This is a genomic window from Streptomyces solitudinis, from assembly GCF_036323765.1.
Classification (GTDB): Bacteria; Actinomycetota; Actinomycetes; order Streptomycetales; family Streptomycetaceae; genus Streptomyces.
Genome location: NZ_JAZDCW010000006.1, coordinates 395,954 through 453,054, shown reverse-complemented (window position 1 = coordinate 453,054; position 57,101 = coordinate 395,954). Strand labels below are relative to the sequence as shown.

The 57,101-nt window shown below is 73.6% G+C and carries 48 protein-coding genes (2 of these 48 running past the window's edge); 28 read left to right on the top strand and 20 right to left on the bottom strand.

Translation table 11 applies throughout. From position 1 onward, the window contains the following. Positions 1 to 435: the 5' portion of a DUF1206 domain-containing protein gene (locus tag V1J52_RS18570; protein ID WP_330140979.1), read on the bottom strand. It extends 393 nt beyond the left edge of the window; 435 of the gene's 828 nt are visible here — the first part of the coding sequence; its start codon is at positions 433 to 435; its stop codon lies beyond the left edge, outside the window. 190 nt (positions 436 to 625) lie between these two features. Here V1J52_RS18570 and V1J52_RS18565 point away from each other — a divergent pair, with 190 nt between their 5' ends. Beyond that, complete coding sequence (locus tag V1J52_RS18565) at positions 626 to 1,456, top strand: GVDTG sorting domain-containing protein (RefSeq protein WP_330140978.1); 831 nt, start codon at positions 626 to 628, stop codon at positions 1,454 to 1,456. A 145-nt stretch (positions 1,457 to 1,601) separates the two neighbouring features. Continuing rightward, a complete protein-coding gene (locus V1J52_RS18560; protein WP_330140977.1) occupies positions 1,602 to 2,351 on the top strand; it encodes a ZIP family metal transporter in 750 nt (249 codons plus the stop codon). A gap of 61 nt (positions 2,352 to 2,412) precedes the next feature. Here the strand turns inward: V1J52_RS18560 and V1J52_RS18555 are convergent, their stop codons facing one another. The 4 genes from V1J52_RS18555 to V1J52_RS18540 all read right to left on the bottom strand — a co-directional run bounded on the left by V1J52_RS18555 (position 2,413) and on the right by V1J52_RS18540 (position 6,618). Further along, a complete protein-coding gene (locus V1J52_RS18555) occupies positions 2,413 to 2,868 on the bottom strand; it encodes a tellurite resistance TerB family protein (protein ID WP_330140976.1) in 456 nt (151 codons plus the stop codon). A gap of 69 nt (positions 2,869 to 2,937) precedes the next feature. Continuing rightward, a complete protein-coding gene (locus V1J52_RS18550; protein ID WP_330140975.1) occupies positions 2,938 to 3,954 on the bottom strand; it encodes a sporulation protein in 1,017 nt (338 codons plus the stop codon). 193 nt (positions 3,955 to 4,147) lie between these two features. After that, positions 4,148 to 5,185 carry a hemolysin family protein gene (locus V1J52_RS18545; RefSeq protein ID WP_330140973.1) on the bottom strand — a complete coding sequence of 346 codons (1,038 nt, stop codon included), beginning with the start codon at positions 5,183 to 5,185 and terminating at the stop codon, positions 4,148 to 4,150. Then, the gene (locus tag V1J52_RS18540) at positions 5,182 to 6,618 is read right to left on the bottom strand and encodes a hemolysin family protein (protein WP_330140972.1); all 1,437 of its coding nucleotides are present in this window, start codon (positions 6,616 to 6,618) and stop codon (positions 5,182 to 5,184) included. Before V1J52_RS18540 ends, V1J52_RS18545 begins: the two co-directional genes overlap by 4 nt. 650 nt (positions 6,619 to 7,268) lie before the next feature. Between V1J52_RS18540 and V1J52_RS18535 the strand changes: the two genes are divergently transcribed. Beyond that, positions 7,269 to 8,723, top strand: a complete 1,455-nt coding sequence (locus tag V1J52_RS18535; protein ID WP_443075860.1) for an LCP family protein — start codon at positions 7,269 to 7,271, stop codon at positions 8,721 to 8,723. A 58-nt stretch (positions 8,724 to 8,781) separates the two neighbouring features. Here V1J52_RS18535 and V1J52_RS18530 read toward each other — a convergent pair whose 3' ends face one another. The 3 genes from V1J52_RS18530 to V1J52_RS18520 form a co-directional block, all read right to left on the bottom strand. Further along, positions 8,782 to 9,357, bottom strand: coding sequence for a hypothetical protein (locus tag V1J52_RS18530; RefSeq protein WP_330140971.1), 576 nt, complete (start codon positions 9,355 to 9,357; stop codon positions 8,782 to 8,784). 193 nt (positions 9,358 to 9,550) lie between these two features. Beyond that, positions 9,551 to 10,702, bottom strand: a complete 1,152-nt coding sequence (locus V1J52_RS18525) for a threonine aldolase family protein (RefSeq protein ID WP_330140970.1) — start codon at positions 10,700 to 10,702, stop codon at positions 9,551 to 9,553. A gap of 51 nt (positions 10,703 to 10,753) precedes the next feature. Continuing rightward, positions 10,754 to 11,404, bottom strand: coding sequence for a hypothetical protein (locus V1J52_RS18520; RefSeq protein WP_330140969.1), 651 nt, complete (start codon positions 11,402 to 11,404; stop codon positions 10,754 to 10,756). Positions 11,405 to 11,850: 446 nt separating this feature from the next. On the opposite strand from V1J52_RS18520, the gene V1J52_RS18515 reads away from it, so the two are divergent. Continuing rightward, positions 11,851 to 13,695 (top strand): NHL domain-containing thioredoxin family protein, encoded by a 1,845-nt coding sequence (locus V1J52_RS18515; RefSeq protein WP_330140968.1) that lies wholly within the window; start codon positions 11,851 to 11,853, stop codon positions 13,693 to 13,695. A gap of 88 nt (positions 13,696 to 13,783) precedes the next feature. Here V1J52_RS18515 and V1J52_RS18510 read toward each other — a convergent pair whose 3' ends face one another. Together V1J52_RS18510 and V1J52_RS18505 are read right to left on the bottom strand one after the other, a co-directional pair. Then, positions 13,784 to 15,082, bottom strand: a complete 1,299-nt coding sequence (locus tag V1J52_RS18510) for a M18 family aminopeptidase (RefSeq protein WP_330140967.1) — start codon at positions 15,080 to 15,082, stop codon at positions 13,784 to 13,786. Positions 15,083 to 15,248: 166 nt separating this feature from the next. After that, a complete protein-coding gene (locus V1J52_RS18505; protein WP_330140966.1) occupies positions 15,249 to 17,075 on the bottom strand; it encodes an acyl-CoA dehydrogenase in 1,827 nt (608 codons plus the stop codon). Positions 17,076 to 17,207: 132 nt separating this feature from the next. Here V1J52_RS18505 and V1J52_RS18500 point away from each other — a divergent pair, with 132 nt between their 5' ends. The 6 genes from V1J52_RS18500 (at position 17,208) to V1J52_RS18475 (ending at position 22,314) form a co-directional block, all read left to right on the top strand. Next, the gene (locus V1J52_RS18500) at positions 17,208 to 17,732 is read left to right on the top strand and encodes an SseB family protein (RefSeq protein WP_330140965.1); all 525 of its coding nucleotides are present in this window, start codon (positions 17,208 to 17,210) and stop codon (positions 17,730 to 17,732) included. Between the two features lie 172 nt (positions 17,733 to 17,904). Further along, positions 17,905 to 18,849 (top strand): pirin family protein, encoded by a 945-nt coding sequence (locus V1J52_RS18495; protein WP_330140964.1) that lies wholly within the window; start codon positions 17,905 to 17,907, stop codon positions 18,847 to 18,849. 622 nt (positions 18,850 to 19,471) lie between these two features. Then, positions 19,472 to 20,191 (top strand): phosphoribosylaminoimidazolesuccinocarboxamide synthase, encoded by a 720-nt coding sequence (locus tag V1J52_RS18490; protein WP_330140963.1) that lies wholly within the window; start codon positions 19,472 to 19,474, stop codon positions 20,189 to 20,191. Beyond that, entirely contained in the window at positions 20,188 to 20,886 is a 699-nt protein-coding gene (locus V1J52_RS18485) for an SDR family oxidoreductase (protein ID WP_330140962.1), read from the top strand. The genes V1J52_RS18490 and V1J52_RS18485 overlap by 4 nt, the downstream gene beginning before the upstream one ends. A 145-nt stretch (positions 20,887 to 21,031) precedes the next feature. Continuing rightward, positions 21,032 to 21,523 (top strand): hypothetical protein, encoded by a 492-nt coding sequence (locus V1J52_RS18480; protein WP_330140961.1) that lies wholly within the window; start codon positions 21,032 to 21,034, stop codon positions 21,521 to 21,523. Continuing rightward, the gene (locus V1J52_RS18475; RefSeq protein ID WP_330140960.1) at positions 21,520 to 22,314 is read left to right on the top strand and encodes an HAD family hydrolase; all 795 of its coding nucleotides are present in this window, start codon (positions 21,520 to 21,522) and stop codon (positions 22,312 to 22,314) included. The genes V1J52_RS18480 and V1J52_RS18475 overlap by 4 nt, the downstream gene beginning before the upstream one ends. Before the next feature lie 37 nt (positions 22,315 to 22,351). Here V1J52_RS18475 and V1J52_RS18470 read toward each other — a convergent pair whose 3' ends face one another. From V1J52_RS18470 to V1J52_RS18450, 5 genes are all read right to left on the bottom strand, one after another. Continuing rightward, entirely contained in the window at positions 22,352 to 23,302 is a 951-nt protein-coding gene (locus V1J52_RS18470; protein ID WP_330140959.1) for a homocysteine S-methyltransferase family protein, read from the bottom strand. After that, positions 23,299 to 24,417, bottom strand: a complete 1,119-nt coding sequence (locus tag V1J52_RS18465) for a trans-sulfuration enzyme family protein (RefSeq protein WP_330140958.1) — start codon at positions 24,415 to 24,417, stop codon at positions 23,299 to 23,301. Before V1J52_RS18465 ends, V1J52_RS18470 begins: the two co-directional genes overlap by 4 nt. Before the next feature lie 78 nt (positions 24,418 to 24,495). Beyond that, on the bottom strand, positions 24,496 to 25,368 hold the full coding sequence (locus tag V1J52_RS18460; protein WP_330140957.1) for a class I SAM-dependent methyltransferase: 873 nt from the start codon (positions 25,366 to 25,368) through the stop codon (positions 24,496 to 24,498). A gap of 104 nt (positions 25,369 to 25,472) precedes the next feature. After that, on the bottom strand, positions 25,473 to 26,750 hold the full coding sequence (locus V1J52_RS18455; RefSeq protein ID WP_330140956.1) for an aminotransferase class V-fold PLP-dependent enzyme: 1,278 nt from the start codon (positions 26,748 to 26,750) through the stop codon (positions 25,473 to 25,475). Next, complete coding sequence (locus V1J52_RS18450) at positions 26,750 to 27,505, bottom strand: crotonobetainyl-CoA--carnitine CoA-transferase (protein WP_330140955.1); 756 nt, start codon at positions 27,503 to 27,505, stop codon at positions 26,750 to 26,752. Before V1J52_RS18450 ends, V1J52_RS18455 begins: the two co-directional genes overlap by 1 nt. A gap of 350 nt (positions 27,506 to 27,855) precedes the next feature. On the opposite strand from V1J52_RS18450, the gene V1J52_RS18445 reads away from it, so the two are divergent. The 3 genes from V1J52_RS18445 (at position 27,856) to V1J52_RS18435 (ending at position 31,993) form a co-directional block, all read left to right on the top strand. Further along, positions 27,856 to 29,307 (top strand): MFS transporter, encoded by a 1,452-nt coding sequence (locus V1J52_RS18445; RefSeq protein WP_330140954.1) that lies wholly within the window; start codon positions 27,856 to 27,858, stop codon positions 29,305 to 29,307. An 84-nt stretch (positions 29,308 to 29,391) separates the two neighbouring features. Further along, the gene (locus V1J52_RS18440; RefSeq protein ID WP_330140953.1) at positions 29,392 to 30,663 is read left to right on the top strand and encodes an adenosylhomocysteinase; all 1,272 of its coding nucleotides are present in this window, start codon (positions 29,392 to 29,394) and stop codon (positions 30,661 to 30,663) included. A gap of 106 nt (positions 30,664 to 30,769) precedes the next feature. Next, positions 30,770 to 31,993 (top strand): aminotransferase class I/II-fold pyridoxal phosphate-dependent enzyme, encoded by a 1,224-nt coding sequence (locus V1J52_RS18435; protein ID WP_330140952.1) that lies wholly within the window; start codon positions 30,770 to 30,772, stop codon positions 31,991 to 31,993. Here the strand turns inward: V1J52_RS18435 and V1J52_RS18430 are convergent. After that, positions 31,980 to 32,453, bottom strand: coding sequence for an Lrp/AsnC family transcriptional regulator (locus V1J52_RS18430; protein WP_330140951.1), 474 nt, complete (start codon positions 32,451 to 32,453; stop codon positions 31,980 to 31,982). The genes V1J52_RS18435 and V1J52_RS18430 overlap by 14 nt on opposite strands. A 167-nt stretch (positions 32,454 to 32,620) precedes the next feature. Between V1J52_RS18430 and V1J52_RS18425 the strand changes: the two genes are divergently transcribed. Further along, positions 32,621 to 33,934, top strand: a complete 1,314-nt coding sequence (locus tag V1J52_RS18425) for an APC family permease (RefSeq protein ID WP_330140950.1) — start codon at positions 32,621 to 32,623, stop codon at positions 33,932 to 33,934. On the opposite strand, the gene V1J52_RS18420 is transcribed toward V1J52_RS18425, so the two are convergent. After that, the gene (locus tag V1J52_RS18420; RefSeq protein ID WP_330140949.1) at positions 33,853 to 34,536 is read right to left on the bottom strand and encodes a thioesterase II family protein; all 684 of its coding nucleotides are present in this window, start codon (positions 34,534 to 34,536) and stop codon (positions 33,853 to 33,855) included. The genes V1J52_RS18425 and V1J52_RS18420 overlap by 82 nt on opposite strands. A 534-nt stretch (positions 34,537 to 35,070) precedes the next feature. Between V1J52_RS18420 and V1J52_RS18415 the strand changes: the two genes are divergently transcribed. The 11 genes from V1J52_RS18415 (at position 35,071) to V1J52_RS18365 (ending at position 47,982) form a co-directional block, all read left to right on the top strand. Continuing rightward, entirely contained in the window at positions 35,071 to 36,273 is a 1,203-nt protein-coding gene (locus V1J52_RS18415) for a LeuA family protein (protein WP_443075859.1), read from the top strand. Continuing rightward, positions 36,273 to 37,667 carry a 3-isopropylmalate dehydratase large subunit gene (leuC, locus tag V1J52_RS18410; RefSeq protein WP_330140947.1) on the top strand — a complete coding sequence of 465 codons (1,395 nt, stop codon included), beginning with the start codon at positions 36,273 to 36,275 and terminating at the stop codon, positions 37,665 to 37,667. The genes V1J52_RS18415 and leuC overlap by 1 nt, the downstream gene beginning before the upstream one ends. 12 nt (positions 37,668 to 37,679) lie before the next feature. Continuing rightward, positions 37,680 to 38,282 (top strand): 3-isopropylmalate dehydratase small subunit, encoded by a 603-nt coding sequence (gene leuD, locus V1J52_RS18405; RefSeq protein WP_330140946.1) that lies wholly within the window; start codon positions 37,680 to 37,682, stop codon positions 38,280 to 38,282. Positions 38,283 to 38,311: 29 nt separating this feature from the next. After that, on the top strand, positions 38,312 to 39,487 hold the full coding sequence (locus V1J52_RS18400; protein ID WP_330140944.1) for a pyridoxal phosphate-dependent aminotransferase: 1,176 nt from the start codon (positions 38,312 to 38,314) through the stop codon (positions 39,485 to 39,487). Between the two features lie 161 nt (positions 39,488 to 39,648). Then, positions 39,649 to 41,607, top strand: coding sequence for an amino acid adenylation domain-containing protein (locus tag V1J52_RS18395; protein WP_330140943.1), 1,959 nt, complete (start codon positions 39,649 to 39,651; stop codon positions 41,605 to 41,607). After that, positions 41,604 to 42,818 (top strand): cytochrome P450, encoded by a 1,215-nt coding sequence (locus V1J52_RS18390; protein ID WP_330140942.1) that lies wholly within the window; start codon positions 41,604 to 41,606, stop codon positions 42,816 to 42,818. Before V1J52_RS18395 ends, V1J52_RS18390 begins: the two co-directional genes overlap by 4 nt. Before the next feature lie 74 nt (positions 42,819 to 42,892). Further along, positions 42,893 to 43,471 (top strand): type 2 periplasmic-binding domain-containing protein, encoded by a 579-nt coding sequence (locus tag V1J52_RS18385; RefSeq protein ID WP_330140941.1) that lies wholly within the window; start codon positions 42,893 to 42,895, stop codon positions 43,469 to 43,471. Next, entirely contained in the window at positions 43,468 to 44,736 is a 1,269-nt protein-coding gene (locus tag V1J52_RS18380) for a DUF6421 family protein (protein WP_330140940.1), read from the top strand. The genes V1J52_RS18385 and V1J52_RS18380 overlap by 4 nt, the downstream gene beginning before the upstream one ends. 77 nt (positions 44,737 to 44,813) lie before the next feature. Continuing rightward, positions 44,814 to 45,803 carry an EamA family transporter gene (locus V1J52_RS18375; protein WP_330140939.1) on the top strand — a complete coding sequence of 330 codons (990 nt, stop codon included), beginning with the start codon at positions 44,814 to 44,816 and terminating at the stop codon, positions 45,801 to 45,803. Beyond that, positions 45,800 to 47,083 (top strand): ATP-grasp domain-containing protein, encoded by a 1,284-nt coding sequence (locus V1J52_RS18370; protein ID WP_330140938.1) that lies wholly within the window; start codon positions 45,800 to 45,802, stop codon positions 47,081 to 47,083. Before V1J52_RS18375 ends, V1J52_RS18370 begins: the two co-directional genes overlap by 4 nt. Next, a complete protein-coding gene (locus V1J52_RS18365; RefSeq protein WP_330140937.1) occupies positions 47,080 to 47,982 on the top strand; it encodes a branched-chain amino acid aminotransferase in 903 nt (300 codons plus the stop codon). Before V1J52_RS18370 ends, V1J52_RS18365 begins: the two co-directional genes overlap by 4 nt. Positions 47,983 to 48,040: 58 nt before the next feature. On the opposite strand, the gene V1J52_RS18360 is transcribed toward V1J52_RS18365, so the two are convergent. Then, the gene (locus tag V1J52_RS18360) at positions 48,041 to 50,320 is read right to left on the bottom strand and encodes an ATP-binding SpoIIE family protein phosphatase (protein ID WP_330140936.1); all 2,280 of its coding nucleotides are present in this window, start codon (positions 50,318 to 50,320) and stop codon (positions 48,041 to 48,043) included. Positions 50,321 to 50,469: 149 nt separating this feature from the next. Between V1J52_RS18360 and aspS the strand changes: the two genes are divergently transcribed. Next, on the top strand, positions 50,470 to 52,233 hold the full coding sequence (aspS, locus tag V1J52_RS18355) for an aspartate--tRNA ligase (RefSeq protein WP_330140935.1): 1,764 nt from the start codon (positions 50,470 to 50,472) through the stop codon (positions 52,231 to 52,233). Between the two features lie 31 nt (positions 52,234 to 52,264). Here aspS and V1J52_RS18350 read toward each other — a convergent pair whose 3' ends face one another. Both V1J52_RS18350 and metG read right to left on the bottom strand, forming a co-directional pair. After that, a complete protein-coding gene (locus tag V1J52_RS18350; protein WP_330140934.1) occupies positions 52,265 to 52,657 on the bottom strand; it encodes a peptidase inhibitor family I36 protein in 393 nt (130 codons plus the stop codon). Between the two features lie 307 nt (positions 52,658 to 52,964). Beyond that, positions 52,965 to 54,569 carry a methionine--tRNA ligase gene (gene metG / locus V1J52_RS18345; RefSeq protein WP_330140933.1) on the bottom strand — a complete coding sequence of 535 codons (1,605 nt, stop codon included), beginning with the start codon at positions 54,567 to 54,569 and terminating at the stop codon, positions 52,965 to 52,967. A 191-nt stretch (positions 54,570 to 54,760) separates the two neighbouring features. Between metG and V1J52_RS18340 the strand changes: the two genes are divergently transcribed. Both V1J52_RS18340 and V1J52_RS18335 read left to right on the top strand, forming a co-directional pair. Further along, positions 54,761 to 56,842 (top strand): PhoX family protein, encoded by a 2,082-nt coding sequence (locus V1J52_RS18340; protein WP_330140932.1) that lies wholly within the window; start codon positions 54,761 to 54,763, stop codon positions 56,840 to 56,842. Positions 56,843 to 56,976: 134 nt separating this feature from the next. Beyond that, positions 56,977 to 57,101 carry the 5' portion of an ABC-2 transporter permease gene (locus V1J52_RS18335; protein ID WP_330140931.1) on the top strand. The gene runs 946 nt beyond the window's last position, so 125 of the gene's 1,071 nt are visible here — the first part of the coding sequence; the start codon lies at positions 56,977 to 56,979; its stop codon lies off the right edge, out of view.

Genomic DNA, 57,101 nt, shown 5'->3' with positions numbered 1-57,101 from the left:
GGTGATGTCGCTGGACTGCTGCTCCCCGGAACTGCCGCTGCCCGTCGCGAACCGCAGCACGGAGAAGGCGAGGAAGGCGTAGATGACGAAGCGCAGTCCCGATATCGCCCGCTTGGACGCCTTGTGCCCGTCCGGGGTGGAGGCTCCGAACAGCGCCTCGCTCAGCCGCCACAGCGCCATGCCGATCAGCCCGATGCCGATGGCCCACACCACGAACTGGCCGAAGGGCTGCTGCGAGACCGTCTGCAACGCCCCGTTCTGATCGGCCTGTTCGCCGCTCTGCCCGAAGGCGATCTGGAGCGCGAGCAGGCCGATGAGCACGTAGAGCACGCCGCGTGCGGCCAGGCCCCAGCGGGCGGCGATGTCCATCGCGGAGCTGTGGGCCGTGCGCCGCGCGGCGCTCCGTCCCCTTCTGGCAGCGATTCCCATGCTCATGACATGACCTCCGATGTGTCGGTCCGTCCGGTGCGGTGGCCCCGCACGTCCGTGCGTCCGTACGTTCGATCCAGGTCCCCGCTTGCCCCCGCCGGGTGCCGGAAAACCCCCCGGGGCACAGGCCCGGCCGCATCGCTCGTTCGGATCACCCCGGTGGTTGGCACGGGACCCGGCATGTCCCATGGGCCTCATGCGTATACCGACACTCTCGGCCCTCACCGCCGCAGCCGCCCTCTCCGCGACCGCCCTGCTGGGTCCGGCCGGAGCGGCCCTGGCGGCGGACGGTGACGATGACGGATACGGCGGCGGCACGGGTGCGGCCCGGGGGCGCGGCGTGCTCGTCCAGCCCCAGGAGATCGCCCCGGGCGGGGAGTTCTCCGTCTTCGACGGCGGCAACTGCACGAAGGAGAAGGGCACCGCGTCCTTCACCGCACCGCCCGGCGGCACCCGGCTGCCCGACCTCGGACTCGGCCCGCTCAGCAACATGGTGGGCGGCACCGGGACCCTCCCCCGCGACACGGAGCCGGGGAACTACCGGGTCTCGGTCACCTGCGGCGACGAGGGCCCCTTCAGCGGCGGCTTCACGGTCACCGGCGACCGGACCGGCGGCGACGAGACGGACGGCACGGGCAGTCCCTCGCCGGGCGCACGCCTCACCGGCGCACCCGGCGAGAAGGAGCGGGAGCCCGCGCCGGAGCCGGAACACGAACAGGCCCCCCGCGAGAAGCCCGCGGAGCCGGGCGAGGCAGGTGAGCCGGGCGAGCCGGGTGCGACGGACGAGCCGGGCGACGGCGGCGCCGGGCAGCCGCCCGCGCCGCGCCCCACCGGTTCCGCCGCCGCCACCCACGGCCCCGGGGCCGGGCCCGCACCGGCCGGTCCCTCCCCCGCGCCCAAGGGCGGCGTGGAGACGGGCGTCGGCGGCAGCACCATGGCCGACGGCACGACATGGGGGCTCGGCGGGGCCGCCGTCCTCGCCCTCATCGGCGGCGCCCTGTGGTACCGCCGCCACGGCCGGATCTGACGCCGCCACCGGCGCGCCGGGCACCCGGCGGAGGGCACACCGTCCGGCGGTCGGGCCGTCACCTTCCGGCACGTCCGCGGCCGGGCGGTGACGGCCCGTCCGCAGCGGGTACCCGCAGGACCGTGCACCGGAGGGAGGCGGGACGTTGACGGACGCGCTCATCGCGGGCGGCTGGGGCCTGCTGGCCGGTTCCGCGCTGCTGCTCGGGGCCCTGGCCGGATACGCGCTGCGGGTCCCCACCCGGCTCGTGGCACTCGTCATGGCGTTCGGCAGCGGCGTGCTGCTGTCCGCCGTCTCGTTCGAGCTGATCGCCGAGGCCCACGAGCGGGCGGGGCTCGTGCCGACCGCCCTCGGGGCGCTCGCCGGTGCCGCGCTCTACACCGGCGCCAACGTGGCGCTGGCCCGGCACGGCGCCCGGCACCGCAAGCGCTCGGGCCACCAGCAGCCGTCGGAGGACGAGCATCCGGGCTCCGGCAACGCGATCGCGCTCGGCGCCCTGCTCGACGGCGTGCCGGAGTCGGTGGTCATCGGGGTGAGCCTCCTGGGCGGCGGCGGAGTCAGCGCGGCCACCGTCGGGGCGGTGTTCGTCAGCAACGTGCCGGAGGGGCTGTCCAGCGCGGCCGGGATGCGCAGGGCGGGCCGCTCACGCGGTTACGTCTTCGGGCTGTGGGGCGGCATCACCCTGGTCAGCGCCGTCGCGGCGCTGCTGGGGCGCACGGTGCTCGGCGGCGTGCCGCCACAGGCGCTGGCCGCCGTCACCGCGCTCGCGGGCGGCGCGATCCTCGCCATGATCGCGGACACGATGATCCCCGAGGCCTTCGAGGAGGCGCACCTGCTCACCGGCCTGGTGACGGTCGCGGGCTTCCTGGCCGCCTTCGCCCTCTCGCACGTGTGAGCGCCCCGCGGGTGGGGGCGTCTGCGCACGCGGGAGGGGAAGGCACCGTCGGCCGGGGTGCTCAGAGGTCGAACTCGTGCGGGGGGAGGTCCAGCGCGTAGCACGCCTCACGGACGACGGCCTGCTCGTCCTTGTCGAAGTTGCCGTCGGCTCCGCCGATGACGATGCCGATCTGGATGACGGCCCGCGCCTCCACCGGCTTCTTCTTCACCTTGCCGATGTCCTGGAGCACGGCGACCTTGCCGAAGGCGAAGTCGCCGGTGAGCTGGTCCAGGTAGGCGTCGAACCGGCGGCGCAGGTCGTCGGCGGGGAAGTTGCCGAGCGTGTCGTTGCTCGTGATGAGCTGGGCGACGCGCTGCCGTTCGGAGGGGTCGACGGAACCGTCGGCCGCCGCGACGAGCGCGCACATGGCCATGCTCGCGTCGCGGAAGCCGCCGCTCTTCAGCTCGTTCTTCTTCGACTCCAGCTGGCCCTGCATCTGCTGGGCGGATTCCTTGAGTCGGTCCCACAGTGCCATGTGCGTCTCCGTAACTGTCGTGAACTGTCGTGAGTGTGCCGTTGACCGGGGAACGGGCGGCGGCGGGCGTCAGCCCTCCTCGCCCGCGTCCCCCTCGTCGCCGCCGAAGGCGTCGCCCGCGAAGGCGTCCTCCGCGGCGTCGTCCTCCAGGGCGTCGCCGATCTCGTCGACGATCTCGGCCGCCACCAGGCCGCCCGCGACGCCGACGGCCAGCCCGGCCGCGCCCGCCGCGACGGCCGCGCCCACGCCGGGGCCGCCGTGCCCGTGGCCGCCGGCGTGCCCGGCGTGGTGGCCGCCCGGGTGCGTGCGCCCGTCCACGAGCTGCCGCACCCACTCCGCCACCACGGCCGTCCAGTCCCGCTGCCCGGCGTCCTCGTGGGCGACGGTGTGGCGGTTGAGCGCGTCGCCGCCGCCGAACGCGCCGAACGGGCCCGCGCCGCGCCGGTCGGCCTCCAGCACGACGTCGACCCCGTCCGGCGCCGCGAGGAAGGTGACTTCGAGCTGGCTCAGCGCGTGGGCTTGGTGCTGCGGCGGGCTCAGCTCGATCTCCTGGTAGAAGGGGAGCCGCTGGGCGGTGCCCTGGATGCGGCCCAGCTCCAGATCGGCCGAGACGAACACGAAGCCGAGCTGCCCGAGCGCTTCGAGCACCGCCTCCTGGACGGGCAGCGGAGCGACCGCGACGGCGTCCAGATCGCTCTTGTCCCGGGCGCCGGCGACGCCCAGCTCGGTGCGGACGCCGAGCACGACGCCGAGCGGCTGCCCGTGCAGCTCGGTGACCGGGACCTCCCACGGGAGCGGCACCTCGAAGGGCAGCACGTGCTCGGCCCCCTCGTCGAGCCGGAAACCACCGCCCACGGTGTACCGCTCGAAGGCGACGGTGCCCGTGTCCTCGCCCTCCGCGTGCTCGGCCTCGACCCGGGCGACGAGTTCGAGGGTGACGTGCTCGATCTCGTGGGCGGCGGTGCCGCCCTTGAGGTGCACCTGCCCGCGCAGCGGCCCGCCGGGGAGCGCGGGACCGCCGGACAGCACTGTGTCCACCGTGGGCCCGCCCACACCGAGCGACCCGAGCAGCCGTTTGAACACCATCGCGGCGTTCACTCCTTCGTGTGTCTCGCGTCCATAGCCTGCCGTGTGCCGGGCCGCAGACCCGGCGCTGTACCGGCCCGTGACGGGCCGACTACCCAACTATGGGCCCGCGGACGGAGTTCCCGGACCGGCACGCGACGCCGGTGCGTCCGCACATCCGCGCGCCCGTGACGTCCGCGCGCCCGCGCCCACGTCATCCCCCGGCCTTCTCCGGCGACGGCGGGGCCGAGGAGCCGACCAGCTCCTCCAGGACGTCGCCCATGGTGACGTAGCCCAGCACCGCGCCCTTGTCGCCCGTGACGGCGGCCAGGTGGGTGCCCGCCGCCCGCATCGCGGTCAGCGCGTCGTCCAGCGGCGTGTCGATGCGCACCCGGGTGACGGTGTGCAGCGCGGTGCGCGGGAAGGGCCGGTCGCGCGGCACCCCGAGGGCGTCCTTGATGTGCAGGTAGCCCAGCACCGTCCCGCCGGGCCCGGTGACCGGGAACCGGGAGAAGCCGGAGGCCGTCGCCGTGCGCTCCAGCTGGGCCGGGGTGACGCCGTGGCCGACGGTGACCATCCGCACCGGCGGCACGATGAGCGTGCCGACCGGGCGGCGGCCCAGCTCCAGGGCGTCGCGCAGCCGGGCGCTCTCCTCCGGCCCCAGCAGCCCGGCGGCGCTGGAGTCCTCCACGAGGCGGGCCAGTTCGTCGTCGGTGAAGACGGAGGCGACCTCGTCCTTCGGCTCCACCCGCAGCAGCCGCAGCAGCACGTTGGCCAGCTTGTTGATGCCGAACACCACCGGGCGCAGCACCCGGGTCAGCGCCACGAGCGCCGGACCGAGGACGAGCGCGGTGCGCTCGGGCGCGGCCAGGGCGATGTTCTTCGGCACCATCTCGCCGATGAGCATGTGCAGGTACGTGGCCAGCGTCAGCGCGATGGCGAACGCGATCGGGTGCACCAGCGCGTGCGGCACGTGCAGCGCCTCGAACGGCGGTTCCAGCAGGTGCGCGATGGCCGGTTCGGCGACCATGCCCAGCACCAGCGAGGACACGGTGATGCCCAGTTGCGCGGTGGCCATGAGCACCGACACGTGCTCCAGGCCCCACAGCACCGTGCGGGCCCGCTTGTCGCCCGTCCTGGCGATCGGTTCGATCTGGCTGCGCCGCACCGAGATGAGCGCGAACTCGGCGCCCACGAAGAAGGCGTTGGTCAGCAGGGTCAGCGCGCCGATGGTGAGCTGGAGCGCGGTCACCGGGCGTCCTCCAGGTGCGACGTGCGCGCCCCGGCCCCGCCCGCGCCACCGGACGAGCCGGACGGACGGTCGGCGCGGTCGGCGCGGGCCGGACGCGTCGGTGCGGACGCGCGCGGCCCCGGCGGCTCGGGCGGCACGCCGGTGATGCGGATGCGGTCGGCGCGGTGGTGGTCGGTCTCCAGGACGGTGAGCTGCCAGCCGTCCAGCTCGACACGGTCGCCCCGGGCCGGGATGCGCTCCAGGCGGGCGGCGATGAGCCCGGCCAGCGTCTCGTACGGCCCCTCCGGGGCGGCGAGCCCGATCGCGGACAGTTCGTCCATGCGGACGCTGCCGTCGGCCTCCCACACCGGTGCGCCGTCGCCGCTGCGGGCCGCCGGGATCAGGCCGGGCTGCTCCTCGGGGTCGTGCTCGTCGCGGACCTCGCCCACGACCTCCTCCACGATGTCCTCCAGCGTCGCCACACCGGCCGTGCCGCCGTACTCGTCCACGACCACGGCCATCGTGCGGCTGCCGCGCAGCCGCCCCAGGAGCCGGTCCACCGGCAGGCTGTCCGGCACGAACAGCGGCTCGGCCGCCAGCCGCCCCACCGGGGTGGCGGCGCGCCGCGCCTCGTCCAGGGCCAGCACGTCCCGCACGTGCACCACGCCCACGACCTCGTCCAGCGAGTCCCGGTACACCGGGAAGCGGGACAGGCCGGTGGCGAGGGTGAGGTTCGCCGCGTCCGCCGCGGTGGCGCGCACCTCCAGCGCCTTGACGTCCACCCGGGGCGTCATGACGTTCTCGGCCGTCAGCTCGCCCAGGTGCAGGGTGCGCACGAACAGTTCCGCCGAGTCCGCCTCGATGGCGCCCTCGGCTGCGGAGTGCTGCGCGAGGGCGACGAGTTCGGCCGGGGTGCGCGCGGAGGCCAGCTCCTCGGCGGGCTCCAGGCCCATGCGCCGCACCAGCCGGTTCGCGGTCTCGTTGAGGTGGTGGATCAGCACCGAGAAGACGGCGGTGAAGCCGCGCTGCGGCCCGGCCACCACCTTGGCGACGGCCAGCGGCCGGGAGATCGCCCAGTTCTTGGGCACCAGCTCGCCCACCACCATGAGGACGACGGTGGACAGCACCACGCCGAGGGCCAGCGCCACGGTGGACGCGATGCCTTCGGACAGTCCCGCGGCGCCGAGCGGACCGCGGAGCAGGGCGGCGACGGACGGTTCGGCCAGCATGCCGATGACCAGAGACGTCACCGTGATGCCGAGCTGCGCGCCGGAGAGCTGGAAGGTCAGACGCCGGACCGCGCGCAGGGCGCCCTCGGCACCGCGCTCGCCCGCGGCCGCGGCCCGCTCCAGCGCGCCGCGCTCCACGGTGGTGAGCGAGAACTCGGCGGCCACGAACACGGCACAGGCGAGGGTCAGCAGCAGGGCAAGCAGCAGAAGCAGCACTTCGGTCACCGTGCCACCCCCGCTTCCGGCTTCATCGGTGCGCAGGGCATGGCACGGCAGATACTGGGAGGTTCGCCCATGGCGGGACTACGGCTCCTTTCGGTACGGCGGGAATCCTCGGTATGCCCGCTCTGGTCCGTGTTCTATCGAAGCATCGTAAAGGAAGAGCAAATATTGGTGCGTGGCGAACGCCACCCCGGACCCGCTCCGGACCCGCCCCGGCGGGTCCCGGCTCACGGCTCGTGTGCGCACGGTGACCCAGGAGCCAATCCCGCCGCATTCCGCGCCGCAGGGATGATCTTGGGACTGCCGTGGCCCGGCTGCCTGTTGGTACTGTCGGGGCGACGCGTGCCGCTCCCCCACGGCACTTCCGGCGAGGGCGCCGGAGCACGGGCGCCGGCCGGGCGCCCGTACGGCGTACCGGCCGCTTCGCCGTCCGGTGCGGCGGGCAGTGCCGCGGACGCCGACGCGAACGAGACGTGATCAGTGACACGCACAGTGGTGAAACGCACGGTGACCGTCACCGGTGACGGGCGACATGACGCGCCGGGTGACGCCGGCCGAATGCGCGCACCGGCTACGCGCGTCAGGACCGGCCGTGCCAACGGCCGGTGCGAGGAAATGCGGGCCGGGCGGCTCCAAGGCGGGAAAGGCAAGGCGTGGGCGGTATACACAGCGCTTCCCGGGGCGCCCGGAATTCCCGGTCCGGCGAGAACGGTGCGGGCGGCACAGGCGGCGCGGGGGACGCGCCCCGCCGCAGCCGCCGCCGGCCCCGCAGCACCGGATCGCCGCGCCGCCGGGCGCTGCTGTGGACGGCCGGCGTCCTCGCCGTCCTCCTGCTGGGCGGGGCCGGAGCGGGCGCCTGGCTGCTCCAGCGGCTCGACGGGAACATCGAGGCCGCCGACATCGACGAGCGCCTCGGCGACAACCGCCCGGTGAACCTGAGCCCCGGCGCGAAGAACATCCTCGTCGTGGGCTCCGACAGCCGCGAGGGCACGGGCGGCAAGTACGGCTCCGGGTACGAGACGATGCAGTCCGACACGCTGATGATCGTCCACCTGTCCGCCGACCGGGAGTGGGCGACGGTCGTCTCCCTCCCCCGGGACTCGTGGGTGGAGATCCCCGCCTGCGACCAGGGCGACGGCACGGAGTCCGAGCCGCACCACTTCAAGATCAACGCGGCGTTCGCGCTCGGCGGCCTGTCCGGCGACGTGTCCGGGGCCGCGACGTGCGCCGTCAAGACCGTGGAGCACAACACGGGCCTGCGCATGGACCACTACATGTCGGTCGACTTCAACGGCTTCAAGGGCATGGTCGACGCGGTCGACGGCGTGGAGGTCTGCCCCGAGCAGCCCATCCGCGACAAGAAGGCCCGCCTCGACCTGGAGGCCGGATGCCAGACGCTGCTGGGCGAGGACGCCCTCGGTTACGTCCGCACCCGCTACGCCACCGGCAACGGCAGCGACATCGAGCGCATCGACCGCCAGCAGGACTTCATGGAGGCCCTGGCGAAGAAGGCGCAGTCCAAGCTCACCGACCCCCAGGCCCTCTACGGCTTCCTGGAGGCGTTCACCTCCTCGCTGACCACCGACAAGGCGCTCGCCGGCGTCCGCCCGCTGTACGACCTGGCCACCGGCGTGCAGGGCATAGCCACCGACCGGCTCACCTTCCTCACCGTCCCCAACTACCCCAGGGAACTCGACGTCCCCACCGACAAGGCGAACGTCGTGTGGCGGTACCCGCAGGCCGAGACGCTGTTCACCAAGCTCGCCAAGGACGAGGAGGTGGACAAGGCGAAGCTGGCCGCCAGCGCCGAGGAGACCGCCGACCTCATCCCCTCCCGCGTCCGCGTGCAGGTGCTCAACGGGACGGAGCGGGCCGGGCTGGCGGGCGAGGTGGCGCAGGAACTGGGCCGCGCGGGCTTCCAGATCGTCGGCACCGGCAACGCGCCCGAGAAGACGCCGCGGACCACCCTGGCCCACCCCGAGGGCCTGCGCGGACACGCCGACGTCCTGGCGGGCCGCCTGCCCGAGGTGCGCATGGCGGCCGACGGCACGTCCCCCGGCGTGGTCACCCTCGTCCTCGGCGACGACTTCACCGGCCTGCGCGGCTGACCCGCCGCACGCGATTGGCGCCCCGCGCCCTCCGGCTGCCGGGGCTCCCGCACGCCTCTCACACCTCGCGGACGTCCGGCGTCGGCGTCGCCGGCGGCACCGGACGCGCACCGAGCACCCGTCGGTACTCGGCCGCGTGCTGGTCCGCCAGGTACGGCGAGAGCCGCAGCAGCACCGCACCGGCCAGGTAGCCGCGCTCCTGGCGCGCCGGGAAGCCGAGCCCCTCCCGCTGCAACTGCTCCGCCCGCCGCCGCGCGGCCCCCTCGTCGGGGAACACCTCGATGACGCCGCCCAGCCCGACGCTGCCCGGATCGTTGTCCACGACGAGACCGCCGTCCACCCGCCGGTCCTCGAAGGAGACCTTGCTGCGGTAGCCGTCCGACCGGCCCAGCAGCCGGTCCGGGTCCGAGGCCCGCGTGACGACGCGCGGCCGCTCCACCGGCAGCCCGGCCCGCTCCAGCCGCCGCAGCGCGGCCTCCGCCTCGGCCGTCACCGGCACCGTGGTGTGCGGCGTGCGCGGCGCCGGCTGCGGCCGGGTCTCGCGGGCTCCGAGGACCACGACGGCGCCGACGGCCGCCAGCACGACCGCGCCGACCACCGCCGTCCGCGCCCAGGTGCCCGTTCGCCCGCGCATCTCCGCCTCACCGCCCGCCTCGCGCTCTCCCCGGCTTCGCCGGTGCCCCATTCAGCCTTCTCCGGCAGAGTAGTGCGAAACACCGGCACGTCCCGGCCCCCGCAGCGCTGCCCGGCACCGCCCGCCACCCGGCCGGGAGCACCACCCCGGCACCGGCCCCGCGCGGAGTGCCGGCGGCCTCCGCGCGGTGCGCTCAGCTCCGGGCGGCTTCCCTCGCCACCGCCGCGGCGAAGGCGTCGACGTCCTCTTCCGTGGTGTCGAACGAGCACATCAGCCGCACCTCTCCGGTCTCCTCGTCGTGGACGTAGAACGTGTAGCGGTCGAGCAGCCGGGTGAGGACCTCCCGGGGCAGGGTGACGAAGACGGCGTTCGCCTCCACCGGCCTGGAGACCGCGACTCCCGCGCTCCGCGACAGCAGGACGCTCAGCCGGCCGGCCATCGCGTTGGCGTGGGCCGCGTTGCGCCGCCACAGGTCGCCCGCGAGGAGCGCCTCGAACTGGACGGACAGGAAGCGCATCTTGGAGGCCAGGTGGGTGGAGCGCTTGCGCAGGTGGGGCACGCCCCGGACACGGGAGTCGTCGAGGACGACCACGCACTCGCCGAACAGCAGACCGTTCTTGGTGCCGCCGAAGGACAGCACGTCGATCCCGACGTCCGCGGTGCAGGCGGCCAGGGGGACACCCAGGGAGACGGCCGCGTTGGCCAGCCGTGCCCCGTCCAGGTGGACGGCGAGGCCGTGGGCGTGGGCGTGGGCGGTGAGGTCGCGGAGCTCCTCCACGGTGTAGCAGGTGCCCAGTTCCGTGGACTGGGCCAGGGAGAGAGCCTGGGGCGCGGCGCTGTGCATGTCGCCAGCCGCCCGCACGGCCTCGCCGACCGACTCCCGCGTGAGCTTCCCGTCCCGGGACGGAAGGCCGAGCAGCTTCAGCCCGCCGATGTGCTCGGGGGCCCCGCCCTCGTCCTCGTTGAGGTGCGCCTCCTGCGTGCACACCACCGCGCCCCAGCGGTCGGTGACGGCCTGGAGCGCGACGACGTTGGCGCCGGGGCCGTTGAAGACGGGGAAGACCTGGGCGTGCGGCCCGAAGTGGCGCCGGAAGACGCCGTCCAGGTCCGCCGTGTAGGAGTCCGCGCCGTAGGCCGGCTGGTGCCCTCCGTTGGCGAGGTGCAGCGCGGCGAGCACCTCCGGGTGGGCTCCGGAGAAGTTGTCGCTGGTCAGTGCGCGCAGGTTCGGGTCGTGGCGGCGGATGGCGTCGGTGCGGAGTGTGACGCCGTCACCGGACGCGGTGCCGGACGCGGTGCCGGACGCGGTGCCGGACGCGGTGCCGCCGGGGGACGGGGGCCGGGGCATCACGCCTCCCAGGCCGGCGGACGGTTGCCGGGCGGCAGGCTCCTCACCCCTTCAACCACCGGCGACGTAGGTCCAGTAGGGGTGGAGGAGCGCTTCCAGCTGCCGGGCGGTGTGCAGCACCCGGTCCGGCTCCTCGCCCCGGGCCAGGCCGTGCTCGATCACCGCCAGGGCTCCCTCGGCGACCTCGGGCGGCGGCCTGTCGCCCCAGGACTCCATGTAGGTGATCACGGGACGGGAGGCGTCCGTCGACTCCTTGGAGGCGTCGACGACGCGGGAGAAGAGGGTGCACCAGGTGGACAGGTCCGTGTGGAGGTAGAGGGCGGCTTCGGCGGCACCGGCCTGCGTCCCCATCCAGGACAGGTCCCGCACCACGCGGAACAGTCCCTGGTCGGCCGGCACGAGCGGAATGGCGGCGTCAGGGATGCCGACCGACGGGGCGGCTTCACGCAGGAGGCCGCGGGCGGTGGCGATGGTGTGCAGGGTGAAGGAGAACAGGGTGGCGGGTGTTTCGTGCCGGTGCCGGGCCACCAGGAGCGCGTAGCTGGACAGCTCGGCCTCCTGGCACTGGAATTCGGCGAGGAGGAGCCTCTTGAAGTGCTCGGTGCCGATTTTCCCGTCGCGCGCGAGCTCCACCAGCGGATTTCCGCTGACGAATCGCTCGACGTCCGGCTTCATCGCCTCTATGAGCTGTTCTGCGTTCACGGATTGCTCCTCGTCGGGCCGGGAGTGGTCAGAAGCCGCAGGGGGCCCGCCGGGGCCGGCGCGTGTCACCCCCGTCCGGATTCCGCTGCGGCACGCTCGCCATCGCCATGCAGTGACGGGTTTCCCGCGGGGCGGGGAACATGGCGTCGGATAAGAGACAACGTGCGCCGGAGCGGGAATTCCCTCCCCTTGACGAAAGGCGCTCTTCTGCCCGGAGAACAGGGGCACGGGTGTGATCCTGTGGTTCCTGACGACGCGGGAAACGGGTCACGCGGCGGAACGCGGCCGGAGCGGCGGGGAAAAGCCGTGGCCGGTATGCGCCGCACACCGGCCCCCTCACCGCGGCACGCCGCTCGGCCCGGCGTGAGGGACGTCCGCCCGGACGGCCTGTGACGTCCGGGCCGGGTGGTCGGCGACCGCAGCCGGGCCAGTGGCACCCTTGACCCATGAACGCTGCTTCCTCCGCCCCGCGCCGTGCCCGTGTCCGCGCCCCCGAGCTGGCCGGCAAGGGTGGCTGGCTGAACACCGGTGACGAGGAGCTGTCCCTCGCCGCGCTCCGGGGCCGCATCGTGATCCTGGATTTCTGGACCTTCTGCTGTGTGAACTGCCTGCACGTCCTGGACGAGCTGCGGGAGCTGGAGGAGAAGCACCGCGACACGGTGGTGATCATCGGGGTGCACTCGCCGAAGTTCGTGCACGAGGCCGAGCACCAGGCCGTCGTGGACGCCGTCGAGCGGTACGAGGTGCGCCATCCCGTGCTGGACGACCCGGAGCTGGCCACGTGGAAGCAGTACGCGGTGCGGGCCTGGCCGACGCTGGTGGTGATCGACCCGGAGGGGTACGTCGTCGCGCAGCACGCCGGGGAGGGCCACGCGCACGCCATCGCCGCCCTCGTCGCCGAGCTGGAGGCCGAGCACGCGGCGAAGGGCACCCTGCGGCGCGGGGACGGCCCCTACGTGCCGCCGGAGCCGGCGGCGACGGACCTGCGGTTCCCCGGCAAGGCGCTCGCCCTGCCCGACGGCGGTTTCCTCGTGACGGACTCCACCCGGCACGCCCTGGTGGAACTGGCGGCCGACGGCGAGACCGTCCTGCGGCGGATCGGCACCGGGGAACGCGGTCTGGCCGACGGACCGGCCGACGCCGCCCGGTTCAGCGAACCGCAGGGGCTCACGCTGCTCCCCGACGGAACCGTCGTCGTCGCGGACACCGTCAACCACGCGCTGCGCGCCTACGACCCGGCGACCGGCGAGGTGCGCACGCTGGCCGGGACCGGGCGCCAGTGGTGGCAGGGCTCCCCGGCGGAGGGCCCCGCCCGGGACGTGGCGCTCTCCTCGCCGTGGGACGTCGCCTGGTTCGCGGACCGCGTGTGGATCGCCATGGCGGGCGTCCACCAGCTGTGGACGTACGACCCGGCGACGGAGCGGGTGGCCGCCGTCGCCGGGACGACGAACGAGGGCCTGGTGGACGGGCCCGCGGCCGAGGCGTGGTTCGCGCAGCCCTCGGGGCTGGCCGCCGCCGGGGACCGCCTGTGGATCGCCGACGCCGAGACGTCCGCCCTGCGCTGGCTGGACGCGGACCTGACCGTCCGCACCGCCGTCGGCACCGGGCTGTTCGACTTCGGGCACCGGGACGGACCGGCCGCGCAGGCGCTGCTCCAGCACCCGCTCGGCGTCACCGCGCTGCCGGACGGTTCGGTGGCCGTCTGCGACACCTACAACCACGCCCTGCGCCGCTACGACCCGGCGACCGGCGAGGTCACCACGCTCGCCACGGACCTGCGGGAGCCCTCGGCCGCGGTGCTGCCGCACGGGGACGCCGGGGCGGCCGGGGAGATCGTCGTCGTCGAGTCGGCGCGGCACCGGCTGACGCGGCTGCGGCTGCCCGAGGAGGCGGTGGCCGTCGCGGACGTGGCGCACCGCACGCGGCGGGCCACGACGGACGTGACGCCCGGCACGCTGCGCCTGGACGTGGTGTTCACCGCGCCGTCCGGGCAGAAGCTGGACACCCGCTACGGGCCGGCGACGCGGCTGCTGGTGAGCGCCACCCCGCCGGAGCTGCTGGCCGGCGGCGCGGGCCAGGGCAGCGACCTGGCGCGGGAGCTGGTCCTGGACCCGGAGGTGCCCGAGGGGGTGCTGCACGTCTCGGCGATGGCGGCGTCCTGCGACGACGACCCGGCGACGGAGTACCCGGCCTGCCACGTCCACCAGCAGGACTGGGGCGTGCCCGTCCGGCAGACCCCCGGTGGCGCCGCCCGGCTGCCGCTCGTCCTCGCCGGTCTCGACGCGGGATGACGCGGGCCGAGGGGCGCGCCTCGGCGGGTGTGCCCCTCGGTGTCCGCCTCCGGAGGCGGCCCTCGGCCGTCCGCCTCCGGGTGCGGCGTCAGTGCGCCAGGAAGGCGGCGAGGGCGGCGGCGAGGAGGTGCGGGTCGTCCGCACCGGCCAGTTCGCGGGCCGAGTGCATGGACAGGATGGCCACGCCGATGTCGACGGTGGCGATGCCGTGCCGGGCGGCGGTGATCGGGCCGATCGTCGTGCCGCAGGGGATCGCGTTGTTGGACACGAAGCTCTGCCACGGCACCCCGGCCCGCTCGCAGGCGGTGGTGAAGACGGCGCGTCCGGTGCCGTCGGTGGCGTACCGCTGGTTGACGTTGACCTTGAGGATCGGGCCGCCGTTGGGCCGGGGGTGGTGCGTCGGGTCGTGCCGTTCGGCGTAGTTCGGGTGCACGGCGTGCCCGGTGTCGGAGGACAGGCAGACGGTGCCCGCCAGGGCGCGGGCCCGGTCCTCGTGGCCGCCGCCGCGGGCGAGGACGGAGCGTTCCAGGACGTTGCCGAGCAGCGGGCCGTCCGCGCCGGTGTCGGACTGGCTGCCGTTCTCCTCGTGGTCGAAGGCGGCGAGCACCGGGATGTGCGGGGGCCCGGCGCCGTCGGAGGTGGCGGCGGCGACGAGTGCGGCCGTCCCCGCGTGGACCGACAGCAGGTTGTCCATGCGCGGACCGGCGATCAGCTCGTCGTCCCGGCCGAGGTACGCGGGGGCCTCGACGCCGTGCAGCATGAGGTCCCAGCCGAGGATGTCGCTGTCGTCGAGCCCCGTCTCCCGGGCGAGGAAGGCGAGCAGATCGCCTTCGCGGGCCTCGCCCAGGCCCCACACCGGGGTCATGTGGCGCTGCCGGTCGAGCTTGAGGCCGTCGTTGACCTGCCGGTCGAGGTGAATGGCGAGCTGCGGCACCCGCAGCAGCGGGCGGTCGGCGTTGACCAGGCGCGTCGTGCCGTCGCGCAGGGCGAGCCGCCCGGCGAGGCCGAGGTCGCGGTCGAGCCAGGTGTTCAGCAGGGTGCCGCCGTAGATCTCGACGGCGAGCTGCCGCCAGCCGTGGGCGCCGGTGTCCGGCGCGGGCTTGACGCGCAGGTTCGGGGAGTCGGTGTGTGCGCCGACGACGCGGAAGGGGGTGACGGGGGTCGCGCCCTCGGGCACGTACCAGGCGATGACGGCGCCGCCCCGCAGGACGTACCGGCCGCCGGCCGCGCCGTCCCAGGCGTCAGTCTCGGCGACCTCGCGGAACCCGGCTTTCTCCAGCCGCTGCGCCACGTTGGCCACGGCGTGGTACGGCGTGGGGGACGCGGCGAGGAACGCGAGGAGGTCGTCGGTGTGGCCACGGTCGAAACGGCCGGGGAAAGACTGCATGACGCCCAGCATACGGACGGGCTACGACAGAGTAGGGTCCCGCTCCCCCCGACCGGGAGCGGGACCGCGCACGGCCACGGGCCGGTTACCGGCGGGTGCGCGGACAGTGGTCCGCGCACCCGCCGGGGGGCCGGAACGGCCGGTCCGGCCGGACCGGCCGTTCCGGTCAGAACGCCGCTTCGTCCAGGTCCATCAGGGACAGGTCGACGTCCGCGGCCATCTCGCGCTGGACGCCCACGCCCGGCAGGACGTTGGCCGCGAAGAACTTCGCCGCGGCGATCTTGCCCGCGTAGAACGCCTTGTCCTTGGCCGGGGCACCGGCGAGCTTGTCCGCCGCGACGACCGCGCCGCGCAGCAGCAGGTAGCCGATCACCACGTCGCCGGAGGCGAGCAGGAAGCGGGTGGTGTTCAGGCCGACCTTGTAGAGGGACCTGACGTCCTTCTCGGTGGCCGCGAGGTCCGTCAGCATGGTGCCGACGATGGCCTCCAGGTCGGCCGCCGCCTTGGCCAGGTGCTCGCGCGCGCCGGCCAGCTCCTCGCCGCCGGCCGCCTCGGCGAGGAACTTCTTGATCTCCTCGGAGAGGGCGGTCAGGGCCTGGCCCTGGTCGCGGACGACCTTGCGGAAGAAGAAGTCCTGGCCCTGGATCGCCGTGGTGCCCTCGTAGAGGGTGTCGATCTTGGCGTCCCGGATGTACTGCTCGATCGGGTATTCCTGGAGGTAGCCGGAGCCGCCGAAGGTCTGGAGCGACTGGGCGAGCTGCTCGTAGGACTTCTCGGAGCCGTAGCCCTTGACGATCGGCAGGAGCAGGTCGTTCAGGCGGTGGGCCGACGAGGCGTCCTCGCCCGCGGCCTCCTTGAGCAGGATGTCGTCCTGCACGGAGGCGGTGTAGAGGACGAGGGCGCGCATGCCCTCGGCGTACGCCTTCTGGGTCATGAGCGAGCGCCGCACGTCCGGGTGGTGCGTGATGGTGACGCGCGGGGCGGTCTTGTCGGTGAACTGGGTGAGGTCGGCGCCCTGCACCCGCTCCTTGGCGTACTCCAGCGCGTTCAGGTAGCCGGTGGAGAGGGTGGCGATGGCCTTCGTGCCGACCATCATCCGCGCGAACTCGATGATCTTGAACATCTGGCGGATGCCGTCGTGCTTCTCGCCGAGGAGCCAGCCCTTGGCCGGGTGCTTGTCGCCGAAGGTCATCTCGCACGTGTTGGACGCCTTGAGGCCCATCTTGTGCTCGACGTTCGTGGCGTAGGCGCCGTTGCGCTCGCCGATCTCGCCGGTCTCCCAGTCGAAGTCGTACTTCGGCACGATGAACAGGGACAGGCCCTTGGTGCCGGGGCCCGCGCCCTCGGGGCGGGCGAGCACGAAGTGCACGATGTTCTCGGACATGTCGTGCTCACCGGAGGTGATGAAGCGCTTCACGCCCTCGATGTGCCAGGTGCCGTCCTCCTGGCGGACGGCCTTGGTGCGGCCCGCGCCGACGTCGGAGCCCGCGTCGGGCTCGGTGAGCACCATGGTGGAGCCCCACTGGCGGTCCACCATGAGCTGGGCGATCCGGTGCTGCTCCTCGGTGCCCTCCTCGTGGAGGACGCCCGCGAAGGCCGGGCCGGAGGCGTACATCCACACCGCCGGGTTGGCGCCGAGGATCGTCTCGGCGAAGGCCCACAGGAGGGAGCGCGGGGCGGTGGTGCCGCCGATCTCCTCCGGGATGCCGAGGCGCCACCACTCGGCGTCCATGTATGCCTGGTAGCTGTTCTTGAAGGACTCCGGGACCGGCGCGGTGTTCGTCGCCGGGTCGAAGACCGGCGGGTTGCGGTCGGCGTCCTCGTAGGACGCGGCCAGCTCGTTCTCGGACAGCCGCGCGATCTCGGACAGCACGCTCTTGGCGGTGTCCACGTCCATCTCCGCGAACGGCCCGGTGCCGTACACCGCGTCGCGGCCGAGGACCTCGAACAGGTTGAACTCGATGTCGCGCAGATTCGACTTGTAGTGGCCCATGGGCACAGGCTCCGTAGAGACGGGGAGGGAGGTTCCTCCAGATGCGTACCAGTAAGTAGCTCCATCATGCTACCCGTCGGTAATAACAAGCAACCCCAAAGCGTCGCGTCGTGACTCACTATCCTTCTGGGTATGTACGGCTACGACCAGAACGCCTCCGCGGGGCACCAGCAGTACGGGGCCCCGCCACCACCCGGCTTCGGCCAGCAGCCGCCGCCGGGCTACGGCGGGCAGCCGTCCGGCCACGGCCAGCAGGGGCACGGCGCGCAGGTGCCGCAGCCGCACTACCCCGAGCCCTCGCCCCCCTCGCTGGCGGACGCGGTGCGGGGCTTCGCCACCGGCACCCTGTCGCCGGAGGACTTCCAGGGCATCTTCCACAACGCCCGCGTCTACTGCCCGCGCGGCGAGACGCCGGGCTTCCTGGCGCTGCACAACACGCAGCAGCCGGTGATCCCGATGTTCAGCTCCCTCAAGGAGCTGCGGGCGTACGCGGGCAAGGAGTCCCGCTACTTCGTCATCACCGGGGCGGAGGTGCTGGACCTGCTGCCGACCGGGTACGGCTTCGTCCTGGACATGGAGGGCGACCACCGGGTCGTCTTCGACGCGAAGGCCGTCGAGGAGATGGTCGACTTCGCGATGCGCCGCATGTACGGCTGACGCCACCCGTACGGCCGGACGAGTGACGTCCGCCCCCGCACGGCCGGACGGGTGACGCCTCCCTCGCTCCCCACCCGGGTGCCGGACGCGTCCGGCCCGGCGGGAATAGCGCACGGCTTGGCCGAGGTTCAATGTTCAACTACATTGGAACCGTCCACCGAGGAGGCCAGCCATGCCCGCGATCACCGTCGAGAACCCGCTGACCCTGCCGCGCGTAGCGGCACCGACGGGCGAGGCGACCGCCCGGCCCGTACTCGCCGTCACCACGGCACCGAGCGGCTTCGAGGGGGAGGGATTCCCCGTGCGCCGCGCCTTCGCCGGCATCCGCTACGAGCACCTCGACCCGTTCATCATGATGGACCAGATGGGTGAGGTGGACTACGCGCCGGGCGAGCCCAAGGGCACCCCGTGGCATCCGCACCGCGGCTTCGAGACCGTCACCTACCTCATCGACGGCACCTTCGTGCACCAGGACTCCGAGGGCGGCGGCGGCACGATCACCGACGGCGACACCCAGTGGATGACGGCCGGCTCCGGACTGCTGCACATCGAGGCGCCGCCGGAGGAGCTGGTCATGAACGGCGGCCTGTTCCACGGCCTCCAGCTGTGGGTGAACCTGCCCGCCAAGGACAAGATGACCGACCCCCGCTACCAGGACATCCGCGGCGGCGAGGTGAAGCTCCTCACCACCCCGGACGGCGGCGCCCTGCTGCGGCTCATCGCCGGTGACCTCGACGGCCACGCCGGGCCCGGCATCACCCACACGCCCATCACCATGGTGCACGCCACCGTCAGCCCCGGCGCCGAGGTGACCCTGCCGTGGCGGGCCGACTGGAACGCGCTGGCCTACGTGCTGACCGGACGCGGCACCGTCGGGCCCGACCGGCGCCCGGTCGGGCTGGGCCAGACGGCCGTGTACGGGGCCGGGAGCAGCGTCACCCTGCGCGCGGACGCCGGAGCGGAGCCGCTGGAGGTCGTCCTGCTCGGCGGGCGGCCCATCCGGGAGCCGATGGCCCACTACGGCCCGTTCGTCATGAACAGCCACGCCGAGCTGACCCAGGCGTTCGACGACTTCCAGGCCGGACGCCTCGGCCGCATCCCCGCCACCCGGATGTGACCGGCCCGGCGCCCGGCGCCGGGCCACCGGCGCCGCCGACGGCCACGAGCATCAAACCGCCCGCCCCCGTACCGCCTCGCGCGGGCGGGGGCGGTCCGCGTGTGCGCGCCGCCCCGCCCCCGGGCCTCGCAGCGGGCGGGGCGGGGGCGGGGGAGTCCCGGCGGCGCACCGCCGGGTTTCGGCCAGGCTTGCCAACTCGCGCATCTCAGAGCCGAGTTGGCTGTCCGAAGGGACCCTTGACGTGACGCGGTGATGCGGGAAGTCTGTCGTTCATGGGGAGCAGGGGGGCACAGGGGCGCCGCGGGCCGGCCACGGCCGCAGGCCCCGTCCGTCACAGCGGGGGCACGGCTGCTGTGAAACGCGCCGACCGCGTCCGCGTCCCGCACCGGCGCACCCGGGCCGGACAGGGCCACGCCTGTCCGCCGACGACGGGCTGACGCCCGCGCCCCCGGGCGGTGACCGCCCCCTCCTCCGTCAACCGCACACCCTCCACCTTCCGTCTCCCGGCACGCGGCGCGGCAGCGCGCGGTGGCCGGGACGCCCGGCCGACCCGGCCGCGGCGGTACACGGACGACGCACGGACCACGGGGAACACGCCGACCATCGAAGGGACATCTGACCCATGTCTTCGATCGCGCACACGGACACCGGACAGGGCACACCGGACATCGAGGGCCGCAGCAAGCGGCTGTGGCTGGGCGACGACGGCACGTCGTGCCGGGTCGAACTGATCCCGAGCCTGCGCAGCTACACCTACGACCGTGACGAGATGATCCCGGAGACGGCCCGGCTGCGGCTCGACTTCTACGAGACCGCGGCGGCCCGGCTGGAGGAGGAGGGGGTGCGGACGGTCTTCCGCCGCCGCCTCGGCCCGGTCTCCTACGAGGCCGCCTACGTGCCCGCGCCGCCGTTCGAGGTGATCGTCAAGAACCTGGCCACGGGCTCCACCGTCCGCAAGTACCCGGGCCTGTTCCCCGAGGGGCACCGGTTCGACCCGCCGGTGGTGAAGTTCGACTTCCGCATCGACCCCGAGGACCAGCCCATCGGGGAGGACTACCTGCGGGCCGCCGGGGTCGACGTCGAGGCGTACCGGCAGACGGCGCTCACCTGCAACGCCGCCCTGCGCTCCTGGCTGGCACCGCTGGACCTGTGGGACTTCTGCCTGGTCGTCGGGCCGGACGCGGAGGGCAGGCCGGTGATCAACTCGGAGGTCTCGCCGGACTGCATGCGGCTGCGCGACACCGCGGGGCGCCCGCTGGACAAGGACCTGTTCCGGCAGGGCGCGGAGCCCGCTGAGATCGTCCGCGTGTGGACCGACCTGGTGCGGCGGATCTCCGCATGAGCGGTCACGCGGGAACGGTGCTGATCACCGGGGCCAACCGCGGTTCGGGGCGGGCCATGGCGGAGGAGCTGCACCGGGCGGGCTGGACGGTCTGGGGCCTCAACCGCACCCCGTCGGGGCTGCCGTGGATGCGGGAGGTCGTCGCCGACCTGCGCTCCGCGTCCGACGTCGCCGCCGCCGTGGCCGAGGCGGCGCGCGGCGGCGGGCTGGACGCCGTGGTCGCCAACGGGGTCCAGCGCTCCCTGGGGCGGCTGGACACGCTGCCGCTGACGGAGTGGGAGGACGCCGTGGCGGTGAACCTCACCTCCATCGTGGTGCTCGTCCAGGCGGCGCTGCCGCACCTGCGGGCGCGCAAGGGCCGCATCGTCCTCGTCGGCAGCCACGCCGGTACCCGGTTCTTCGAGGGCGGGGCCGCCTACTGCGCCACGAAGGCGGCGCTGAAGGCCGTCGCCGAGGTGCTCCTGCTGGAGGAGCGCGGCCACGGGGTGCGGACGAGTCTCCTCAGCCCCGGTGCCGTCGCCAGCCTGGACGGTGACGAGTCCGTGTACAAGCTCTCGACGGAGTCCGTCGCGCGCACCGTGCGCTGGGTGCTGGACGCGCCCGAGGACACGGCGGTGGGCGAGATCGAGCTGCGGCCCGCGCGGCTGCCGCCCGAGGTCCCGGTGACCGGTCTCGACCGGCTCCAGGCGGTCTGATCCCGCCCGTGGCCGCACGCCCCGCGCCACACCCCCGCGCCACACACCTGTGGCCGCACACCCGTGATCGCACACCGGCGCTCGCACACCCCCGTGAGCGCACTCCCGCGACCGCACCCGCGATCGCATCCGAGGAGGGACAGACATGGTGCACCACACGCAGTCGACGTCCTTGACCGCCGGCCACCACGCGGCACAGGGCGCCACCCCCGCGGTCCGCTGGGACGCGGGGACCCGCGTCCTCGTCATCACCGCCGGGGAGGGCCCGGCGTGGGAGGACGACCCCGGGCTCGTCCGGCTCTCCTACCACGGCTCGGCCTGGATCGGGTGCGACCGCACCGGCACGCCCGTGGTGCTCGACCTGCACGGCATCCCGGACGCCCTGGCCCGCATGGTGCCCGCCGCCCCGCGCGGTGAGGGCCCCGCCGCGCCGCTCCCCCGGGCCGTCGCCCAGGGCATCGGCTGCTGGCTGGACCCGGACAGCAACTGGCTGTGGTGCCCGGTCGCCGACGGCGCGGTCACCGAGCTGCTGACGGTGCGCGGCCACGTCGAGGCCGCGTTCACCGGCACCCGGCTGGTGCGCATCCAGGTCCGGGCGTCCGCGCTCGTCGAGGCGCCCGCGCGGGTGAGGCCGTGACGGACGTCCGGCTGCTGTGCACGGACCTGGACGGCACGCTGCTGGACTCCGCGGGAGACGTCTCACCGGCCACGCGCGGAGCCCTCCGGGACGCCGCGCGGGCCGGACTGACCGTGCTGGCGGTGACCGGCCGGCCCGTGCGCGACGCCCTGGAGGTCGCCCGCGCCCACGGCCTGACCGGCCCGCTGGCGTGCAGCAACGGCGCGGTGATCGTGCGGGCGGAGACGGGTGGCGTCCTGCACCGCGAGGGGTTCGCGCCCGCCGTCGCCCGTGGTCTGCTGGGGCGGCTGCGGGCGGCGGTCCCCGGGGTGGTGCTCGGCGTGGACACCGCCCGGGGCCTCCACCTCGACGCCCCGTTCCGGCACCTGGTGCCCGACTGCTGGCCGCACCGGCCGGAGGCGGACGTGGCCACGGCGGTGCGGGACGGGGACACCGTCGTGAAGATCCTCGCCGTCCACCCCGCGGTGGGGCCGCAAGCCCTGGGCCGCCTCTTCGAGCCCCTCGCCGCGGGGGCGTTCCGGATGACCCGCTCCACGTCCTACTTCCTGGAGCTGTCCCGGGCGGAGACGGACAAGGGGCGGGCGCTGCACCGGCTCGCCGGACTCGTCGGCGTGCCGGCGGGGCGGACGGCGGCGGTCGGGGACATGCCGAACGACCTGCCCATGCTGGCCGCCGCCCGGCTCGGGGCGGCGGTGGCCAACGCGCACGAGGACGTGCTGCGGCAGGCGGACGTGGTGCTCCCGGCCAACGACGACGACGGGGTGGCCGAGCTGATCCGCATGCTCGTGTGAGCCCGCGGACCGGCCCGGCCGCCCCGTGCCCGGCCGCTCAGGACGGTGCCCCGCCGCTCAGGCCGTCCGGTGCGAGCCTGCCGTGCAGGGCCGCGACGTGGGCGGGCGTCGTCCCGCAGCAGCCGCCGACGATGTCGAGCCCGTACCGCTCGATGCGTCCGGCCATCAGGTCGGCGAACTCCTGGGGCGGGCACGCCACCGGCACGTAGCGGTTGACCGGGGTCCACTCCTCGATGCCCGAGCGGTCCTCCAGGTTCGGGTAGGCGCCGATGGGCCCCGGCCGGGCGGCGGCCAGCGCGTCGAGCGCGGCGTCCAGGTCGGCCAGCGCCACGCAGTTCACCAGGACGGCGCCGGCCCCCGCCGCCGCCACGGCCCGCGCCGCCTCGCCCAGGTCCTCGCCCGACAGCAGCCGCCCGCCCTCCCGGCACACGAAGCTCACCCAGACGGGCAGCCCGGCACGGCGGCACAGGTCGGTGACGACGACCGCCTCCCGCGCCGTGTTCATCGTCTCGGCGAGGACGAGGTCGGCCTTCTCCTCGGCGAGCCGGTCCACCAGCCAGCCGTGTTCGGCGGCGAGCACGTCGTCCGGCGGGGTCAGGTCGGGCCGGTAGCAGTCGTCGGCGGTGGTGACGCACGCGGCCACCGGCACCCGCCGGGTGCCGGACGCGCCGTCCCCGGCGGCGGCCCGGGCGTCGTCGACGGCGCGCCGCACCAGCGTCCGGGACAGCTCCTCGTCGGCTCCGGCCCGGCGCAGCGCCCGGACGTTGGTGCGGAAGGTGTTCGCGGTGACCAGGGCCGCGCCCGCCTCCCGGTAGGCGCCGTGCACCGCGCGGAGCTGTTCCCGGCCCTCGTCGTGCAGCAGGGCCTCACTCGTCCACCAGGGGCGCGTGACCGGGCGGCCCAGCCGTTGCAGTTCGGTGCCCTTGGGGCCCTCCAGGAGGACCGGCGGGGCCAGCGTCGTCCCGGCCAGCGGCGCCGGGGCGCTCACAGGGCGTTCCGCAGGTCGGCGGCGAGGTCGCCCGCGTCCTCGATCCCGACGGCGAGCCGCATCAGGCGGTCGGAGATGCCGAGGGCCGCGCGGGTCTCCGGGGGCACCGGCCGGTGCGTCATCAGGGCGGGGCACTCGATCAGCGAGTGCACGCTGCCCAGGCTCACGGCCACCGCGAACAGCTCGGTGCGCTTGAGCAGTTCCTGCGGGTCGCCGAGGTACTCGAAGGAGACGACGGACCCGAAGCCGGACATCTGGCGGGCCGCGACGGCGTGCTGCGGGTGGTCGGCCAGCCCCGGGTAGTGCACCGCTCCCACCTTCGGGGACTCCAGGAGCTGCGCGACCAGGCGTTCGGCCGTGCGGTTCTGCCGCTCGACGCGCAGCGACATCGTCTTCAGGCCGCGGTGCAGCAGGTAGCAGTCCAGGGCGCCGGGCACGTTGCCGTAGGCGGTGCGGTACGCGAAGAACGCCCGCTGGTAGTCGTCGCTGCGGTGGACGAGAGCGCCGCCGATGACGTCGGAGTGGCCGGAGATGAACTTGGTGGTGCTGTAGAGCGAGATGTCCGCTCCCAGCGCCAGGGGCTGCTGGAGGGCCGGGCTGGCGAAGGTGTTGTCCACCAGCACGGGGATGCCCCGGGGGCGCGCGAGGGCGGCCAGGGCCGTGATGTCGGCGACCTTCAGGAGCGGGTTGGTGGGCGTCTCCACCCAGATCATGCCCACGTCGTCGCCGAGCGTGGCGGCGAGCGCGTCGGGGTCCGTCAGGTCGGTGTACTCGACGGTGATGCCGTACTTGCCGAGGGTGGAGAACAGGGAGTACGTCCCCCCGTAGACGTCGTCGGAGGAGATGAGCCGCTGGCCCGGCGAGAGCAGGGACAGCGCCGTCGCCCCCGCGGCCTGGCCGGAGGAGAAGGCCAGGGCGTGCGGCGCGTCCTCCAGGGAGGCCAGGCACTCCTCCAGGGCCTCGCGGGTCGGGTTCTCGCCGCGGCCGTAGAAGTAGCGCAGGTCGCTCTGCGACCGCTGCTCGAACGTCGTGGCCACGTGGATGGGCGGGACGATGTCCCCGGTGCGGGTGTCGGCCTGCTGGCCCACCTTGACCAGCTTGGTGTCGAACTCCATGGGCGGGACGCTCCTAAGGGGTGGCGGAGTGAGGTCGGCGGCGCCGGCCGCGCCGGGGAGCGCGGCCGGGGGCGGGGGTCAGCCCGCCGCGGCGGCCGTGAAGCAGTGGCTGAGGCAGGTGATCCGCACCGTGCCCTCGTCGGTCTCGAAGTCCTTGGCGGCGCTGGCGACGGCGTTCCAGGTGCGCGCGTCGCGGGCGTCCCCGGTGCGCTCGGCGAGCTTTCCGCGCAGCCAGCCCGGCAGCAGGTCCCAGGAGAAGCGGACGAACTCCTCGACGGACGCCGCGGTGAAGGTGAGCGGGCACTCCTCGTGCGTGACGCCGGTGAACCCCGCGTCGCGCAGCCGCCGGGCGAGCGCGTCCGGGTCGGCCATGCCGAACGGGCCGGGCAAGCCCGCCGGCGGGGCGCCGAGCCCGGCGCGGGCGGCGACGACGCCGAACGCCAGGCTCAGCAGCGGCACCTGCGGGGCGGTGCCCCACACGGACACCGCGAGCCGTCCGCCGGGGCGCAGGGCCCGGTGCGCGGCGCGCAGCACGGCGTCGGCGTCGGGCAGGAACATGAGGCTGAACCGGCTGACGACGGCGTCGAAGGAGGCGTCCTCCAGCGCCAGGTCCTCCGCGTCGCGCTCCTGGAACCCGACGTGTGCCAGTCCCGCCTCCGCGGCCCGGCGGCGTGCCACCTCCAGCATGTCCCCGGCCTGGTCGACGCCGAGGACCGCGCCCTTGGGGCCGACGGCGTGGCCCGCGTCCAGGGCGGGCTGGCCGGTGCCGCTGCCGATGTCCAGGACCCGCGCGCCGTCGGTGACGCCCGCGCCGTCCAGCAGGCGCCGCGTCACGGGCCGCGCCCCGGCCTCGAACAGTTCGTACCAGCGGTCCCAGCCGGAGCTGAGGTTGTTCCAGTTGTCCTTCTGCTGCGCCTTGAAGGCGCTCGGGTCGAACCCGGCCGTGCTCACTGACACACCCCTCGCACTTCGTCGCTCGGTCTCATGTCGTTCGCGCGCACGGGCCCGTCGCGGCGGCACCCCCGGTGCCGCCGCGGCGGGCCGCCGCGATCCGTTCAGCCGGCCAGGGAGCGGTCGTTCGGGTGTTCGAGCGACCAGAAGCCCTTCTCCGCCGTCTTCACCGTCTCCACCAGCAGGTCGGCCTCCTCGGCGGTGTTGTAGACGCCGAAGGACGCCCGCACCGTGCCGACGACCCCCAGGCTGTCCACGAACGGCATCGCGCAGTGCACCCCGGTCCGGGTGGCGATGCCGGCGTTGTTGAGGTGGTTGCCCACGTCGTAGGGGTGGATGCCGTCCACGGCGAAGGAGACGATGCCGCCCTCGGGGCGCTGCGCGCCGAAGACGGTGACGCCGTCCTGGGCGCGCAGCCCCGCGGCGGCGCGGGCGGTCAGCTCCGCGTCGTGTGCCGCGACACGCTCCACGCCGAGGTCGTCGAGGTAGTCCATCGCCGCGGCCAGTCCCACCGCGCCGGCGATGTTGGGGGTGCCCGACTCCATCAGGTGCGGTGGGGGCGCCAGGGTCAGCGGGCCGTCGTAGCTGGCGCGGCGCACCATGCCGCCGCCCATGAGCAGCGCCTCCATCCGGGCGAGGTGGCCGGCCTTGCCGTACAGCACGCCGGTGCCCAGCGGGCCGTACATCTTGTGCGCCGAGAAGCAGTAGAAGTCGGCGTCGAGGGCCTGGACGTCGACGGCGCGGTGGGCGACGGCCTGGGCGCCGTCCACGACGACGACGGCACCACGGGCGTGGGCCGCCTCGATGACCTCGCCGACCGGGGTCACCGTGCCCTGCACGTTGGAGACGTGGGCGACGGCGACGATCCGGGTGCGGTCGGAGAGCTGCGCGCTGAACGCCGCCGCGGACAGCTCGCCGTGCTCGTCGACGGCGGCGACCTTGAGCACCGCCCCCGTCCGCTCGCACAGCCGCCGCCAGGGGAGCAGGTTGGAGTGGTGCTCCAGCCCGCTGATGAGGACCTCGTCGCCGGCCCGGAGCAACTCGCGGCCGAAGCCCTCGGCCACCAGGTTGACCGACTCGGTGGTGCCCTTGGTGAAGACGATCTCGTTGCCGCCGGACGCGTTCACGAACCGGGCCACGCGCTCGCGCGCCTGCTCGTAGCGGTCGGTGGCGCGCATGCTGAGCGTGTGCACGCTGCGGCCGACGTTGCTGTTGTCCTGGCAGTAGTACGCGTGCATGGCGTCGAGCACCTGACGCGGCTTCTGCGTCGTCGCCGCGTTGTCGAGGTAGACCGGGGGTCTGCCGTCCAGGTCGGCCGCCAGGATCGGGAAGTCGGCCCGCACGTCCCGGTGGAAACCTCCTGAGCTGGGCTCAGTCGCCATCAGTTCACCTGCTTCATGAGAGAGAGATACGTCGACACCAGGGCCTGGGGCATGGGCGTCGTCTTCTGCGGCGAGTACGGCCGGTCCCTCGGTCTGACGTAGCCGGGTGACCCGGGCTCGGGGAGCCGTCCGTCCTGGTCCCGCAGGTGTGCTCCGAAGTAGAACCAGCAGACCTGTCCGATGGTCTCGGACAGCAGTACCGGGTGGCAGTCTCGCGGGTACATGTGGCAGTGGTCCCAGGTCGCCTGGAACTCTCCGCGCGCGGAGAAGGGATTGCCGTGCGCCACGTGGCCGAAGAAGTCGTGCACGGCGCGGAAGACGTCGTTGTGGACGAACCTGACGCCGTCGATCAGGTAATCGCTGGTCTCCACCATCGGGTGCCCCGCCACGCCGGGCGACGAGCCGCTCTGGCCGTGCCCGTTGCCGGTCAGGTAGACGTACAGGACGCCGGTGGCGGTGACCTCGCGGCGCAGGTCGGCGGAGTTCCGGTAGGGCTGGCCTTCCCGCACCCACGGACGTACCTCCACCCCGGCCGCGCGCATGGCCTCGTACTGCCGCCGGGTCTCGGCCTTGAAGACCGCGTACTGGTGCCTCTCCCCGGCCGTGCCGCTGGAGTGGGGCGCGGCTTCGTACCAGTCGGCGATGGACAGGCACAGGTCGTGGTCGAGTGTGAAGTCGGACAGGTCCGGGAAGCGGTGGCCGGGTAAGCGGGACGCCACGTACTCCTCGGCGGTCCGTAACGCGTCAACCTTCATGAGCCCCGCCTTTCCGGCAGGTTCCTCCCGGCACGGCACGAGAACCGGGCCGGTGGCCCGCGGGCCCTCCTCCGGTACGGGCCCGCCCGTCCGACGTGTGGCTGGTCAAGGGTGCTGTGGTGCTTTCCGTGCGTAATCCCCGTTCCTCGAACAGCACGTCGTACCCCCTTTCGACCGTCGAAACTAACTGCCAACTCCCGTGCTCAGCAAGGGTATTCGGGACGGCTTGGACATCACGTGGCTGAAAGTTCATCTCCGGCACCGGCAGGTGGGTCTCCCGGCCCCCCGCCGTCATGCGGGCGCCCTACACTCGCCGGGCGTGCCGCAGACGACCGAGGAGGCGACGACGCGTGACCACAGAGCCCGGCGTGACGGCCAAGACGGCGGGGGGCAGCGCCTTACCCGCTGAACCCGGCCCCTGGAGACTGGTGCTGCTCTGCGGCGTCCAGCTGCTCATGCTCCTGGACTTCTCGATCGTCAACGTGGCGCTGCCGCAGATCGAGGAGTCGCTCGGATTCTCCCCCGGCGGCGTCCAGTGGGTCGTCAGCATCTACGCGCTGGCCTTCGGCGGACTGCTCCTGCTCGGCGGACGGCTCAGCGACCTCCTGGGCCGGCGGCGGATGCTGCTCGTGGGCCTGGGCGTCTTCACCGCGGCCTCCCTCGTCGGCGGCCTCGCGGGCAACCCGGGCCTCCTCGTGGCGATGCGCGCGCTCCAGGGCGCCGGGGCGGCCCTGATCGGCCCGGCCGTACTCTCCCTCATCACCACCGGCACACCGCCGGGCCCGGCCCGCAACAAGGCCCTGGGCTGGTTCAGCGCCGCCTCCGCGAGCGGCTTCGCCATCGGCGTGCTCGCCGGTGGCCTGCTGACCCAGTTCGCCGACTGGCGGGCCGTCTTCTTCGTGAACGTGCCGCTGGCCGGCTTCGCCATGGTCGCCGCGCTGCGGCTGATCGCCGCCGACGCCCCGGCCACCGGGCCGCGCCACTACGACGTGCCGGGTGCCGTGCTGTCCACCGTCGGCGTCAGCGGTCTGATCTTCGGCCTCAGCTCGCTGGAGTCGGACGGGACGGCGGCGCCGTGGGGCATCGCCGTCGGCGTCGTGGCACTGGCGGGCTTCCTGGTCGTGGAGGCCAGGACCGCGAACCCGCTCGTGCCGCTGGGCGTCTTCCGCTTCCGCAGCGTCTCCATGGCCAACCTCGGCGCCCTCCTGGTGCCCGGGGTCATGGGGGCCGTGGCCCTGACCCTGTCGCTGTTCCTCCAGCAGGTCCAGGGGCGCGACGCGCTGGAAACCGGCCTGATCTTCCTCACGCTCGGGCTGGCCGTCATCGTCGCGGGGCCCCTCGCCGCCGCCGCGGTGACCAGGCTGGGGCCCAAGGCGGTGTGCGTGGCCGGGGCCCTCGCGGTGTCGGGCGGCGTCTTCGTGCTCAGCCGTATTTCGGCCGACTCCTCCTACGCGGCCGTTCTCCTGCCGGGACTGGCGCTGACGGGAATCGGATTCTCGGCCTTCTTCACCGCTTCCACGATCACGGCGACCATGGAGGTGCCCGGTGAGCAACAAGGACTCGCGGGCGCTCTGCTGAACACTTCCGTGCAGTTCGGCACCGCGTTGTGCGTTGTTCTCCTCATCGCCATCGCGGAACGGGATTCCGGCTCCGGAAAGGCCGTCACGACGGCCGTCCACGCCGAGAACTACGGCACCGCGTTCGCGGTCGGCGCGGCCATCGCCCTGGGCACCGCGCTGCTGCTCACCGTGGCCCTCCCGGGGGCCCGCCGGTCCAAGTCGGCGGAGCCGCAAGCGACTTGACCACTCGTGCGGCCGGCGTGGACGGGCCGGGCCGAAAGGCCGGAACCTGTCCATGCCGGGCCGCGTGTGGATAGAGTTGCGGCCATGCCTGATCTTCCTCAGCACGACATCGCCGACTCCGGACTCGCCGCTCAGGGCGTCGCCCGTATCGAGTGGGCGGAGCGTTCCATGCCCGTCCTGCGGGAAATCCGGGAGCGTTTCGCCAAGGAGCAGCCCTTTGCCGGCCAGCGATACGCGGCGTGTATGCACATGACGACGGAGACCGCCGTCCTGCTGCGCACCCTGAAGGCGGGCGGCGCGGAGCTGGCCGCCTGCGCCAGCAATCCGCTGTCCACCCAGGACGACACCATGGCGGCCCTGGTCCACGAGTACGGCGTCAGCGTCTTCGCCCGCAACGGCGTCGACCGCGACACCTACTACGCGCACATCAACTCCGCGCTCGACGTCGAGCCGGACTTCGTCTTCGACGACGGGTGCGACCTCGTCAACACCCTCCACACGACCCGCACCGAGCTGCTGGACCGGATCAAGGGCGGGTGCGAGGAGACGACCACGGGCGTGGTGCGGCTGCGCCAGATGTCCGCGGACGGGGCGCTGCGCTTCCCGATGGTGGCGGTGAACGACACCGACACCAAGCACATGTTCGACAACCGCTACGGCACGGGCCAGTCCTCGCTGGACGCGATCATGCGGGCGACGAACCTGCTGTTCGCGGGCAAGACGGTCGTCGTGGGCGGGTTCGGCTTCTGCGGCAAGGGCCTGGCGGAGCGCGCGGCGGGCCTGGGCGCCCACGTCGTCGTCACCGAGATCGACCCGACCAAGGCGCTCGACGCCCTCATGCAGGGCTACCGCGTCATGCCGATGATGGAGGCCGCCCGGATCGGCGACGTCTTCATCACCGTCACCAGCAACCGGGGTGCCCTGCGCAAGGAGCACTTCGAGGTCATGAAGGACGGCGCCATCCTCGCCAACGCCGGCCACTTCGACGTCGAGGTCGATGTCGTGGGGCTGGGCGAGATGGCGGTCGAGAAGCGGCCCCGCATCCGCCACCAGACGGACGAGTACATCATGCCCGACGGGCGCCGCCTGCTCCTGGTCGCCGAGGGCCGGCTGGTGAACCTCGGAGCCGCCGAGGGCCACCCGGCGTCGGTGATGGACATGTCCTTCGCCGACCAGGCGCTGACGGCCGAGTGGCTCACCAAGAGCCACGCCTCGCTGGCACCGGGCGTGCACGAGGTGCCGACCGAGATCGACAAGCACGTCGCGCAGGTGAAGCTCCAGACCATGGGCGTGGAGATCGACACCCTCACCAGCGACCAGCAGACGTACATGAACTCCTGGGAGTTCGGCTCCTGACCCTCGCGGGCGTCCGCCCGCCGCTCCCCGCCCGCCGTCCGCCGCCTGGCAGCGCGCGGCCAGGCGGGCGGCGGGCGGACGCACCGACACCACTGGAGGCACGGGTTTGTCCGACGACACGCACGACGGCCCCGGCCCGCGCGCGGAGGGCTGGCTCCCCGCAGCCCGGATACGCGGGATCGGCGCGTCGATCTTCACGGAGATGACCGAACTGGCCAACCGCACGGGGTCGGTGAACCTCGGGCAGGGCGTGCCGGACCTGTGGTCCCCGCCGCAGCTGCTCGACTACGCGCGCGAGGCGATCGCCGACGGGCACAACCAGTACCCGCCGGCCGCCGGGGTGGCCGCGCTGCGGCAGGCCGTCGCCGCGCACCGCGAGGAGTTCGCCGGTGTCGGCTACCGGACCGAGGACGAGATCGTCGTCACCACCGGGGCGACGGAGGCGGTGGCCGCCGCGCTGCTGGCCTTCTGCGGGCCGGGCGACGAGGTCCTCACCTTCGACCCGTGCTACGACGCCTACCCGGCCGTCACCGGGATGGCGGGCGCCCGTCTGGTGGCGGCCCCGCTGGCCCTGGACGGCACCGGCTGGGCACTGGACGAGAAGGCGCTGCGGGAGGCGGTCACCCCGCGCACGCGGGTGCTGCTGCTCAACTCCCCGCACAATCCGACCGGCAAGGTCTTCACCGCCGCCGAGCTGGACGCCATCGCGGCGGTGTGCCGCGACAACGACCTCACGGTGATCACCGACGAGGTGTACGAGCACCTGGTCTACGACGGCCCCGGGCACGTGTCGATCGCCTCCCTCCCGGGGATGCGCGAACGGACCCTGGCCGTGTCCGGTGCGGGCAAGACGTTCAACGTCACCGGCTGGAAGATCGGCTGGGCGTGCGGCCCCGCGTACCTGGTCACCGCCGTGCGGGCCACCAAGCAGTTCCTGACCTTCGCCACCGGCGCGCCCTTCCAGTTCGCGGTCGCGCGGATGCTCGGCGAGACGGAGCCGTGGGCGCGGGAGCTGCGCGCGGCGATGCGGGAGCGCCGCGCCCTGCTGACCGAGGGCCTGCGCGCGGTCGGGCTGCCGGCCGTCGCGGGCGAGGGCGGCTACTTCGTGCAGGCGGACGTGCGCGGCTGGGGCCACGAGGACGGCACCCGTTTCTGCCGTGAACTGCCCGAGGCGGCCGGGGTGGCCTGCGTGCCCACGAGCGCCTTCTACCAGAGCCAGGGCACGCCGAGCTGGCTGGCCAGGTTCGCGTTCTGCAAGCCACTGCCCTATCTGGAGGAGGGCGTGCGGCGGCTCGCCGCCGCACGCGGACGCGGGGTCAGCCCGGACTGACGCCGGGCGGGAGCGGGGTCACCACGGCGGTCTCGTCGTGCTGGTAGATGACCGAGGTGCGGAAGCCGATGATCTCGCGGCGTCCGCTCAGCCGGTCGATGAGGAAGCTGTGCAGCTGTCCGACGTCCTGGACGGCGACGTGGACGACGAAGTCGTCGCCGCCGGCCAGGACGAAGACGGCCAGCACCTCCGGCAGGGCGCGCAGGGTGCGCCGCACCCCGTCGACGACCTCCCGGTTCAGCGGCCGTACCTGCACCGCGATGAGCGCCTGAACGTGGCGGTTGAGCGCGGGGAGTGAGACCTGTGCCGTGTAGCCGAGTATCACGCCACGCTTGCGCAGGAGCCGCACGCGCTCCAGACAGGTCGAGGGCGCGATGCCCAGGGAGCGGGCGAGTTCGCGGTTGGTCTGCCGTGCGTCTGCCTGGAGCCGGGTGATGATCGCCGAATCAAGTTCGTCCACACCCGGTAGGACCGTCCGATCGTGTATTTGGTTCACCGGCCGGGCCCGGCAGCCGTACGTCGTCCTAACTTGAGGGCCGTTGACCGACCGACTGTGCGGCGGGCGGCGGCTCCACCGTGCGGGGGCGCGGTGCCGCGGCGGCCGCGGACCATGGGGAAGAGGACGTCATGAGGGGTGGCCGGCTCACGCTGGGGGAAGGCACCGCGCTGTACATCGGGGGAGTGCTGGGCCCGGGGGTCCTCGCGCTTCCCGCACTCGCCGCGGCGGAGGCGGGCCCCGGCTCCGTCGTCGCCTGGATCGGGCTGCTGCTGCTGAGCGTCCCGGTGGCCGCGTCCTTCGCCGCCCTGGGCGCCCGCTACCCGGACGGCGGCGGCGTGGCGACGTTCGTCGCGCGGGCGTTCGGGTCGCGGGCCGCGGCCTGCGTCGGCTGGTGGTTCTACGCCGCCGTACCGGTGGGGGTCCTGGCCGGGGCGATGATCGGCGGGCAGTACGTGGCCGAGGCGCTCGGCCTGGGCCGGGGGGCCGGTCTGGCCGGGGCGGTGCTGATCCTGGCGGCGGCCTTCGCCGCCAACCACGTGGGCCTCCAGCTCTCCGGACGGGTGCAGCTCGCCCTGTGCGCGGTGCTGGTGCTGCTGCTGGTCGTCGCCACCGTCGCGGCGGCCCCGCACCTGTCGACCGGGAACTTCACCCCGTTCATGCCCGGCGGGTGGGCCTCCGTGGGCTCGGCGGCCGTGGTGCTCTTCTACGCCTTCAGCGGCTGGGAGGCGGCCAGCCACCTGTCCGCGGAGTTCGCCGACCCGAAGCGGCACCTCGCCCGGGCCACCGGGATCACCCTGGGCGTCGTGGGTGTGCTGTACCTGTCCCTGTCGGTCGTGACGGTCGGCGTGCTGGGCGCCCGCGCGGGCACGTCCGAGGTGCCGCTCATGCTCCTGCTGGAGCGCGGCGTCGGACCCGGCGCCCGCGTGGTGACGGCGGCGGCGGCCGTCTGCCTGACCTTCGGCGCCGTCAACACGTTCATCGCCGGTGCCGCCCGGCTGGGGGCGGCCCTGGGCCGGGACGGCGTGCTGCCCCGGTGGCTGGCCAAGGGCAGCGGCGCGGGCGAGGTGCCCCGGCGCAGCCTGCTGGTGCAGGCCGTGCTGACCGGGGCACTGACCGCGGTGGTCGCGGTCGCCGGAACGGAGCTGGATCCGCTGATGCGGGTGACGTCGGCGTTCCTGGCCGCGGTGACGGCCGCCGGTACGGCGGCCGCCGTCGCCCTGCTGCCGAGGCGGCAGCCGCTGTGGTGGGCGGCGGTGGCCGCCGTGGGGTTCACGCTGGTGGTGCTGGTCTTCAGCGGCCCGCTGCTCGCGCTCCCGCTGCTGGTGGCCGCCGGTGCGCTGGTCTTCTGCCGGCGCCGGGGTCAGGGCACGGGGCGGCCGGACGCCGCCCGGGCCTCCGCGGCCAGCGCGCCGAGCGCCGCGGCCGACTCGCCGCGCTCGTAGGGGTAGAAGTGGCCGCCGGGGAAGCCGCGGTGGACCACGGGGGCGGCGCACGCCTCGTCCCAGCCCGCCAGCTCCCGGGCGTCCAGGGTGGCGTCGTCGGTCCCGTACCAGACGTGGTACGGGATGCGCGGCGCCGGTCCGGCGGGCTCGGCGTAGGTGTCCGCCAGGTGCAGGTCGTGGCCGAGGAGTGTGACGGCCGTTTCCCTGAAGTCGGCGTCCGCAAGAAGCTCGGCGGAGACACCGCCGAACCTCTGCAAATCTTGCAGCAGCGAATCATGGGTGCGTACGACGAACGGGGCCCCGGGGTGGGTGGCCTTTTCGGCCGTCACCCGGGGCGGCCGGTGGGCCGAGACGATCACGGCGTGCACGAGGGCCTGCTGGTCAGCGGGGAGGGCACAGGCGAGCTGGTGCGCGAAAAGGGCTCCGAGACTGTGACCGAAAATGATGGCCGGGCGGTCGACGAGGGAAAGGGCGTCCGGCAGAAAGCGCGTGAAAGCCGCTGCGAAGTGCGGCGCGTGGCCCTCCCCTCCGGAACCTTCCCGTCCGCTCAACTCGAAGACGCACGGCTCGCAATCAGCCGGGAGCGACCTGAAGGTCGGCATGAACGAAAGCGCCGACCCCCCGGCGTGGTGGAAAGCGAGCAGGCGCGTCTGGGCGCCCGCCTTGGAAAACCTTACGTAACTTCCGGTGGACTGCATGCGCACCTCGAAGACATGCGGAATGGACAGGGCTGACGGAAGCGTGAATTCCGGAAAGTGCGAGCGCCTTACGGGAGAAAGGAGGACGCGGCCGAGACGCTAGCAACGCACCCGCGCGGCGAACAAGGGTGACCGCTCCGGGGCCGCCACCGGGCCCCAAGGTCAACTAGGCGCCCACTGTGGGGACTTGGTCGGGTCCGCGCACGACCGACAGCCGGCTGGATCGCCCCCTTGTGCGGCATTTGCCCCCTTGTGTGTATCGCTCCTTGAGACAAAAGCGTTATTTCTCGGGTCTTGATGGACTCTTGCTTCAGCACCGAGGTAGCGTCTGGGCGTTGCCCGGTGGATGCGCGAGGGGGGTCCACCGGCCGAAGACGGCTGCCTTTCTGTGCCCGTCCTCGCCTCTCCCCCTTTGACCGTCACTTGTTGTGGGGGATCATGAGTCAGCAGACTTCAGCGCGCCGCATTTCCATCTTCGACACGACACTCCGTGACGGGGAACAAGCCCCGGCCAATGCCATGCTTCCCGAGCAGAAGCTGGATATGGCGCTCCGCATCGAAGCCCTGGGCGTCGATTCCATCGAGACCGGATTCCCGGCGTCCTCGCCGAGCGAGTTCGAGGCCACCAGGCTCATTGCGCGGCACCTCACCACCGCCCGGTTCGTCACGTTCTGCCGCGCCGTCCGGGGGGACGTCGAGCAGGCCGTCGCGGCCGGCGGCACCGCCCGTCACGAGGTGCAGGTGATGGCCACGGGAAGCGACATGCACCTCAAGTACAAGCGGGGCATCACCCGCAAGGAAGCCGTCGACGAGGTCGTCGACACGGTTGCGTTCGCCAAGTCGCTCGGCGTGGACTCCGTCTCCGTGCCCATCGAGGACGCCAGCCGCGGCGAGGACGAGCTGCTGCGCGCCCTGACCGAGAGCGCCGTCGAAGCGGGCGCCACCTGCTTCGTCATCGGCGACACCTCCGGCTGCATGACGCCCGACCAGTACGGCGACCTCATCGCCCGGTTCCGCTCCTGGGCCCCGTCCCCCGTGCGCATCTCGACCCACTGCCACGACGACTTCGGGCTGTCCCTGCCCAACGCGGTGGCCGGGCTCCAGGCCGGCGCCGACGAGGCCCAGGTCACCCTCGGCGGCATCGGCGAGCGCGCCGGTAACACCCCGCTGGAGGAGCTGGTCGCGCTGCTCGCCTACAAGCGCGACCACTACGGCATGTACACGGACATCAAGACCGAGCCGCTGTACGAGGCGTACACCGCGCTGCGCGAGATCATCCGGCTGGAGGAGCCCCGGAACAAGGCGATCTTCGGCACCTACGCGTTCGGCACCGCCGCCGGCGTCCACCAGCAGGGCGTGCTGCGCAACCCCGCCACGTACGAGTACGTCGAGCCGTCCCGGTTCGGGCGCGAGCGTTCCCTGCTCATCGGCCGCCACTCCGGACGCAGCGTGCTGCGCCACCTGCTGGAGCGCATCGGCGTGGAGGTCGATGAGGAGCGCCTGTCCGAGCTGTACCGGGTCCACGTCGCCGAGCGCACCGGCGGCGACTGCGAGGACCTGAGCGTCCTGGAGAAGCGGCTGGCCGTGGAGCTGGCCGGGGAGCGGACCGGGCGGACGGCCCCCGAGGTGGCAACGCGCTGATGGGACGCACCCTCGCGGAGAAACTCTGGGACGGTCACCTGGTGTACGGCGGCGCGGGCGAGCCCGACCTGCTCTACATCGACCTCCACCTCATGCACGAGGTGACCTCCCCGCAGGCGTTCGACGGTCTGCGCCTGGCGGGCCGGACGGTGCGCAGGAGCGACCTCACACTGGCCCTTGAGGACCACAACGTGCCCACCGACGGCCCCGAGGTCCGCGACACCACGGGCCGCCTGCAACTGGACGCCCTGCGCGGGAACTGCGCGGAGCACGGGATCGAGCTGTACCGGATCGGACACGAGCGGCAGGGCATCGTCCACGTCGTCGCGCCCGAACTGGGGCTCGTGCAGCCGGGCATGTCGGCGGTGTGCGGCGACAGCCACACCTCCACCCTGGGCGCCTTCGGCGCCCTGGCCTTCGGCATCGGCACCAGCGACGTCGAGCACGTGCTCGCCACGCAGACGCTGGCCATGCCGCGCCCGGGGACCATGGCCGCCGAGTTCACCGGGACGCTCCCGGACGGCGTCGGGCCCAAGGACCTCATCCTCGCCCTCATCGCCCGGATCGGCGTGGGCGGCGCGGCCGGGCACCTGCTGGAGTACCGGGGGGAGGGCGTGCGCGGGCTGTCGGTCGAGGGCCGGATGAGCATGTGCAACATGAGCATCGAGGCCGGTGCGCGGGCCGGGATGTTCGCCCCGGACGAGGCCACCTTCGCCTACCTGGAGGGCCGCCCGCACGCCCCGGCCGGGGCCGCCTGGCGCGACGCGCTCGCGTACTGGCGCACCCTGCCCTCCGACCCGGACGCCGTCTTCGACCGCACCGTGACGCTCGACGTCACCGGCCTGGCCCCCCAGGTGACCTGGGGCACCAACCCCGGGCAGACGGTCGGCCTGGACGGCGAGGTGCCGCACCCGGAGGACTTCACCGACCCGGCGGAACAGGCCGGAGCGTCCCGCGCCCTGCGGTACATGGACCTGAAGCCGGGCACCCCGCTGCGGGAGGTGGAGATCGACACCGTCTTCCTCGGCTCGTGCACCAACAGCCGCATCGAGGATCTCAGGAGCGCGGCCGCGGTGCTGCGCGGCAGGCGGCTGTCCGCCGGGTTGCGCATGCTGGTCGTACCGGGCTCGGCGCAGGTCAGACGGCAGGCCGAACGTGAGGGGCTGCACGAGGTGTTCGCGTCCGCCGGAGCCGAGTGGCGGCTCCCGGGCTGCTCCATGTGCCCGGGACTGAACACCGACCGCGTCACGGGCAGCGAGCGCGTCGCGTCCACGTCCAACCGCAACTTCGAGGGCCGGCTGGGCGGGCGGGCCCGCGCCCACCTGGTCTCGCCCGCCGTCGCCGCCGCCACGGCCGTCGCCGGCCGCCTCGCCGCGCCCGCCGACCTGGACTGAGGAGCAACCCCCGTGGAACCGATCCGCTCCCACGTCGGCCGCACCGTGCCGCTGCGCCGCAGCGACGTGGACACCGACCAGATCTGCCCCGCCGAGTTCTGCAAACGCGTCACCCGGTCGGGCTTCGACGACGCGCTGTTCGCCCGCTGGCGGAAGGAACCGGGCTTCGTCCTCACGGCGCCGGAGCGCGCCGGGGCGAGCGTGCTGCTCGCCGGACCCGACTTCGGCACCGGAAGCTCGCGCGAACACGCCGTCTGGGCGCTGCGCGACTGGGGATTCGCCGTCGTGCTGTCGTCCCGGTTCGGCGACATCTTCCGGCGCAACGCCCTCAAGAACGGGCTGCTCGCGCTGAGCCTGCCCGAACCGGTGATGGGGCGGCTCCTGGACCGCTCGGAGGCGGACAGCTCCCTGACGGTCACCGTCGACGTGGCGGCCCGCACCGTGGCCGCGGACGGCGGCCTGTGGTCCTTCGACCTCGACGAGCGGACCCAGTGGCTGCTGGTCAACGGCTTCGACGACATCGACGTGACGATGCGCCGCGGCCCCCACATCACCGCCTACGAGGAGCGCCGCCCGTACTGGCTGCCGACCGTGGGAGCCCGGAGTCCGCAGTGACACACGAGATGCTTGAAGAGGTGCACCCCATGCCGTCCGCCCCCACCGCCGAGGCCACCGGCACCCGTCCCTTCGGCGCCGCCCGGCTGGCGCGGCTGCCCTCGGGCGCGCTCGCCGACGTCCTGCACCTGGGCCGCACCCTGGGCGCGCTCGACCTGGCGGGAGGCGTCCCGGGCAGCCCGCTGCCGCCCCGCGCCGTGCTGGAGGCCGCGGCCGAGGAACTGCTGCGCGGCGACAACCAGTACGAGGACACCAGCGGCAACCTCCTGCTGCGCGAACAGCTCGCCGCCGGCTTCGCCACACCCGCCGACGCCGGGGACGAGGTCACCATCACCACGGGCGCCTCGGAGGCGCTGTGCGTGGCCATGCTGGCGACCGTCGACCCGGGCGACGAGGTCATCCTGCTGGAGCCCTTCTACGAGAACTTCCTCGCCGCGCTCACCACGGCGGGCGCCGTCCCGCGCTTCGTGCGGCTGCGGGCACCCGACTGGCGCTGGGACCCGGCGGAGCTGGCCGCCGCCTTCGGACCGCGCACCCGCGCGGTGGTGGTCAACTCCCCCGCCAACCCCACCGGCCGCACGCTCACCCGCGGCGAGCTGGAGCAGCTCGCCGCGCTGTGCGAGCGCTGGGACGTCACCGTCGTCTCGGACGAGGTGTACGCCGACTTCGTGTACGACGGCAGGCGGCACGTGTCGGTGGCCGACGTGCCGGGGCTGCGCGAGCGCTCCATCGTGGTCGGCAGCCTCTCCAAGAGCCACGCCGTCAGCGGCTGGCGGCTGGGGTTCCTGCGCGCCCGCCGCGGGATCACCGAGGCGCTGCGCCAGGTCCACCTGGCCACCAGCTTCGGCGCCAACGGACCGCTCCAGCGGGCCGTCGCCCGCTCCGGAGTCCTGACCGGCGACTGGAACCCGCGGGAGGACATGGCGGCACGCCGCGACCGCGCCGTCGCGCTGTTCGCCGGGCTCGGCCTGGACACCGTCGCGCCCGAGGGCGGCTGCTACGTGATGGCGGGCATCCGGCCGGTGACGGACGCGGACTGCCGCACGTTCGTCCACCGGCTCGCCGAGCGGCGGAAGGTCCTCGTCGTCCCCGGCCGCTGCTTCTTCCGTGACCACCGCGGCGACTCGGGATACGTCCGCGTCGCCTTCAACAAGTCGCCCGGAACGCTGGCCGAGGCGGAGCGCCGCCTCGCCGCGGGTCTGTGACCCGGCGGCCCCGCCGCCCCTCCCGGCCCGCCCGCACGCCTTCCGCACCCACCCGCCTCGGCACCTTCCGAGCGCCCGCCCCCGCTTCCCTGGCCCGCCCGTCACGCCCGTTCGCCACGCCCCACCGGGGTCACCGGGCCACGAGACACAGGAGAGACGTTATGTCGCCCGAGCCGGAGAACGACCGCTTCGACCTGGTGATGAGTACGCACGGACCGTTGAGCGTCTGGCCCGCCGACCGGCCCGTGCCCGGCGGCTGGGAGCCGCTCGGCTTCACCGGCTCCCGTGAGGAGTGCCTCGCCGAAGCCGAACGCAGGGACACCAAACCCCCGACCCCGCTCAGCGCGCCCGAAGCGGGCAGCCCCGGCACCCTGCTGGCGCTGTTCCGCGGCACGGCCGCCCGGCACCCCGAGGCGCCCGCCGTGAGCCACGAGGGCCGCGCCCTCGGCTACGCCGAACTCGACCGGCGCTCCGACGCGCTGGCGCAGGCCCTGCGGGCCCGCGGCATCGGCGCCGAGGACCGGGTCGCCTACTACCTCGGCCGCGGCGTGCAGGTCTTCGTCGCGCTGCTCGGCATCCTCAAGACGGGCGCGGCCTACGTGCCCGTCGACGCCCGCTACCCGGACAGCCGCCGCGACCTGATGATCACCGACAGCGACGCGGCGCTGCTGCTCACCGAACCCGGCTGGACCGGACGGGTCGCCGGCCTGGGCGTGGACGTCCTGGAACTCGTCCTCGACGCCCACACCGAGCCGCGCCCCGAGGCGATGCCGGACGTCGCCCCGCACGCGGCGGCCTGCGTCCTGTTCACCTCCGGCTCCTCCGGCCGGCCCAAGGCCGTCGTGCTGGAGCACCGCAACCTCCTGCACTTCGCCACCAACCCGGCGCTTCCCGCGCTCACCCCGAAGGACCGCGTCGGGCACGTGTCGAGCCTGTCCTTCGACGCCTTCCACTTCGAGACGTGGTGCGGCTTCGCCGGGGGCGCCGAGATCGTCGTCCTGCCCACGATGCCGGACCTGGTCACCGGTGACCTCGGGCGGGAGCTGCGGCGCCGCCAGATCACGGCCATGCTCGTGCCCACCATGGCCGTGAACCACGTCGTGCAGGAGGACCGCGACGCGTTCTCCTCCCTGCGCGTCCTGCACACCGGCGGGGACGTCGTGCTCCCCGACGCCTGCCGGGCGCTGCTGGCCGGTTCCTTCAAGGGCGAGCTGTACAACCTGTACGGCCCCACCGAGGGCACCACGGCCTGCACGGCCCACGCCGTCACCGAGGTCGGCCCGGACGTGGACAGCGTCCCCATCGGCCGGGAGATCGAGGGCACGCCGCTGTACGTGCTCGACGGCGGGCTGCGCCCCGTCGCCGAGGGCGGGACGGGCGAGCTGTACATCGGCGGCCCCGGGGTGGCCCGCGGCTACCAGGGCCGCGTGGGGCTGACGGCGGACCGCTTCCTGCCCGACCCCTACGCCGCCGACGGCAGCCGCATGTACGCCACCGGCGACCTGGTGACCCGCGGCGCTGACGGGCTCCTGCGCTACCGGGGCCGCGCGGACGACCAGGTGAAGATCCGCGGCTACCGCGTCGAACCGCGCGAGGTCGAGCGGATCGTCGCCCGCCACGAGCAGGTGCAGGACGTGGCCGTGCTCGTCTCCGGCGAGGGCGGGGACCGCCACCTGACCGCGCTGGTCGTGCCCTACGACACGGTGTCGCTGAAGGACCTGCGCGGGTACGCCACGGCGGCCATGCCCGACTTCATGGTGCCCAGCTCCTTCGTCAAGGTCGCCGAGATCCCCGCCAACGACCACGGCAAGCGGGACCTGGACCGGCTGCGGGAGCTGGTGGCGGAGCACCTGCGCAGGGACGGCACCCGGACCGCGCCGCGGGACGACGTCGAGCGGTACGTCGCCGAGCTGTGGAGCGAACTGCTGACCGTGGAACGGGTCGGTGTGGAGGACGACTTCTTCGCCCTGGGCGGCAACTCGCTGCTCGCGTTCCGGATGCAGCGCCGCATCGTGCGCGAACTCGACGTCGAGGTCAGCGCGCGGGAGATCCTCGGCACCAGTGAACTGGCCGCGCTCGCAGCGCTGGTCCGCGACCGGAAGGCGGGCGTCCCCGCATGAACGTGACGACGGCCGACCTGACCGACCCGGACCTGTTCGCCGAGGGGCGGCACCACGCCGTCTTCGACCGGCTGCGCGTCCACGACCCCGTCCACTGGCACCGCTCGGGCGACGGCGGGTTCTGGGTGCTGTCCGCGTACGACGACGTGGCCGCCGCCTACAACGACCACACGGCCCTCAGCTCCGAGGGCGGCCCGATGCTGGGGGGGTCGTTCCGCAGCGAGGCCGACCCCTCGGCCGGGCGCATGCTCGTCGCCTCCGACCCGCCGCGCCAGCGCATGATCCGGCAGGCGGTGCACCGCGCCTTCACCACCGGCATGATCAGGAAGATCGCCCGGCAGGTCTCCGAACTGGTCGACGCGGCGGTGGCCCGGGCCGTGGCCGACGGCGGCTGCGACTTCGCCACCGACATCGCCCCCGAGCTGCCCGCCGGGGCGGTGATGGCCATGATGGGCGTCTCGCACCGGCAGGCGCACGAGCTGATCGGCATGACCCGCCGGATGATCGGCTTCCGCGACCCCTTCTTCGGCGACACCTCCGACGACGAGCGGCTGCGGCTGGCCGTGGTGCAGTCCGAGATCTTCGAGTTCTTCTCCGAGATCGTCCGGGACCGGCGCGCCAACCCGGGCGAGGACCTGGCCAGTTACCTGCTCCAGGCCGAGGCCAACGGCAGGCCGTGGCCGGAGGAGATGGTCCTCTACAACTGCATGAACGTGGCGGTGGGCGGCAACGAGACCTCCTCCTACACGGCCTGCGCGGGGCTGGTCGCCCTGCTGGAGAACCCCGGCCAGCTCGCCCTGCTGCGCGAGCAGCCGCAGACCGTGGACAGCGCGGTGAACGAGATCCTGCGGTGGAGCTCCACCAACGCGTACGTGATGCGGGTCGCCACCCAGGACCTGGAGATCCGGGGCCGGCGCGTCTCGGCCGGTGACTCGGTGACCCTGTGGAACGTCTCGGCGAACCGCGACCCGTCCCAGTTCCCCGACGCCCACCGGTTCGACGTCACCCGCTCGCCCAACCGGCACCTGTCGTACGGGGTGGGCATCCACCGGTGCATCGGAGCCATGGTCGCGCAGACAGAACTCGGCATACTCTTCCGGAAGTTGGCGGACAACGGCCTTGACCTCGCACTCGCCGGGGAACCCCGGCGGCTGCGGTCCAACTTCATCCAGGGCATCACCGCCATGCCCGTGCACATGAGCCGCCGGTAGACCCAGCCGGCACCGGACCGTGCGGCGTGCCCGACCGGCACGCCGCACGGCCGGACCACGAGGAGGAGAACCCGATGGAAGAGACCGCCATAGGACCGGACGGCGTCCGGCACCTGCACACGCTCGGACCGCAGGGCACCAACCTGGAGGCGGCGTCCCACGAGTGGCTGCGCCGCCGCGGGGTCGAGGGCACCGTGGAGCTGCACACCTCCGTGGAGGCCGCGCTGGAGGCCGTGCCCGACGACGGACGGCACGCCCTGACCGTCTGCGCCGTCTACCCCGCCCTGCACACCCTCGTCTTCGGCAACCTGCACCGGCTGCACATGGTCGACAGCTTCGTGATGCCGACGCACAACATGGTCCTCGCCACGGCGGGGACGGCCCGGCCGCGCACCGTGGCCTCCCACCCGGCGCCCCGCGGCCTCGTGCCGGACGACGCCGGGACGGTCGAGGTGCTCAGCAACTCCCGGGCCGCCGCCGACTGCGCCCAGGGGCTCGTCGAGGGCTGCATCACCACCCTCGTCGCCGCGCAGCGGCACGGCCTGCGGGTGCTGCGCGACTTCGGCCGGGTGCCCATGGTCTTCACCATCCACCAGGTGCTCGCCGTGCGGAACACCGAGGAGGCGGCGCTGGCCGTGGGAGCCGCCCGGTGACGGAGCACGCGCCCCTGCCGGACCCGGTGCGCGCCGACGCGGCCGAGCTGTCCGCCACGGTGATCCCCCGGGTGGACCGGTTCCGCTCCCGCCAGGCCGACGACGGCACCGTGGCCGCGCCCACCGCCGGGGACCACCGGCTGCTGACGGAGATCCGGGACGCGGCGTGCGCGTGGTACCGGCGCACCTCGCGCCACGAGCAGGCCGACGCGCTCGCCGCCGACATCGACGACTGGCTCGCCGCCGGACTCGGCACGCCCCCCCACTTCGCCCGCTCCCGCGACGCGCTGCGACCGCCCGAGGACGGCGCCGCCGTCTTCTTCCTCGCCCCGCTGACGAGCACCAACAGCGCCCCGCCCGTCGGCCGCCGCCTGGAGTGCTTCCACGCCCTGCGCCGGGAACCGGCCGCACTGCCCGCGCTGATGACCACGCATCCGCACCCCCGGAACAACTGCCAGTCCCTGATCCTCGTCACCGGCAGCGAGGGCTTCGCCCGGGGCAACTGCCTGGTGTTCTTCCCCGAGAACGTGGCGGCCCGGGACAAGGTCGCCGAGCAGCCGTACGCGATGTTCTTCTACAACAAGATGCGCAAGATCCACGAGACGTACGCCCTGCCGGGTGCGGCGGCCGTGCTCACGCCCGAGTCGCTGCCCCGGGCCTCCACGGGGCTCGCGCCACGGCCCTGCTACGAGGCCAGAGCCGTCTGGGGCTACCTGCACGACTCGCTGCACTACCAGGGGCTGTGGCCGTTCGACCAGCACATCACGCTGAAGATGAACTGGTTCGTCGGCCTGCTGGAGGAGACCAAGGTCGACGCCAAGACGGTGCTGGCCTGCGCCGGGGGCGGCATCCCGCACGCCCGGGAGCAGATCGACATGATCCTGCTCGAACGGGTCTTCCGCTACCCGCAGGCGGACGACGCCACCCGCAACTTCGACTCCGGCACCGGTGTCTTCCTCTACTCGTGGCTGCGCGCGCACGGCGCGCTCACCGGCTCGCCGCACGACGGCGGCCTGCTCCACCTGGACCACGACAAGACGCTCGGCGCGCTGCGCGAGTACGTCGCCACCGTCGAGGGCATCGAAGCGGAGGTGACGACCGACGACGCGTACCGCGCGGCGGCCAGGAAGCTCGTGCGCACCTTCCTGCCCGAAGGGGAACCGAAGCAGCGCTACGCCTTCACCGAGGACCAGCGCGTCCTGCTGCGCGCCAAGCAGGGGCTGGACCGGCTCCCCGCCCTGCGGTTCTCCTGGGCGGAATGGTGACCGGCCCACCCCCACCCCTCCCATCGCGCCCGCGCCCGCGCACCGGCCCGGCGGCCGTGGCCGGGCTCTCCGCACTCATGGTGACCCTGCTGGCCGCCGGCTGGCTGCTGTCCGGGCACCTCGTCAGCCAGACTCCCCCGCTGGCCGTCGCGGCCGGACGCACGGCCGCCGCGTTCCTCACGCTCACCCTCATCGCGGCGCTCACCCCCCGCACCCGGGCCGCCGCGCGGGCCGGTGCGGCCCGCCCGCGCGCCGTCGCGCTGCTGGCCTTCCTCGGCTTCTTCGTCTACTACTCCGGCACGCTCCTCGGCGTCGACCGGATCGGTGTCTCCGGGGTCGGGCTGATCGTCTGCCTGCTGCCCTGCCTGACCTTCGTCATCGGGGTCGCCGCCTTCCGCGAGCAGTCGACCGTCCGCAAGGCCGGGGGCACGCTGATCGCCGTGTCCGCCGCCGTCGGCTACGCCCTGGCCGACGGCGGCGCGGCGGGCGGCGGCCCGGGAGCCGGGGGGACGGGGACGCTCGCCGCGGGCCTGCTGCTGGCCCTCGCCGGTACGTTCACCTACGCGCTGTACGGCTACGTCTACCGGCAGCGGATGGCCGACATCCCGCCGCTGGCCGCGCTGCCCGCCATCACCGGGGCGGGCGCCGCCATGCTGGCCCCCGCCGCGCTGTTCCTCACCCCGCTGGACGGCGTCGGGCCGGGCGACTGGGCCGGGATCGCGCTGCTCGGCGCCGTCCTCACCGCCCCCGTCTTCCTCATCTCGCACGCGCTCATCCTGCTCAGGGGTCCGCTGTTCACCTCCGCCGTCGCGCTGGTCGTCCCCCTCCTCATCCGGCTGGGCGAGTGGGCGCTTGGCTGGGACACCGCGCCCGGCCCGCTCGTGCTCGCCCTGCTCGGACTGTGCCTGGCGGGCGTGTGGCTCACCGCGCGGGCGCGTTCCGCCCCGCCCGCCGAGGGCGGCGGCGGCCCGGCGGGACCGGCCCGGCCCCTTCCCGCGCACCCCGCCGACCCGGCACACTCCGCGGAGCACGCCGACCCCGCACCCCGGACCCGAGGAACCCCATGACCCCACCCGCCGCCACGGTCGTCCTCCTGTACCAGCGGACGTCCCTGCCGTGGATCTTCGAGAGCGCCGAGCGCGCCGGGGTCCGGCTCGTCCTCGTCCCCCGGCCGGACGAGGAGCCGCCGCCGGAGGGGCTGCCGCCCGCCGTCACCGAGGTGCTGCCCCTGGACGTGGAGAGGGACCGGGCGGGTGCCCTGGAGGCGCTGCGGCGCCGCCACGAGGCCGAGCCGTTCGACGGCGTCCTCACCCTCTACGACCCCCTGGTGCCCTTCGCGGCGCGCGCCGCCGAAACGCTCGGGCTGCCCGGCATCGGCTACGACACGGCCCTGGGCGCCCAGGACAAGCGGATCATGCGGCAGCGCCTGGCCGCCGCCGGGCTCAACACGCCGCGCTTCGTCAGCCTGGACGGCCCCGGGGCGCTGGCGGAGGCCGCGCGGCTGCGCTACCCCGTCGTCGTCAAGCCCGCGCGCGGCTACTCCAGTTTCGGTGTGGTCAGGGCGGACACGCCGGACGCCCTCGGACCGCTGGCCGCCGAGGTCTCCGGCTACTGCCGGGAGCGGCTGGACGACGCGGGCTCCCTCCTCGTCGAGGAGTACCTCGACGGCCCCGAGTACGCCGTCGAGTCGCTCGCCCACCGGGGCCGGGTCCGGGTGCTCACCATCGGGTACAAGGGGCGCCCCGAGGGGCCGTACTTCGAGGAGTCCGTCTACCGGGCGCCCGCGCCGCTGCCCGCAGCCGTCCAGGAGGCCGTCCGCCGGGAGGTGACGGCCGCGCACGCCGCGCTCGGGATCACCGACGGGCCCACCCACACCGAACTGCGGCTGTGCGACGGCACGCCGTACCTGCTGGAGATGGGCGCGCGCATCGGTGGTTCGGGCGTCTCCCACCACATCGTCCGGCACGTGACCGGGGTGGACCTCGCCGCCGAGGCCCTGCGGATCGCGGCCGGGCTGGCCCCCGAGTCGTTCGGCCCCGGGCCGTCCGGGGAGGCGGAGGGCCTCGCGCGGGCCACGGGAGCGGCGGGCAACTACATCGTGCCCTGCGGCGGTTCCGGCCGCATCGCGGCCGTGCGCGGGCTCGACGCCGTGCGCGCCGATCCGCGCGTGGACCACGTGGTCCAGATGCTCTTCCCCGGTGACGTGGTGCGGCCCTACCCGGACTTCACCGGCTACCCGGCGTTCGTGCTCTCCCACCACGGCTCGGCGGCCGACGGCGAGGAGTTCCACCGCGCCCTCGCCCGCGACATCCGCATCGACTACGCCCCCGAGGAGGCCGTGCGATGACGTCGGCGACATCGGTGACGTCCCCCGCCTTCGAGGACCGCGACGGCGTCGTCTGGCTGGACGGCGCGTTCGTGCCCTGGCGCGACGCCCGGCTCCACGTGCTGTCGCACGGACTGCACTACGGCGGCGCCGTGTTCGAGGGGCTGCGCGTGTACGGCGGGCGGCCGTTCCGGCTCACGGACCACTCGCGCCGGCTGGCCGCCTCCGCCCGCGAGCTGGGGTACGAACTGCCCTTCGACGTGGCCGCCCTGGACGAGGCCACCACGGAGGTGGTCCGCCGTCAGGGCGTCGGGGACGGCTACGTCCGGCCGGTGGCCTGGCGCGGCAGCGACCACATCAGCGTCTCGGGCGCGGGCGTCTCCGTCCACGTCGCCGTGGCCGCGTGGGAGTGGCCGCACGTCTTCTCCGCCGAGGCGAAGGAGCGCGGCATCCGGCTGGGGACGTCGCGGTGGCGGCGGCCCGCCCCCGACACCGCGCCGGTGCGGGCGAAGGCCGCGTCCCTGTACGCCCTGTGCACCCTGGCCCGGGACGCCGCCGAACGCGACGGCTACGACGACGCGCTGCTGCTGGACTTCCGCGGCCGGCTGGCCGAGGCGACGGGCGCGAACCTGTTCCTGGTCATCGACGGCGCGCTGCACACTCCGCCGCCCGACACGTTCCTCGACGGCATCACCCGCCGCACGGTGATGGACCTGGCCCGCGAGGCGGGCCTGGCGGTGTCCGAGCGGCCCATGGAGCCCGGGGAGCTGGCCCGGGCCGAGGAGGTCTTCCTCACCGGTACGGCCTACGAGGTCCAGCCCGTGCGGGCCGTGGACGGACGGGAGTTCGGCGTCGGCAAGGTCACCCGGGCGCTGGCCGAGGCGTACGCGCGCCGGGTCCGCGAGGCGCCCCCGTCCTGACGCCGCGCGCGGTCCGCACCGGCCGTGCGACCGGGCCAGCCCCCAACGAGGGCACGGGTCAGCCCCAGTCCACGGCCGGGGCGTCCTCGCGCAGCTCGAACCAGATGGCCTTGCCCTCCCCCCTCGGGTCCACCCCCCAGGCCCCGGCGAGCAGGTCCAGCAGCACCAGGCCGCGTCCCGAGGAGGCCAGCTCCCCGGGGTCGCGGCGGTGCGGCAGCTCGTCGCTGCCGTCGGCGACCTCCACCCGCAGCCGCCGCCCGCCGCGCTCCCCGGTGATCTCGGCGACCATGAGCGCGTCCGCGTCGGTGTGCACGAGCACGTTCGTCAGCACCTCCGACAGCATGAGGACGGCACCGTCCACCTGGTCGGGGACGGACCAGTCGTAGAGCAGGTCGCGGAGCTGGCCGCGGGCCTCCCCCACCCGGGAGGCGTCCGCCTGGGCGACGGTGAGCACCGTGCGGCGCACGGCCGCCGCCCGCGCCCCGGTCACCGGGTCGCGGCGCAGGAGCAGCAGGGCGATGTCGTCCTCGCGGCGGTCGGTCAGCGGGCCCGTCCTGTGGTGCGACGACGGACCGTGCACGGCCTGGAGCAGGGCCTCGGCCAGTTCCTCCGGCTCGGCGTGCCGCTGCTCGGCGACCACCCGGCGGATGCGCGACCAGCCCGTCTCGAGGTCGTGCCCGCCCGTCTCCACCAGACCGTCGGTGCACAGCAGCAGCGTCTCGCCGGTGCCGAGCACGAGCCGCGTCGTCGGGTAGTCGGTGTCCGGGTCGATGCCCAGCGGCAGGCCCCCGGCGGTGGGGCGCACCATCAGCGTGCCGTCCGGCAGCCGGACGGCCGGGTCCAGGTGCCCGGCGCGGACGACGTCGAGCGTGCCCCGCCCCGGGTCCACCTCCACGTACAGGCAGGTGGCGAACCGCACCTCGTGCGGCTCGTACGCGTCGGGGTGGCCGGTGTGCGCGGTGCCCGTCAGCCCGGCCAGGAAGCGGGACGTGCGGGACAGCACGGCCCCGGGCCGGTGCCCCTCGGCCGCGTACGCGCGCAGCGCCACCCGCAGCTGCGCCATGACGCTCGCCGCCCGCACGTCGTGCCCCTGCACGTCGCCCATGACCAGCGCCGTGCGGCCGGACGCCAGCGGGATGACGTCGTACCAGTCGCCGCCCACCTGGAGGCCGCCGCCAGTGGGGACGTACCGCGCGGCGACCGTCATGCCGTCGATGTCGGGCCGGTGCACCGGCCGCATGGTGCGCTGGAGCCCGGCCGCCAGCTCCCGCTCCGACTCGTACGCCGAGGTGCGCGACAGTGCCTGCGCGAGCATCCGGGCGACCGTGGTGAGCACCGACCGCTCGTCCGGGGTGAACGCCACGGGAGAGGCGAAGGACGCCATCCAGGCGCCGATCGTCCGGCCGGAGACGACCAGCGGCAGGAACGCCCACGACTGCCGCCCGAAGGGCTCGGCCAGCGGCCAGGTGAGCGGGAAGCGCCGCTGGTACTCGGCCGGGCTGGTGAGGTAGACGGCCCGTCCGCTGCGGACCACGTCGGCCGCCGGGTACGGCGTGTCCAGCGGCATGTCGTCGAAGGGGGCGTCCGCCCCCGGCCGGTGGCCGTGATGGCCGGTCACCGACAGACGGTCGCCCTCCCGCCCGAAGACGGCGAGCCCCTCGGGGGAGAAGCCGGGCATGGACAGGGTGGCCGCGACCCGCAGCACCTCGGCCGTCGACCGCGCCTCCGCCAGCGCCCGCCCGGCGTCCAGCAGGAACGCCTCCCGCGCCCGGCGCCGGTCACCGGTGCCGGGCGCGCGCCCGCAGGGGGTGTGCGGCACCTCCGTGACCGTGCCCAGCAGGACGGCCTCCGTCCGGCCCCGCGCGGCGTGCCGCGCAGGGCCGAGGTGGCGCAGCCGGGCCCGCACCGTCCGCAGCACCCGCCCGTCCTCGCCGACGACGCGCAGCCGGGCCTCCCCGACCGTGCCCTCGGCGGCGGCGAGCGTGACGACGTTCTCCAGTTCCACGAAGTCCGCCGCGTGGAGCCGGGAGCGCACGACCGAGGCGCTGACGGTGACCGTGCCGACCGCGCCGTCCCCGCCACTCCCCCCGTCGCTCGCCTTGTCACCGTCCTCTTCGCTGCCCTCGCCGTCCGCCGCGTCGCGTGCCCCGTCCCGGCGTGCCCCGTCCCCGCCGCCCGGCCGCCGCCCGTCCTGCGGGAGGGGCAGACCCATCAGCCGCGCGGCCCACCGGTCCAGCGTCGCCCTGCCCTCCGCCCGGTGCCAGCACCACGTACCGGTCCCGGTGGCGGCCAGCACCTCACCGGTCTTCGACGGGTGGAGGCCGTACTCGGTGCGCATGTGCCCCACTTTAGGAAGATTGGCAGCGCCTCGCCCGACAGGGGAGGTTTCGTCCCGCCCGGAACGTGCCGGACACGCCGCAGCCCAGGACGGTAGGCTGAAGGCCGCCGAACGGCTCCCACCCGCTGAATGACGACTTGGATGAAGTGATGCATCGGTACCGGTCCCACCACTGCGGCGAGCTGCGAGCGCAGGACGTCGGCACGGACGTCCGGCTGAGCGGCTGGCTGCACAACCGTCGTGACCTGGGCGGCATCCTCTTCATCGACCTGCGCGACCACTACGGCCTGGTGCAGCTCGTCGCCCGGCCCGGCACCGCCGCCAACGAAGCGCTGAGCCACCTCACCAAGGAGACCGTCGTCCGCGTGGACGGCCGCGTCGCCGGCCGCGGCGCGGAGAACGTCAACCCGGAGCTGCCGACCGGCGAGATCGAGATCGAGGTCACCGACGTGGAGGTGCTCGGCGCGGCCGAGCAGATCCCGTTCACGATCAACACCGAGGACGGCGTCAACGAGGAGAAGCGGCTGGAGTACCGCTTCCTCGACCTGCGGCGCGAGCGCATGCACCGCAACATCCTGCTGCGCACCGCCGTGATCTCCGCGATCCGGCAGAAGATGACGTCCCTCGGCTTCAACGAGATGGCCACGCCCATCCTGTCGGCCACCTCCCCCGAGGGCGCCCGCGACTTCCTGGTGCCCTCCCGGCTGCACGCGGGCCGGTTCTACGCGCTGCCACAGGCCCCGCAGCAGTTCAAGCAGCTGCTGATGATCGCGGGCTTCGACCGCTACTTCCAGATCGCGCCCTGCTTCCGCGACGAGGACGCCCGCGCCGACCGTTCGCCCGGCGAGTTCTACCAGCTCGACGTGGAGATGAGCTTCGTCGAGCAGGAGGACGTCTTCCAGGTCATCGAGAAGGTGATGACCGAGCTGTTCGAGGAGTTCGGCAAGGGCCGCCACGTCACCTCGCCGTTCCCGCGCATCCCCTTCCGCGAGGCGATGGACAAGTACGGCTCCGACAAGCCCGATCTGCGCGCCCGGCTGGAACTGGTCGACGTCTCCGAGGTGTTCGCCGGCTCCGGCTTCAAGGCGTTCGCGGACCGGCACGTCCGCGCCCTCGCCGTGCCGGACACCGCCGACCAGCCGCGCAGGTTCTTCGACCAGATGGGTGAGTTCGCCGTCGAGCAGGGCGCGAAGGGCCTGGCCTGGGTCCGGGTGGGCGAGGACGGGAAGCTGACGGGCCCGATCGCCAAGTTCCTCACCGAGGACGACACCGCCGCGCTGCTCGGCGCGCTGGACGCGAAGCCGGGCACGGCCGTCTTCTTCGGCGCCGGCGCGTACGACGAGGTGTCCCGGATCATGGGGGCCGTCCGCGTGGAGGCCGCCCGCCGCACCGGGCACTTCGAGGAGGACGTGTTCCGGTTCTGCTGGATCGTCGACTTCCCGATGTTCGAGAAGGACGAGGACACGGGCCGGATCGAGTTCTCCCACAACCCGTTCTCGATGCCCCAGGGCGGCCTGGAGGCCCTGCGCACCAAGGACCCGCTCGACGTCCTCGCCTGGCAGTACGACATCGTCTGCAACGGCGTCGAGCTGTCCTCCGGCGCCATCCGGAACCACGAGCCGGACGTCATGTACGAGGCGTTCGGCATCGCGGGCTACTCCCGCGAGGAGGTCGAGGCCGAGTTCGGCGGCATGCTCCGCGCCTTCGCCTTCGGCGCCCCGCCGCACGGCGGCATCGCCCCCGGCGTCGACCGCATCGTCATGCTGCTGGCCGACGAGCCCAACATCCGCGAGACGATCGCCTTCCCGCTGAACGGCAACGCGCAGGACCTCCTGATGGGCGCCCCGAGCGAGGTCGACGAGTCCCGCCTGAAGGAACTCCACCTCTCCCTCCGCAAGCCCCCGCAGAAGTGACCCGGCGCGTCTCCTGCCGCGTGACGGGCGCTCAGCGCTCGGCGCGGCAGGAGACGCACGCCGCGCGGAAGCTGCGGGCGTCGAAGCCGATGTTCCGGTTCTCGGTGAACCCGAGCACGGCACGGGACCTGCCCGTGCAGTCGCCGTTCGCGTGGAAGTACCCCTCCTGGCGGTGGTAGTGCGCGTACGAGCGGACGCTGCCGACGTGGGCCGTGGTGTAGCAGGCACCCCACTCCAGATCGCCGTTGTAGGCCACGGCCCTGCCGCCGAAGTCCGTCCCGCTCCACCAGCAGTAGTTCCCCTGGGCACAGGGGGCCGCCGCCGTCGGCGCGGACCACGCCGCGGGGGTGGCCGTTCCCACGACCAGCACGACGGACGCGCCGGCGGCGGCGAAGGCGGCGGACAGTTTCCCGGACCGTTTCATGTGGACTCCTCCACGCTGTCGTCGGCGGAATGACGTAATCGCAGCGTCACGTTGTGTCACCCACCGTGTCAACCGGCGTGCTGCCCCCTTCCCGCGTGGGGGCGGGAACTTCACACCTGCACGTGAACGGTCGAACCTCGGTTCGTCGACTAGTTCCCGCCACTCCCGGCGCCGCCCGGTACCGGCACCCCACGGCACCCCTGGCACCGCCCGGCGCCCCGCCACCGTCCGGCGGGGCGCGACGCGGAAGCGCCCGGCTCCCCCGCATGAGGGGCCGGGCGCTTCCCCGCGGGGCCGGGCGTGCGGGTCAGGCCGTGGCGGGCTCCTCCAGGCGGGGGAACAGGGCCGCGCCCTTGGTGACCGTGGCGCCCGCCGGGAGCTGGGCCCAGCGGCCGGCGTCCTGGACGCGCTGCTCGGCGAGCGGGCCGAGGTGCGGTTCGGCCCCGAGGGACTCCCACAGCCGCTGCGAGGTCTCCGGCATCACCGCGTTGAGCAGCACGGCGGCGGCGCGCAGCGAGTCGGCGGCCGTGTAGAGGATCGTGGCCAGCCGCGCCCGGGCCTCCTCGGAGGTGTCCTTGGCGACCTTCCACGGCTCCTGCTCGGTGAGGTAGCCGTTGACCTGCTTGATGTACTCGAAGACGGCCGCGATGCCGCCGGAGAAGTCCAGCTCGTCACCGATGCGGCGGTCCGCCTCGGTCACCGCCTCGGCGAGCGCGTCGGCGAGCGCCTGCTCGGCGTCGCCGTGCGCGGTGGCCTCGGGGAGCGTCCCGCCGAAGTACTTGCCCACCATCGCGGCGACCCGGGAGGCCAGGTTGCCGTAGTCGTTGGCCAGCTCGGAGGTGTAGCGGGCCGAGAAGTCCTCCCACGAGAAGGAGCCGTCGTTGCCGAAGGCGATGGCGCGCAGGAAGTACCAGCGGTAGGCGTCCACGCCGAAGTGGTCGGTGAGCTGGTGCGGGGAGATGCCCGTCAGGTTCGACTTGCTCATCTTCTCGCCGCCCACCATGAGCCACCCGTTCGCGGCGACCTTCCCCGGCAGCGGCAGTCCGTTCGCCATGAGCATCGCCGGCCAGATGACGGCGTGGAAGCGCAGGATGTCCTTGCCGACGAGGTGCACGTCGGCCGGGAAGGTGCTCTCGAACTTCTCCTGGTCGGAGCCGTAGCCGACGGCCGTGGCGTAGTTGAGCAGGGCGTCGATCCACACGTAGATGACGTGCTGGTCGTCCCAGGGCACCTTGACGCCCCAGTCGAAGGTGGACCGGGAGATCGACAGGTCCTGGAGACCCTGGCGCACGAACTGCACCACCTCGTTGCGCGCCGACTCGGGCTGGACGAACCCGGGGTTGCGCTCGTAGTGCTCCAGCAGCTTCGGGCCGTACTCGGAGAGCTTGAAGAAGTAGTTCTCCTCCTTCAGCATCTCCACCGGCTTCTTGTGGACCGGGCAGAGCTTGGCGCCGTCCTCGCCGTCCAGCAGGTCGCCGGGGGCCTTGTACTCCTCGCAGCCGACGCAGTACGGGCCCTCGTAGCCGCCCTGGTAGATCTCACCCTTGTCGTAGAGGTCCTGCACGAACTCCTGGACGCGGGCGGTGTGCCGGGACTCCGTGGTGCGGATGAAGTCGTCGTTGGCGATGTTCAGGTGCCGCCAGAGGGGCTTCCACGCCTCCTCGACGAGCTTGTCGCACCATTCCTGGGGCGAGACCCCGTTCGCCTCCGCGGTGCGCATGATCTTCTGACCGTGCTCGTCCGTGCCGGTGAGATACCACGCCTTCTCGCCCCGCTGGCGGTGCCAGCGGGTGAGCACATCGCCCGCGACGGTCGTATAGGCGTGGCCCAGGTGGGGAGCGTCGTTCACGTAGTAGATGGGGGTCGAGACGTAGTACGCCTTGCCCTGCTGCTCTGATCCAGTGGCCGCCATGGTCGAAATCCTAACGGCCCCCGGCCGCCCGGCCGCCCGGCCGCCCCGGCTGTCCGTCCGCATGATCACGCTGCGTCACCGCCGTGGGGACGGCCTGCCGCGCTTCACGGCACGTTCACCACGCGGTCGTGCGGGGGTACGGCTAGGCGCTTAGTTTTCGGCGCCGTAAGGCTGAAACGGAGAGGGCCCTCATGCGCAAGCAACTGCCGCTGATCAGCACCCACCCGGGCGGACGGTCCGCCATGACCTGCCACTACCGCTGCGGGGACGCCTGCTTCCAGGAGGTTCCGAACCAGAGCGACAACGCCTACTTCGGGGACATCGTGGCCGGGCTGTCGCGGCGCTCGATGCTCCGTGCGGGTGCCGTCGCCACGGTGGCCGCCGCGGCCGGGGCCACCGCGCTGAGCAGCGCCCCCGACGCCCTCGCGCACGGCGCGCCCGCCGACCGGGGCCACGGCCACGGCCGTCCGGGCAGACCGGCCGACGGCGCCAAGGGGCTGCGGTTCGAGCCCGTCGCCCCGAACACCGCCGACGCCGTCACCGTGCCCGAGGGGTACGCGCAGAACGTCGTCCTGCGCTGGGGCGACCCGATCCTGCGCGGCGCGCCCGCCTTCGACCCGGACCGGCAGAGCGCCCGCGCCCAGGCCGGCCAGTTCGGCTACAACAACGACTTCCTGTCCCTGCTGCCGCTGCGCGGCGAGCACCGGCGCCAGGTGCTGTTCGCCAACCACGAGTACACCAACGAGGAGCTGATGTTCTCGGGGTACGACAGCGCCAACCCGACGCGCGAGCAGGTGGAGATCGCCTGGGCGGCGCACGGCCTGTCCGTCGTCGTGGTGGAGGAGGACCGGCGCACCGGCAAGCTCACCGCCGTTCCGCGCCACCACCTGAACCGCCGCTTCCACAACGGCACCCCGTTCCGCCTGACCGGCCCGGCGGCCGGCAGCGAGCTGCTGCGCACGTCGGCCGACCGCAGCGGCACGAAGGTGTACGGCACGCTCAACAACTGCGCGGGCGGCACGACGCCGTGGGGCACGGTGCTGAGCGGCGAGGAGAACTTCAACCAGTACTTCGCCCACGCCGACTCCGTCACCGACCCGCGGACGAAGGAGCGCCTGGCCCGCTACGGCATGCGTGGCGGCGCCACCTCCCGCAAGTGGGAGCGGTTCGACGACCGTTTCGACCTGACGAAGGAGCCCAACGAGGCGAATCGTTTCGGCTGGGTGGTCGAGGTGGACCCGTACGACCCGGACTCCACCCCGCGCAAGCGCACCGCGCTCGGCCGCTTCAAGCACGAGGGCGCCGAGCCGCGGCTGACCGCCGACGGCCGCCCCGTCGTCTACATGGGCGACGACGAGCGGTTCGACTACCTGTACAAGTTCGTCTCCAGCAAGCGCATGCGGCGCGGCAACAGCCGCTGGGCCCGCGAGCACAACCTCACCCTGCTGGACGAGGGCACCCTCTACGTCGCCCGGCTCTCCGGCGACAGCCCCGAGGACCAGATCGACGGCAGCGGCGCCCTCCCCGAGGACGACCGGTTCGACGGCTCCGGGCGGTGGATCAAGCTGGCCAGCGGCAACCGCTCCTACGTCGAGGGCATGACCGCCGACGAGGTCTACGTCTTCACCCGGCTGGCCGCCGACAAGGTCGGCGCGACGAAGATGGACCGCCCCGAGGACGTGGAGCCGAGCCCCCGCACCGGCCGCGTCTACGTCGCCCTCACCAACAACACCGCCCGCGGCACCGGCACGAACCCGGGGGCGGACGAGGCCAACCCGCGCAACGCCAACAAGCACGGCCAGGTGCTGGAGCTGACCGAGCGCTGGAACCACCCGGCGGCCGAGAGCTTCTCCTGGAACCTGTTCCTGGTGTGCGGCGACCCGGAGGACCCGGGGACCTACTTCGGCGGCTTCGACAAGGAGAAGGTCAGCCCGATCTCCTGCCCGGACAACCTGACGTTCGACCCGTTCGGCAACCTGTGGATCTCCACGGACGGCAACGCGCTCGGCACCCACGACGGCCTGTTCGGCGTGGCCACGTACGGCCGCAGCCGCGGCGAGGTGAAGCAGTTCCTCACCGTTCCGGCCGGCGCCGAGACGTGCGGGCCGATCGTGCAGGACCGGCGGGTGCTCGTCGCCGTCCAGCACCCCGGCGAGGTCGACGGCGCCAGCGCCGACAACCCGGTCTCCCAGTTCCCCGACGGTCCGGGCCGGATCAACCGGCCCTCCGTCGTCGCCGTGTGGCACAAGGACGGCCGCGACATCGGCGTCTGACCGGACGCCCGGCACGCGTCCCGCCCCGGGCGCGGGCGTCCCGCCCCGGGCGTCCGCGCCCGCCCGGGCCGCCCGCGTCATCCGTTCGGCCCGCCGCGCGTGCGCCCGGCCTCCCCGGTGCGGAGGCTGGGCGCATGGCGGGCTCCCACGCGAAGGCGGACGGCGGATTCCTCGGCGAGCTGAGGGACGCGGTGAGCCTGCGCGCCGCCGCCCTGGTGCTCGGCGTGCTCGCCCTCCAGCTCGGCTTCGTCGCCTCCTA

Coding starts and splice junctions, on each gene's coding strand:
- V1J52_RS18565 (WP_330140978.1), top strand. CDS start 626: ATGCGTATACCGACACTCTCGGCCCTCACCGCCGCAGCCGCCCTCTCC.
- V1J52_RS18555 (WP_330140976.1), bottom strand. CDS start 2,868: ATGGCACTGTGGGACCGACTCAAGGAATCCGCCCAGCAGATGCAGGGC.
- V1J52_RS18550 (WP_330140975.1), bottom strand. CDS start 3,954: ATGGTGTTCAAACGGCTGCTCGGGTCGCTCGGTGTGGGCGGGCCCACG.
- V1J52_RS18530 (WP_330140971.1), bottom strand. CDS start 9,357: ATGCGCGGGCGAACGGGCACCTGGGCGCGGACGGCGGTGGTCGGCGCG.
- V1J52_RS18525 (WP_330140970.1), bottom strand. CDS start 10,702: ATGCCCCGGCCCCCGTCCCCCGGCGGCACCGCGTCCGGCACCGCGTCC.
- V1J52_RS18515 (WP_330140968.1), top strand. CDS start 11,851: ATGAACGCTGCTTCCTCCGCCCCGCGCCGTGCCCGTGTCCGCGCCCCC.
- V1J52_RS18510 (WP_330140967.1), bottom strand. CDS start 15,082: ATGCAGTCTTTCCCCGGCCGTTTCGACCGTGGCCACACCGACGACCTC.
- V1J52_RS18505 (WP_330140966.1), bottom strand. CDS start 17,075: ATGGGCCACTACAAGTCGAATCTGCGCGACATCGAGTTCAACCTGTTC.
- V1J52_RS18500 (WP_330140965.1), top strand. CDS start 17,208: ATGTACGGCTACGACCAGAACGCCTCCGCGGGGCACCAGCAGTACGGG.
- V1J52_RS18495 (WP_330140964.1), top strand. CDS start 17,905: ATGCCCGCGATCACCGTCGAGAACCCGCTGACCCTGCCGCGCGTAGCG.
- V1J52_RS18490 (WP_330140963.1), top strand. CDS start 19,472: ATGTCTTCGATCGCGCACACGGACACCGGACAGGGCACACCGGACATC.
- V1J52_RS18485 (WP_330140962.1), top strand. CDS start 20,188: ATGAGCGGTCACGCGGGAACGGTGCTGATCACCGGGGCCAACCGCGGT.
- V1J52_RS18480 (WP_330140961.1), top strand. CDS start 21,032: ATGGTGCACCACACGCAGTCGACGTCCTTGACCGCCGGCCACCACGCG.
- V1J52_RS18465 (WP_330140958.1), bottom strand. CDS start 24,417: ATGGAGTTCGACACCAAGCTGGTCAAGGTGGGCCAGCAGGCCGACACC.
- V1J52_RS18455 (WP_330140956.1), bottom strand. CDS start 26,750: ATGGCGACTGAGCCCAGCTCAGGAGGTTTCCACCGGGACGTGCGGGCC.
- V1J52_RS18450 (WP_330140955.1), bottom strand. CDS start 27,505: ATGAAGGTTGACGCGTTACGGACCGCCGAGGAGTACGTGGCGTCCCGC.
- V1J52_RS18440 (WP_330140953.1), top strand. CDS start 29,392: ATGCCTGATCTTCCTCAGCACGACATCGCCGACTCCGGACTCGCCGCT.
- V1J52_RS18425 (WP_330140950.1), top strand. CDS start 32,621: ATGAGGGGTGGCCGGCTCACGCTGGGGGAAGGCACCGCGCTGTACATC.
- V1J52_RS18420 (WP_330140949.1), bottom strand. CDS start 34,536: ATGCCGACCTTCAGGTCGCTCCCGGCTGATTGCGAGCCGTGCGTCTTC.
- V1J52_RS18415 (WP_443075859.1), top strand. CDS start 35,071: ATGAGTCAGCAGACTTCAGCGCGCCGCATTTCCATCTTCGACACGACA.
- leuC (WP_330140947.1), top strand. CDS start 36,273: ATGGGACGCACCCTCGCGGAGAAACTCTGGGACGGTCACCTGGTGTAC.
- V1J52_RS18400 (WP_330140944.1), top strand. CDS start 38,312: ATGCCGTCCGCCCCCACCGCCGAGGCCACCGGCACCCGTCCCTTCGGC.
- V1J52_RS18395 (WP_330140943.1), top strand. CDS start 39,649: ATGTCGCCCGAGCCGGAGAACGACCGCTTCGACCTGGTGATGAGTACG.
- V1J52_RS18390 (WP_330140942.1), top strand. CDS start 41,604: ATGAACGTGACGACGGCCGACCTGACCGACCCGGACCTGTTCGCCGAG.
- V1J52_RS18385 (WP_330140941.1), top strand. CDS start 42,893: ATGGAAGAGACCGCCATAGGACCGGACGGCGTCCGGCACCTGCACACG.
- V1J52_RS18375 (WP_330140939.1), top strand. CDS start 44,814: ATGGTGACCCTGCTGGCCGCCGGCTGGCTGCTGTCCGGGCACCTCGTC.
- V1J52_RS18370 (WP_330140938.1), top strand. CDS start 45,800: ATGACCCCACCCGCCGCCACGGTCGTCCTCCTGTACCAGCGGACGTCC.
- V1J52_RS18365 (WP_330140937.1), top strand. CDS start 47,080: ATGACGTCGGCGACATCGGTGACGTCCCCCGCCTTCGAGGACCGCGAC.
- V1J52_RS18360 (WP_330140936.1), bottom strand. CDS start 50,320: ATGCGCACCGAGTACGGCCTCCACCCGTCGAAGACCGGTGAGGTGCTG.
- aspS (WP_330140935.1), top strand. CDS start 50,470: ATGCATCGGTACCGGTCCCACCACTGCGGCGAGCTGCGAGCGCAGGAC.
- V1J52_RS18350 (WP_330140934.1), bottom strand. CDS start 52,657: ATGAAACGGTCCGGGAAACTGTCCGCCGCCTTCGCCGCCGCCGGCGCG.
- metG (WP_330140933.1), bottom strand. CDS start 54,569: ATGGCGGCCACTGGATCAGAGCAGCAGGGCAAGGCGTACTACGTCTCG.
- V1J52_RS18340 (WP_330140932.1), top strand. CDS start 54,761: ATGCGCAAGCAACTGCCGCTGATCAGCACCCACCCGGGCGGACGGTCC.